Below are 57,101 nucleotides of genomic sequence, written 5' to 3' on the forward strand. Positions count from 1 at the left end.
TTTGTTTTTTCGACATGTTCATCGGCTCCTTCCTGTCTTCTGTATGGACATCTTTTTCCCGATTTATACATGTCTACTTTTAAAGGCTCACTCCATGGTCTCCTCCCCAAAGATGATGAAACCTTTTTCTTTTTTTCCCGTATATACATATAAATAACAACGAAAGGCGGGATTGTATGGGGAAACGTTCCCTTCCAGGAATCATCGTTGGTACGGTTGCCGGCGCTTTTCTTCTTGTCGCTGCATTAACGTCATGGTATACCGTCGATGAGTCCGAACAAGCCGTTATTTTAACATTTGGTAAAATTGACGAAGAAGTAAGCACACCAGGACTACATTTTAAACTACCATGGCCGATTCAAACGGTAGAAACGTTATCGCGCGAAACGTTCAGTCTACAGTTTGGCTATAAAGAAGAAAACGGAAAAGTAGTCGCCACCAATAAAGGAGACACGAAAATGATTACAGGCGATGAAAATATTGTGCTCGCCGATATGGTCGTGCAGTGGAAAATTACCGACCCTGCCAAATTTCTTTATCGCGCATACGAACCGGAACAAATTTTATACAACGCAACATCTGCTTCTTTACGCAGCGTCATCGGTAGTTCGAAAATCGATGATGCGCTAACGTCAGGAAAGGCAAAAATTGAAGCTGATGTGCGCGAGTCGTTAACCTCATTAATGAAAAAATATGATATTGGTATTTCGGTCTTGGCGGTAAAACTGCAAGACGTTGATTTGCCAAATGACAATGTACGCAAAGCGTTCACCAACGTGACCGATGCACGAGAAACGATGAATACAAAAATTAACGAAGCAAATAAATATCGAAACAAACGAACAAAAGAAGCAGAAGGAGAAAAAGATGCCCTACTCTCTCAAGCAGAAGCAGATAAAGTCGCACGCATCGAAAAAGCACGTGGAGATGTCGCGAAATTTAATGCATTATATGAAGAATACAAAAACGCAAAAGACATTACAAAACAACGACTAATGCTTGAAACGCTTGAACAAGTGCTTCCTTACACGCACATTTACATTATGAACGACGATGGCAACACGTTAAAATATTTGCCGATTCAACCGATCGAAAAACAAACGACAGAGAAAAAGACAGAGAAAGGAAGTGGAAACGAATGACAACCTTCCAAGACGATCAAACCGTCATCCCATTGAAAAAGAAACTACCGACCAGATGGTTCCGGTTGATTATCGGCGGCGGCATCGGACTTCTTTTGCTTATTATCGTTTTAACAAACGTCTATATCGTTCACGAAAATGAATATAAAGTCGTTCGCCAGTTTGGGGAAATTGTTCGGATCGAGCAAACACCAGGGTTACGTTTTAAAATTCCATTCATTCAAACCGTGACATCGCTGCCGAAAGCGCAAATTTTTTACGATGTCGCGGAAGCGGAAATTAACACAAAAGATAAAAAGCGTATTCTCGTCAATCATTACGCCATTTGGGAAATTACCAATCCGAAAGAAATGATTCAAAACGCCCGTACGTTAGAAAATGCGGAATCAAAAATGGACGAATTTATTTTTTCTATCGTTCGCACCGAACTTGGACGGTTAAACTACGATGAAATCATTAACGATGAAAAATCATCTCGCGGTAGCCTCAACGATGAAGTGACAGCGAAAGTGAACGAACTATTACAACAAGACCGCTACGGCATTCGCGTTGTCGATGTGCGTATGAAACGCATCGACTTGCCTGAAGAAAACGAACAGTCCGTTTACAAACGGATGATTTCAGAGCGCGAATCGAAAGCGCAAGAATATTTATCGATGGGAGATGCGCAAAAACAACGCATTATCGCTCAAACAGACCGCGAAGTAAAAGAAATGCTCGCAAAAGCGCAAGCCGATGCCGAACGCATTCGCGCATCGGGCGAACAAGAAGCAGCACGCATTTACAATGAAACGTTTGCAAAAGACCCTGAATTTTACTCGTTTTACCGTACGCTCGAATCGTACAAAACAACCATTGGCAAAGACACTGTCGTGATTTTGCCGGCAAACTCCCCATATGCAAAATGGCTATTAGGGCAAACGCGCTGATTATTCAGCGCGTTTTACGTTGTAATCGTAAAGATGAGCGAACACGAAAACTTGTAGCGGCGGCACTTTCTTAACGGACTCTTTTCTGACTAAAATAGGAAAGACCTAAAGCAAGAAATAAAACGATTCCGCCAAGTAGATACCACTTTTGCCCCTCATACGATAGCATAAGAATAAGCTCCCACCCGTTTGCCGGGCCGGAATTTGGGTCATTGCTAAACGGATAAGCAAAATAGAATGGCAGACTGCCCATGATGGTGGACAACAACCCAATGACCAGTATAAAACTTTTCTTCATAAGTCCCCTCGCATTCATGGGAATTTTTATTGGATTTAGCGAATCACCAGCTGTTTGGTGTCGTCATGCCGATGTTTTCGGTAATAACGCGCCATCACTGGAATGACGTCGCGGAAATCGGGGCAAGCAATGCCTGCTTTTATTAACGTGTTGCGTGCGTTTGTCGCATCATATATAGAGGCACATTCAAAATATTCAAGCGCTTCTTTTTCCACACGCAGCCATTGGCGGATAAACGAAAACGACATCGCCCATTTAGCAAGACGAAGCGGCAACGTTCCTTTCGGTTCTTTTCCAAGATACTCGGTCATCATCATTTGATAAATGTCTCTCATTTTGTATGGGTTCGGATCGGTTAAATGGTACGTTTCCCCAACCGCTTCGTCCGCATGAGCCAAATAAAGCGTCGCTTCAATAATGTAGTCCACTGGAACAAAATTTCCTTGCGCTTCTCCTTTGCCGAGATACGGAATAATCGGAAGAAATTTGAGACGTTCAAACATATTGAGCATAAAGTACAACCCATCAAATTTTATCGTCTCCCCCGTTTTCGAATGACCAACGACAATACCTGGGCGAATAATGGTTGTTGGTACGTGACGCGCTACTTCCTGTACGGCTACTTCAGCAAGAAATTTTGTTTCTTCGTAATGGTTTTTAAACGCTTGCCCTTTGTCAAGTTCGTGCTCGAAAATCACCCCTTGCCGTGTTCCTGATACGTAGGCAGTGCTAAAGTACACATAGCGCTGCAAATTCGGAAGCGATGATACCCATTCGTTTACTCGTTTCGTTCCTTCGACATTAACGGTTCGAGCGATGTTTTCAGGAACAGCTAAATCGTAAATGGCTGCAAGATGGAACACATGGGTGACCGACGGTGCCAACATGTGAAGAAGTTCTCTTGAGAGTGCAAGGTGCGGTTTGGTAATATCCCCTTCGACCACTTCCCATTTTTCGTGTGGAAAATGAGTGGCAGAACAAATTCTCTCTTTTTCTGCTATCGCCTTATCTTTCATATGAGGAAGCACCAGTGTATATATCTTTTCTGGAGCCCATTTCCCGATTAGCTCCTCAAGCAACATCGAGGCAATAAATCCCGGAAATCCGGTGAAAAAATACACCTTCCCCACCGCTTACTCCCCCCTTCGTTTTTAACGCTTTTATCGATTTTCCCTTATTACTTCCCTATTTTTTTCGCCAAAATTGCCCGAACTCCTACTTTCACCATATGTTTTCGGAAAGCAGGAAAGAAGAATGTATATGGTGTAGGAAAAATTTTCAAAATAGTTGTTTCCCATCAATTCCGTTCAGCATGATGCAAAAACGGACTCGGTTCGCCTACACTATATAGGTGCAAGTAATGCATCGCTCGCGTGCAGGCGGTGTAGAACAGTCTGCGTAGGCGCTCGTCGCCATATACTTGTGCGGATGCATTATAAATGATAACGGCATCGAACTCAATCCCTTTCGCTAAATACGCCGGGATGACAATCACCCCTTGTTCATATGAAGTCGATTCACTTGTCATAAGCTTTATTCCTTCAAGATGGCGCAATGATTCGTATGCTAACGTACTTTCTGCAGCAGATTTGCATATAATCGCAATCGTGTGATATTGTTTCCGCAAGTCTTCCACTTTCGAAGCAATCGAACGGTGTAATTCCGCATGATTCCCCACTAGTGTCAATACCGGTCGTTCGCCATCGCGCTCAAAAGCGATAATCCGTTCACCATCCGGCACGAGTCGACGCGTAAATTCAATGATCGGTTTGGTGGAGCGGTAGCTACGGGTCAACGTGATGATCTCCGTTTGATCAGAGCCGTATAAGTTAGTAAGCGTATGAAAATCGACCATATCACTCGCATGCACAAATATCGCTTGGTTAAAATCGCCAAGCACCGTCATTCGTGCGGAAGGAAACAAACGTTTTAAAAATTCAAATTGAAACGGAGAATAATCTTGTGCTTCATCTACAAACACGTGTTTGATGGAAAGGTTTGTTTGAAACCCATGGATGAGCTCTTGCAAAAATAAATACGGCGTAGCATCCTCATAACACAATTTGCCTTCCTCTAGCATATTCACAGTCAGTCGGCAAATATCGTCCCATTCTTTCGGCACTTCCCCTTCCATCCATTGCTTGATCAACATTGGATGAACGAAAAGTTGCTTGTATATTCCTTTCATATCGATGAAACGAAGCGCCCGAATCCATTGGCGCAACGGCTTCATTTTCCGCTGAACGACCAAACGAGCAAGCGCCTTTTCATAAGCATGAAACGAAGCTTCAAAACCGCGCTTTTTTTGTAAGTGGGCATAAACTTTTTGGCAATCCTCGTTGCTAAGCAACTCCATCTCTTCTCGCACCCACGGTTTCGTTCGTTCCCATTTCTCCACTTCATCTACTTGTTTCATTAGCCATTCGACTAACTTTTCTAGCCTATGAGGAAGACGAGTCGACGTGTCGCTATAAAACTTTTCCTCGATTTGTTTAGCAGTAATTATCGGCTTTCCTCTAAAAACCACATCTTTAAACAACATACCAGCTGATTGTAGAGATCGGCTGTATGCTTTAATCGTTTCAAAAAAGCGTGCCGATGCCTTGAACCGGATACTCGCATTCCTAATCTCAGCTGCGTCATCGGATGCGGTCAACACATCTTCCATTTGCTCGTAAGGTCCCTCTATTTGAAACTCGCTACTTAGCCGATGATTTAAATATTCTTGGAAGGTGACTTGCTGCATATTTTCTTCGCCAAGTTCCGGCAGTACATTTGACACGTAGTGATTAAACATCGAGTTAGGCGAAAATAAAATAATTTGATCCGATGTCATATTCCGATACTTATAAAGCAAATAAGCTACTCGTTGCAACGCAGCCGATGTCTTTCCGCTTCCAGCAGCACCTTGAACAATAAGCAATTTCCCCCGATCGTGCCGGATGATTCGGTTTTGTTCCTGTTGAATGGAGGCTACTATGTTGTGCATATAGTTATCTGTATTTTTCCCGAGCACTTGTTGTAAAATCTCGTCGCCAATGGTGAGGCTTGTATCGAACATCGCTTCGATTACGCCACCCCGAATCATATATTGCCACTTTTTCTCTAACAAGCCACGCACAATCCCTTCAGGGGTCATATATTCGGCCGGACCGAGCAAATAATCGTAGTAGACACTTGAAATTGGCGCCCGCCAGTCGTAGATGAGGATGTTTTCTCCATCCATGAGCGTAGAAATGCCGATATATATTTGCTCAGCGACGGAAGTTCCTTCTTCGAGAAAATCGATGCGTCCGAAATAAGGCACTTCCTGCATACGGCGTAGCGTAGACAATTTTTTGAAAGCGTGCCTATGGGTGCTTTGGCTGACAGACAAAGCTTGTGCCTGTTGCCTTAAGCCGATGATCGTTTCAAGATAATCGTCAAAAGTATCGGTATTTACTTTCACGTCATCCCAAAAATGTTTGCGAATATCGATTACTTCCTTCCGGCGTTGGATGGTCTCTTTTTCAAGCATATGGATTTGCTCTGTAATCGTCTCCATGACCCTATCCAATCGTGCTTGCTCTTGCTCGCGTTCTTTCATTTCGATCACTCCTTGTAAAAATGAGTCCCCCCACTTTCCTTATTTAGCGGAGGTTCAAAAAATGATAGTTGACGGAAACGATATTTTGTTGTATAATTATAATAGGGATATTATTTAATAAAATACAAAAACGTGTTTCTATTCTACTTTATCATATTTCTTCTCTTTTATCAATGCACGTCATCATTTCTCCTTTCGGCCATCCGCTATCCTTTTTATATTAAATGAACGGCCAAAGCAGACAAGTGGTCAGCTTTGGCCTTCGTATTTTTTCAGCTGCTCTGTCAACTGTTGAAACAATGCGATGTCTTTCCGGTCAAGCGCTTGGTCAATTTGCATTTTTAATCTTGCCACTTCATGGCGCTTTAATGATTCATCCAACACTTCTTCTGCCGCTTTCGCCATTTTCTCATGGAGTTCGTACCGCCTGACGTTGTCAAACGCCCGATGATCGGTGAGCCGAAGGTAGGAAAAATTTCGCGACTTTCCAGGAAAATGGAGTGTTAAATACAGTGGTTCGTTTGGATGCAGCGCCAAATCACTCATAATCGCCGCCAAACTCGTACTTTTTTGACCATGTTGATAAAATACGAGCCCTTCTTCCTCGGCCATCGCAGTCGAAATAATGAGCCATCGCGCCTGCTTTTTCTCCGTTTCCGTAAAATGGACGTTTTGAAGCAAATGGGAATGTTGAAGCAAATATTTCAAGACAAATCGGGCATCTGGATGCTTTAGACGATACGTTTGCAAAAAAGACGTTAAAAAATTGCGCTTTTCTAACCACGATACCCATTCCATCGCAACCATTCCCTCCTCCCTACTTGTTTAACGTCAGTGTTATACAATGGCATTTACTGTTATATAGAAGTCCGCTAATATGAAGGTTAATCAAGTATACCATATGTGATAGTCTATTTCATTACTAGAGGGGTGGAGAAAGATTGGCTCGCATTCATTATAGCTGGGTTATTTTACTGATCGCTTTTTTCTCGATTCTGGTTGCCGGTATTGTCCGATCTTCGTCAGGGGTGTTTATCGTTCCGTTCGAAACGGATTTTGGCTGGGAACGGTCGACGATTTCGTTTGCGTTTGCACTTAGCCTTTTTCTATACGGGATATCTGGTCCGTTTATGGCGGCGCTAGTAGAGGTCATCGGTCTAAAGAAAATGATGGGGTTGGCGATGGCAACGCTATTAGTGGGAGTGTCGTTTACTTTTTGGATGACAACATCGTGGCAGTTGATTTTGCTTTGGGGAGTAATTATTAGCTTAGGTTCTAGTTTGTTTTTAACCGTATTAAGCTCCCATGTAGTGAATCAATGGTTTGGCGAAAAAAGAGGATTGGCACTTGGTATTTTAACTGCAAGCACAGCGACAGGACAGCTAGTGTTATTGCCTGTATTGGCGATGCTTGTCGAAACATATTCGTGGAAATGGGCGATGGGGCTCATTTTCCTACTTGCTTTTCTTATGTTGCTTGTCATTTTACTTTTTATGAAAAACTCACCAAAAGAAATCGGGCTTCTTCCGTATGGATTAAAAGAGGATTGGAGCGTTAGCGAAACAAGCGAAAAGAAAAATCCGATTGCTATTGCCTTTCAAACGTTAGGAGAAGCGGTGCGCGTAAAAGAGTTTTGGTTGCTTGCCGGAAGTTTTTTTATTTGTGGGCTTTCGAGTAGCGGTTTAATCGGTACGCACTTTATTTCTTACTGTATGGGATTTGGATTTACGGCGGTCACAGCCGCTTCGATGCTTTCGTTAATGGGCGTGTTTGATTTAGTCGGAACGACGCTTTCTGGTTGGCTGTCGGATCGATTCGATAACCGCTGGTTGTTGTTTTGGTATTACGGGTTAAGAGGACTTGCACTCTTGCTTCTTCCGTTTGCGCTTTCCGAAGGCTCTGTCGTGCTGCTTGTGATTTTTTCTATTTTTTATGGCTTGGACTGGATTGCGACCGTCCCTCCCACCGTCAATATCTCAAGGCAAGTGTTCGGAATGGAAAAAAGCGTCGTCGTCTACGGATGGATTTTCGCTGCTCACCAATTAGGTTCTGCGGTCGCCGCAAGCGGTGCAGGAATTATATACCAAATGTTCGACTCTTATTCGTGGGCCTTTACGCTTGCTGGTCTATTTTGCTTATTCGCAAGTCTTTTTGTTCTTGTAATGAAAAAACAAAAAAGAGAAGTCAGTTTGTCTCCATCGGCATGAAATAGAAAGCCCTTCATTTGCAATATGTTTATCATATTCGTAGCCAATAAATAAATAAATGCATTGATGCAAGTGTTGATATAAGCCATTACTACATCCCCAATATCGCGAACGAGGATAGAGAACATAATGATGCTTAAGCATAGCGCCAACTAAAGAACGCCGAAATGACGCCTTTTGGTTAAGTCGATTTCTGATGACACCAACAATAATCGAACCGATTGCAACACCTAAAAAAGAACGATATGAGTAATATCCAACGTTAAAAGATTGAAAAAGGAAAGAAAATAATAAAATTAGCGTCGCACAAACCGCGTCAAAAAGATACCATTTTTTCACTTAACCATTCCTTTCGTCTATAAATCGAAAATGTTTAGAAATAATTGGGTAACCTTTCCGTTCGTTTCGGTCTTCAGCTTGCAACTGTTCAGCAACATTTCATTTTCACCAACAAATGCAAATCCTATAGTTGAGGTTATTATAGCAAAAAAAAAACAAAAAAACTTGTCGGAACTTGTAAAAAGATAAAATTTTCCTCCTTCTTCTGTTCATCGTCTTTGGCGAGGAGACTCCCACTTCAACGACCAAAGGGAGTAAGTGGGAGAGGAATCGCTTTTTTGTGTGTTTTTGTATCACTAAAAAATATGATATAATATATTTAGTGAAAGAGAGGTGAGACAAATGGACGTGACGTTAACAGCCAAAATAAAAATTTACCCAACGGCGGAACAGGCAGAAGTATTGAAAGCCACCCTTTCCGCTTATCGACAAGCATGCAACGCTGTATCTGTTGTGATTTTTGACACAAAAGTGCTTGTACAAGCCAAGTTGCACGACATGACCTATCGTCCACTTCGAGCAAACTACGCGTTGCGTTCGCAAATGGCGCAATCTGTGATCAAGACTGTTATCGCTAGATACCGTTCCCTAAAAAGCAATGGTCATGAATGGACATTGGTTCGCTTTAAAAAACCTGAATATGATCTCGTTTGGAATCGAGATTATTCGCTTGTTCAAGGATTATTTTCTGTCAATACACTAGAAGGACGGATTAAAGTGCCGTTCGAACCAAAAGGCATGGAACAATATTTTGATGGCTCATGGACGTTTGGTACAGCCAAACTCGTCTATAAGCATAACCAATTCTTTTTGCACATCCCCATGACCAAAACGATTCCAACCGTGGATGAACACAACATTCGCCAAGTGATCGGTGTCGATGTAGGGGTTAACTTTCTTGCAGTAGCTTATGATTCGCAAGGGAAAACCACCTTTTTTAACGGACGAAAAATCAAGCATATGCGTGCGAAGTACAAACGAATGCGAAAAACCCTCCAGCAAAAAGGGACGGCTTCTGCGCGTCGGAAGTTGAAAACAATCGGACAACGAGAAAACCGTTGGATGACGGATGTGAACCATACGATCACGAAGGCACTCGTTCGTCAATATGGAGAACGTACCCTTTTTGTATTAGAAGATTTAACAGGCATTCGTGAAAAAACAGAACGTGTACGTATCCATGACCGATATGAAACCGTATCGTGGGCTTTCTATCAGTTCCGTCACATGTTAGAGTATAAGGCACGTTTGCATGGGGCAAAAGTGATTGTGGTTGCTCCGCATTACACCTCTTTGACATGTCCAAAGTGTGGGCATACGGAAAAAGCCAATCGAAAGAAACGTACACACACCTTTTGTTGCCGAACATGTGGATACACCTCAAACGATGACCGCATTGGTGCCATGAACCTTCAACGAAAAGGAATAGAGTACATCGTTGAAGGAACGACACAGGCATGACCTGCGTCGTTGGGTAGTCGTCAACCTGCCCCTGATGCAACCCCAAGTCAAGGAAGGAGGACGAAGTCCGCTCGCACTTCTGGGGAGTTGCAAGCCCCCACTTCAAGCGTTAGCTAAGTGGGGGTAGTTGACTTCAGCGCAATGTTCTTCGAAGTGGCGAAGCAAAAATGTGTCTTCTCGTTGCGATATAATGTAGAAAAAAGCAAAAAAGGATGTGGGAGAGATGGAAAAAGCACAACACGGTCGTATGTATTCATATAAAGATATTCAGCAATGGGAAGGAAATTGGGAGCTGATTGACGGTGTCCCTTATTTGCTTGCATCGCCTTCATATGTTCACCAATATGTCGTTGGCGAACTGTATCTCGCCTTAGCTCCTTACTTCAAAGCACAAGGATGCCGCCTCATCTTATCTCCATTTGATGTGCAATTTGATACAGCTAAAAATGAAGAAGAAGCGCAAACCGTTGTACAGCCAGACTTATTCGTCATTTGTAACTTAAATCAACTGAAGAAAAACCGAGTACAAGGCGCACCCGATCTCGTGATCGAAGTATTATCCGCTAGCACAGGAATTAAAGATCGAAATCAAAAGTATTATTTATATGAAACAAACGGCGTGAAAGAGTATTGGATGGTCGACCCAAGCAATCGAACGATTGAAGTCATCGGCTTAGAAGACGGGCGGTTTCAAAAACGAGCAGTATTCGGCCCGAAAGATGTGTTAACGTCTTTTTTGTATCCAGATTTAGCAATTTCGCTTGATTCCATCTTGCATATGGATGATGTGGAATAAGATAAAGCCGGTCAGGGTTCCCTAGCCGGCTTTTCATTTGCTTAAATTTAGTCGATAGTGCAATTTCCGTCCGTGCACGTTTTTCCTCCTTCTGCTAGCGATTGCAGCGATGATGACTGCTGTTCTTCCGTCCACACTTTCTCTAGCGCTTGCCGGAATACGTCGACAGGCTGGGCGCCAGAAATGGCGTATTTTTGATTCAATACGAAAAACGGAACGCCGCGGACGCCGAGTTGAGCCGCTATCGCTTCCTCATGTCGCACTTGTTCTGCATAACGACCATCATCAAGCACCGTTTCCGCCTCTTTCCGGTCAAGCCCTGCTGCTTCGGCGAGCTCCAGTAGCACGTTGCGGTCGCTAATTCGCTTCGATTCGGTAAAATAGGCGTAAAACAGCCGCTCTACTACTTCATCAAGCTTCCCTTTTTCCTTCGCATATTGCGCAAGACGGTTGGCATCAAACGTATTGGTCGGTTTCATCGTCTCAAAACGGAACGTGAGACCGATTTCCTCCGCTTGCTTGCCGATGTCGGCGTTCGCCCGCTTCGCTTCTTCTACGGAAATGCCGTATTTTTGCGCAATCATTTCGTGAATGCTGAGCGAAGTTTCTTTTTTCGCCTTCGGATCAAGTTCAAAACTACGGAAGACGACCTCAACATTCTCCCGATGCGGAAAAGACGAAAGCGCCTCTTCTAATCGCCGCTTGCCGATATAGCAAAACGGGCAAACAAAATCGGACCATACTTCAATTTTCATCGTTACACCTCGGTTTTTTCCTCCAGATTGGAGGGAATTTTCTTCCTTATTGTAACGAACATGTTTTTCTTTCTTCAAATCATTTGTCTCTCAGGTGTGACAGGCATCACATCTAAATGTGTGCTTACCTTCTAAAAATAGTTCAATATTTCACGCGGCGCAAAGTTTTTTATTTTCTTCAACTCTTCCTTACTCCACCACTTTAAATCAATAAACGTATCTTTCTCTTTTTCAGTCATATTTTCAATCGATAATATCGTGTCGGATTGAATCGTTATCTTATAATAAATCTCCCGGCTTATAAAAGAATCGCTTTTTCCTTCAATGAATACATCGATTTCAAATAGTGGCTCGTCATGAATATCAACAACAATTCCAAGCTCTTCACGTAGTTCTCTTTTCAAAGCTTCGATTGGGGTTTCCTTTCCCTTGATGCCACCTCCGAGAGTTACCCATAACACGACATTTCCTATGACATCCGTAAATTCAAATTTTTGAAGAAGAATTTCATGATATTCATTGGTGATTACTGCCCTAGCGCATTTGCGTATTCGCATGAAATTTTCCCTCCCTAGTAAAATAACCATATTTATCCTTTTCTACTCTCCGTCATTTGTTTCCAAACGGATCCTTTCGCTTCTTCGCCACCTTCGATTCGTTCAATTGCCATTTTTACTTGCATGCTTACTTCAAATTCCGTGTCGTTTTCGGCTGCTTTTAACGCAGGCAAAACCGATTCATCACCATTTTCATATAAGAACATCGCGGCACGCCAGCGAACGAGCTTGCTTGCATCTTTTAGCGCTTCGACCATGACAGGAATGGCCTCCACGTCACCAATATCAGACAAACAGTCGCCCGCTGTACGGCGCACAGAAACAGCTGGATCCTTTAGCGCTTCATATAAATACGGAAGCACGCTTTTGCTGCCAATCATTCCTAAATACGCGGTCGCTAAGCGACGAATGGCGACTTTTTCGTCTTTTAATGCCTTTGCCAACACCGGCAAATCTTTTTCCGTTGGCTCTATCATTTGTTCCAACGCCGCATATCGTTTCGTCCAGTCCGGATCCTCTAGCATTTGTTCTGTCACTTGAAAACTCGTTCGTTTTTGCGTTTTCACCTGCTCACCTTGTTTAAACATGTGCACGAATCGCTCGAGCCGTTCGGGTGGATAAGCGGCAGACAACTCCTCGACTATTTCAGCACCGATTTCTTCAAACGTTCCGTATCGAACGCCTTTTTCCACCCATTTTCGTTCCATGACAATATTCCCCGCGTGTTTTTGCGCTTCTAACACCGCATCGACAAACGGTTGCGGCAAGCCAACTCGTCTCTCTTCGTGACCGTCCGTTAACTTCACTTGCATCGGCAAGCCATACAACATTTGCACATACACTTTCACTTCTCCAAAATGCTCGTTGCATACATGTTCATTGTCTTGGAGTTCATCCACCTGTTCGCCAAACACTTCGCGCACTTTTGTTAAAATCGTTTTCCAGTCGTATTTCGCATGCCGTTCGACAGCTAAAAAATCAGCGACATGATAAATGCCCTTCACCCCTTCGATTTGCAGCAATTGCTGGATAATGGCAGGCGCATGTGCAGCTTGCGCAGGTTTATAGTTATAACTCGTGCCAAATGGAAGCTCTTCATCGAGCAACACTTTCATTGTATTTGGGCTTGGCGTCGGTTCAATCGATTGAATCCTCATTTGTTTCTCTCCTATCCTCTACAAAAAATACCCCGTAACTCCATTAAAAAGGAAGAAACAAAGAAAAGCAAAAGTTTCGCTCAATGAACTCGACAGATGTGACAGGCACAAATGAAAATAATATAATTGTAATAGCATGGAAATAAAAGGACGGTGACAAGATGGAACAAATCATTGTTGAAACATTAAAAGATGCGGTCTCCCCTTCTGTCATTTATTTGTTCGGATCAGTAGCAACAGGACACGTTCGTTACGATAGCGATATCGATATTGCTTTTTTGAGCGATGAACGATCGTTGGATCATTATGAACGCTTTATGCTCGCGCAACAATTGGCAGAGCGATTGCAACGGGACGTCGATCTCATTGATTTAAAACAAGCGAGCACCGTTTTTCAAGCACAAATCGTCAGTAGCGGTAAGGTCATCTATTGTGCAGACGAACAAAAAAAAGCAGAGTATGAATGGCGAGTGCTGAAAATGTATGCAAAACTAAACGAAGAACGGGCGGAAATTTTGCGAAACATTGTGGAAAGTGGGTCGGTTTATGATGAATGATGTGATCTTAAATAAAATAAGTGTCATCGAACGGTGTATGAAACGTATTCATGAAGAATATGAAAACAACCCAAAACATTTGGAGAATTACACAAAGCAAGATTCCATTGTTCTCAACCTCCAACGAGCGTGTGAAGCGAGCATTGACTTAGCGATGCACATCGTTGCACAAAAAAAGCTCGGACTTCCACAAACAAGCCGAGACGCTTTCACTCTTTTAGAACAACACGGCATCATCTCTTCATCCTTGTCACAAAAAATGAAAGCGATGGTCGGATTTCGCAATATCGCTGTGCATGACTACCAAGAACTGAACTTGACGATTTTACAAAAAATACTCGACGACCATTTAACAGACTTTACCGAGTTTACGAAAACAATTGTTGGACAAACATAGGCGGTGCGAATATGCACCGCCTTAGCAATCACTTTCTAATCCCAATGTTTCTTCCACTCATCTAAAAAGGCAGGGAGGCGCTGCTGATGCGGAGCGATGAAACTTTGAAAATAGAAAGACCACTTGTTCGGCTCTTTAAGAATGTTCGTGTATACATGCTCGATTTCTTTAATAAATCCAATGGCGCGTCGATAAGCAGAACGCTTTCGTTCCGCAAGCAACGATTCGACGATTCGTTTATAATGCGCAATCATTTCAAGGGGATAGTGCTTGTTCAAATACCGTTCATATGTTGATAGGCTGGAATAATCAAAAGCGCGCAGACGCTTTGTCACATAGTGAAGCAACGCTTCGTTATTTCCTTCAGTGTAGTCAATTTTCGCTTTGATGAAAGCGTGCACAGGGTGACTTTCGAGCCAATCGTACAATTCTTGTTTCACTGCTTCTTTTTGGCTTGGCGGTGCGTATGCAATCGCTTGTTGATACAGTTCATAAGAAGGACGATGGAAAAAGTGTTGTTTCAATAATTGAAGCGCTTTTTCCTTCTCCCCCATTTCATCGTACCGCTTGAACAAATAGGCATACAAGCCGTCTAGCGCCCCTTCTCCCTCTTTCAGTCCCTTCTCCGCAATTTCCAATGCTTTATCACGATCGCCTTTTTCCTCTAAAAATAAAGCATATTCGGCATAATCGCTTCCATAGCGAAGCTGATGAGCACGTCTTTGCTCATATGTATGTGTATCGCCAAGTTTGTAGCGATAAATATCTAATATGAGCGATTGATAGTATCTATCCCCCAATGGTTCTAAATAATCGACGATCGTGCGCCAATGTGTTTCCGTAGAAGCGATTTGCCCGATCCAGTCCCATATCGCGTCCTCAAATCCTGAGTTACCCTCTAAATATTGCTCCATTAACGCATGAATCATTTCCTCTCTAGCGCTTTCCGGAAGATGTCCATCTTGAAGGAGCGCAAGAACCGTTTCCATATGTTCGTAGACAATATCTTCTTCTTCCTCAGGTCCACCGCCGTACATATTAAACTGCTTAATAATACCGATTGCTTCCGCAAATTTCTCTCGATATTCGCGGTTATGTTTTTGTGCCGTTTCTTTGGCAGTCAAGCACCCACTTCGTTCCAAAAAATCAAGCGCCCGTTCTTGAACACGCTTGTCCGAGCGAATTAAGTTCAGCGCAAGCTCTAACAATTCGTCACGGGAAAGCCGCTGAACAATTTTCTGTATATTCATCATAATCGGGCAGTTCCTCCCTTCGATTAACAATGTGCTGACATGTCCCGCTTTTTTAGCTTCTTGACATTTGTCAAGGCATGGATTTTTATTGACAAATGAACCACCTGATTTTGCTATATATTTTTCGACAAAAGCAATACTATTCCTGCTTTGAGAACGAAAAAAGGGGGGGAGACTGGACTTCTAAGCCTTTACCAATTTCCTAGTCTATCATGACGGATATCCAATCGTTTGAAGTGCTTATCCCAAGTGACTACGTCCTCAGGTGGATTCGCTTTAGCGTGTGCTGCTATATAGGCATCAATGAAGTCAACGTTTTTTTCGGCGTAATCCCGAAGTGCTTGTTGAATGACCGGCTTTTCTTCCGTTTCCACCCCAATACTATTGGTGAATTTGAGTAAAGCATCCGAGATATCTTTAGGGTCTGCTTCATAAAAAGATGCTAATACCCAACAGCATTCAGCTATAACAAGGGGGGTTATACGTAAAATCAATTCCCCAGCTTCCACTTTTTGAAGCATTTCCCCCACTTCTTCTGCTAATGCTTTTGGATCGCCCGTTACAATCCGAATGATCACGTTCGTATCTATCCAAAGTTTCCGTGCCAATTAATCTTCCTCCCCATCCTTTAACTCCTTCTCTGCCATGTTCCGATATACTTCTTTCCGAACTTCATCAACTGGTTGAAATGGCTTATTTGTTTTTAGAATGCCGAGCAATTCCGATAAACGTTGCTTCTTCAAAACTTCCACTTTCATTTCGCCATCCTTATTTAAAATGAATGTTAAATCGTCCCCCTCTGTGAGACCTAGTGTCTTCCGTATTTCAATCGGAATTACGATTTGTCCGCGACTAGATAGTTTGCTGGTCGCCTTTACGACAACATTTGGTTGATGGTCTGCAAACTCCATAGCGCTCATAACTCCATCTCCTTTCTATTTTTGCAATTCCAAGCGTACTTATTTTTTCATTTTTCTTATTATATATTTTATTCTTACATTGTTATTCGGTCAAATCATACATCAACACCTATAGCCTCTCCTATCCCATGCAAAAAGCACCAGGCTTCCCTGGTGCTCCGTTGCTAGCAACATGTTTGTTTGTGGTCTTTCTCTTCACAACACGCTTCTTCCTCTTCGCAGCAATCCTCTTTTCTCTCGTCGTCTTTGACCTCCATAATTTGCACATCGCAACAACCTTTTTCTTTTTGTGTAAATAATTTTTTGAACATAGAAATCTCCTCCATTTAGATAATGTAAAACAAAAATCCCGATAACGTGGCCATTGAGATGACTGAAGCGATAAACGTCCAGACGAGTTTCTTTTGAAAAATGCTATGCAGTAGCGTAAGTTCTGGTAAGCTTGCGCCCGCGGAGCTAATCATAAGCGCCATCACTGGACCTAGCGCCATTCCTTTTGCGATCAGCATTTGCGAAATCGGAATCATAGTCGATAGTCGAATGTATAGCGGAATGCCTAAAATCGCCGCAAGCGGAACAAGCCACCACGTATCACCTCCCATATAGGTTGAAATCCATTCTGTTGGCACAACGCCGTGAATGAATGCACCGATGCCAGCTCCTAACAACAAATACGGATACACGGTTTTCATGAGATGAAGCGTCTCGTGCCACGCTTCTTTGAATGTCCGCTTTTTCCCAATGGCGACGTTTCCTTTAACAATCACGCGTTTGACTGCGTGTTCAAATCCGAACATTTCCAGCATAAAACCGATGAGAATCGAAAGTATCGCCGTCAATAGCGTATATACGACTGCTACCTTGACACCAAGTAAAGCGGTCATTAACGTTAAAATCGTCGGGTCAAGTACAGGAGAAGCGAATAAAAAAATCATGACAAGCCCGAAACGAACGTTTTTGTTTAAGAGCGAAACGACAACTGGGATGGTCGAGCACGAACAAAATGGGGTCACAAACGCAAATAATACCGCGATACATGCCCCAATGAGCGGATGGCGCTCTGCCAATAGCTGTTGCATGCGCTCGTACGGAATGTATCCTTCGATGATGTTAATGAAAAACGAAATGGTAAGAAAAAGCACCGTTAGTTCTAATGCTAAAAATGCGAACGATTGAATCGTTTCCAAACGAATTCCTCCTTTATTTGCAATATGCAAATATTTATTCAAGCAATAGGCAAGATTTCTCTTGCCTTAAAACAATGGTTTGCAACAGACGGTTGATTTTGCCATACATTCATTGAGTAAGCGAATGGAGCGAAGGACGGTTTCGCGCTCAAACTCGCTCATATGCGAAAATACTTCGGCTAAATATTCGTTCACTTCTGCGTCAATTTTCGCGGTGACGTATTTTCCTTCCGGCGTTAACGATAAAATATAGACACGGCGGTCTTGCGGGTACGGTGTTTTTTTCACTAAATTCATTTTCATTAGCGTTTGAATTTGTCGGCTAAATGTTGTAATATCCATCGCTATTGCGTCGGCGACTTGTTGCATTGACGGCTCGTTCATGCGGTCGATTTCGTATAAAATATGGCTTTGCACAAGCGATAGTTCCATCCCGCCAACGGTGCAGCAATTTCGGTCTAACAGCCCAAGCCGTTTTGTCATCGTGTGGAATAGCTCGCGAACATTTTCCATTTTCTCACCTCTTGCTTTTATTATAGCTTATTATTTGCATCTTGCAACTAAAAAGAAAAATTTTTTTCTCACAAGGAAAACGGCTACACTGTCGCGAAATGATGGGTATCACAGGAAAATGGAGGGATATGTCATGGAGCAAACGATTTTGCGCCATATGGAAACGGTGCGTGGGATTACGGAAAAAACGATTGAAAAAATACCAGAAGCGATCGCGGATATCGTTCCACCGGGTTTTGCCAACAATATTCGTTGGAACTTCGGGCATATTGCGGTTGTGCAAGAAAAGCTCGTGCTTGGCGTTCTTTCGGAAGAAATGGGGCTTCCAGAAGCATACGGAACGTTTTTTGCGCCTAGCACAAAACCGGAAGAATGGAAAGAAACACCGCCGACTTTAGCGGAAATAGCGGAAGTGTTAAAAGAGCAAAAGAGAAGAATTGCGCAGTTTATCCCTGGACGTTGGCATGACAAACTCCCGACGCCGTTTACCAATCGAGCAGGAATTACGTTTTATACGGTCGGAGAAACGCTATTGTTTAGCTTCTACCACGAAGCGATGCATATCGAAACGATTAAGCGAATTTATCGCGCCCTTCCTTCTCGATAACTTTTTGGTAATTATGCATTATTTTCTAAATAATGAGAAAAATGTGATATAGCCCACAGCCCCTTTCTTTCGTTGTCTGTTATTATATGGGTGACGGATGGACAAGGGGGAGATGTTGTGGGAAGAAAAGTTTTCGCGTTTCTTACGTTAGTTATCGCTTATTTGTTAATTGTATTTGGAGGGTATGTCGCTTCTTCCGAGTCTGGCATGGGCTGTGGGCCGGACTGGCCGTTATGTAACGGAGTAATCGTTCCGGTGTTGCAAGGAGCGACGTTAGTGGAGTATGCGCATCGTGTTATTGGTGCGGTGTTAGCAGGAATGACAGTCATTTTGTCTATTTACGTGTACAAACAACCTGACCGCACGATTCGCGCGGTTGCTTTCTGGATGATGGGGCTCATGATTGTACAAGTGCTGCTAGGGGCAGTAGTCGTTATTTTTGATCTTCCAGCGGTTGTTGTGTCGATCCATTTAGTGATTGCGATTGCTTTTTTTTGTTGTATTCTTTGGATTTGGCGTTTTTTTTCGTGGCGATGGACGTCAATCAACAATAGAACAAAACATCCCGCTATGTTCCACTTAACGTTTCTTCTTTTTTTGCTTGCGTTGACGTTTGCACTCGGCGCTTATGTGAAACACGAGCATTACGGCTTGGCGTGTAGCTGGCTTGATTGCCGCGATACGTTGTTTCCGACCAACCGCGCACAGCTTTGGCAAACGCTTCATCGGCTAATAGCCACAGTGGTTGGCGGATACGTGATCGTGCTTGTTTTTTTGTCTAGAAAATGGGAAACACCTATAAAAATGCGGCTATTTTTCGCAGGGGTAGTCGTTGCTACTCAACTCGCCATTGGCGTATGGACGATTGTGACGAGCATCACAATTCCATGGGCAGTACTCCATTTGGCGGTGGCGACACTTCTAGTTGCCCTTCTCTTTGACACATGGCTTTATATCAAAACAAGCTAAAGCTGGTCTGTGGTAGGCCAGCTTTTCATGTTAGGTGGCGGGAAAATAAAGCTCTATTTTTTGGTTTTGCTCAGTGCTATATAGCTGAAAATACCCAGAAAAATCGGATAAGATGCGGCTATGCGGGTATTGTTGCAGAGAAACAATAAAGCAAGGCTTGCCATCTTTTAAAAAGGTTAAGGCGACCGCTGACCGTTCAATCGTGTCAAAGAAAAAACCGTCGCGTGCCACGAGTTCGTCATCTTCATACGTGTTCACGATCACTTGTCGGTTCGTGTATGTCGTTAAAAGAGGCAATACATCCACGTTTTTTCCCTCCTATATCGGCCAAAATAAATGGATAAGAAACAAGCAAGCAAACAGCATGGCAGCGATAAGATGAAATTTTCTTCTAAACCCAGACGCTTTTCGATGGCGAAGAAATCCAGCAAGCAGCGTGATGGTTAGTAAGCCGACACTCCCGTAACCAGTGACCATTTTCGGATGGATAAACCCGATCGTCGCCCCTACCTTCCATGCCATAATGGCTCCGTGAAATAAAATCATGCTCGTACCGACTAGCGCGAATGGAATGTGCGCTTTCATCATGCTTCGTGCCCGTTTGCTTAATGTTACTTTCACATGTCGGGCTTTAGACTTGCGGATGACAAGAAAAATAAAGTACATATTGACGTTAATAAAAAACAAAAGAATGGCTAATTGTGCGAACCATTTTCCTGCTAGTACAGTCGCGGAGTCATACGGGTGAGACACCCAAATAACAAGAAGCGAACTAATAAGAAGTAAGCTGTTGACGACAAGCCAAACGTAATATACCATGTTTTTCCCTCCACTGGTAGTAAATCATAAAATAGTCGCTGCTGTAGTGCGCCTCGTCACATATAGTGTCCCAAAAAAAATCTCGATCCCATCTAAGGAATCGAGATTTTTTCATATAAGGAAAACACCACTTCCCCTTGAATGACTTCGTTGCCGTTTTGGTTGGTGGCGGATACGCGAAAACGAAGTTGGTTATCTTTTTTTTCAGTTAGCGTCGCATGAAGCGTAATAACGTCGCCAAGAAAGACCATCCCTTGAAATCGAACGGAATAGTCTTGAATAAAACCTTGTTCGACATATGGGGTGAATAGTTTGGCGAGGTTGCCCATCGTCCACATGCCGTGGGCAATAATTCCTGGCAGCCCTGCTTTTTTCGCTTCTTCATCAATCGTATGGATCGGGTTGTAATCTCCCGATGCTCCGGCATATTTAATTAAATCGAGTCTTGATACAGGGCGTAACCGAATTTCTTCTAAAGAGTCACCGACTTGTAATGCAACTAGCTTGGTCATACCATCATCGCCTTTCTGACCGCTTCTGTAAGAATAATCGTCGCTGTAGAAGTGAAAATGATATTTCCTAATACATCTTCCCCATAGCTTGTAATGACTAGCCGTCCGATGTTCCCCATGCTGCTTTGCTTTTCGTCATAGCTTTCCACTTTCGCATAACAAAACAGCTCTTCCCCAACCAAAAGAGGTCGGTCGTAATGAAAGGACTGTTCGCCGTGAATAAGCCCTTTCGCCGGAAGATTCAGCCCTTCAATGACGCCATAATCAAACACGCGCGGAAACGTTGGTGGTGCGATGTTCGTTTGATAGCGCGAATTTTTGCCCGCTTCTTCCTCCCAATAAATCGGATGCAAATCACCAATTGCCTCGGCAAATTTTTTCACCGCGCCTCTTTCCACAACATTTTTCACTTTCTTCGAGCATTTACCAACATATGAAGCAAGCACCGCCATCTCTCCTTTAGGGTGATGTGTTTAATTTTTTGGCCCACCGGCAACGTAAAGCACTTGACCGTTAATGAACGATGAGTTTTCGTCAGCAAAAAACGCGACGGCATGGGCGACATCAGCTGGTTTTCCGCTTCTTCCAACCGGAATGTGTGCGATGCTTGCTTGCACGAGTTCCTCGAAGGAAATGCCGATGCGCTCTGCGGTTGCTTTCGTCATATCCGTTTCGATAAAGCCTGGAGCGACGGCGTTCGTCGTAATGCCGTATTTGCCTAGCTCAATCGCCAACGTTTTCGTAAACCCTTGCAGCCCCGCCTTTGCGGTCGCATAGTTTGCTTGTCCGCGGTTGCCGAGTGCGGAAGTAGACGAAATGTTAATGATGCGTCCGTATTTGCGCTCGACCATATATTTTTGCACGGCACGCGCGCAATAAAAAGCCCCCTTCAAATGAACGTTCATGACCGTCTCCCAATCGGAATCTGTCATTTTAAACAATAAGTTATCGCGGATGACGCCAGCGTTGTTCACGAGAATGTCTACCGCTCCGAACGCATCGACAATTTCTTGTACTACGGTTTCGACTTGAGAGGCATCCGTAACGTCTGCGATTTTTGCATATACGGCATAGCCTTTTTCTTTTAGCTCCGTAGCAGTTTTATGCAACGCTTCTTCGTTTAAATCAACGAATGCAACGCTCGCTCCTTCTTGTGCAAAACGTTCGACAATCGCTTTGCCAATCCCTCTGCTTCCGCCTGTGACAAATGCCACTCTACCTGTGAATCTTCCCATCGGTTTTCCCCCTTTATAGAAATTGTCCGAGTTTTACATGCCCTTTTAATAGATTTCGTGCAATTACCATCCGCTGAATTTCGTCCGTCCCGTCGTAAATGCGCCAAAGCCTTGCATCGCGGTACCAACGTTCAATCGGCATTTCTTTCGTATAGCCCATTCCCCCATGAATTTGCAAGACGCGATCGATGACACGGTTGCCCATGTTTGCTCCGAACAGTTTCGCCATCGACGCCAAATGGCGATTGTCTTCTCCTTGATCAAGCGTAAATGCCGCATTCAACACGAGCCATTTTGCTGCTTCAATTTCGGTAGCGGAATCGGCAATCATCCATTGAATCGCTTGTCTTTCTGCAATCGGTTTGCCGAACGTGACACGTTCTTTCGCATAATCAATGGCCATTTGCAACAATCGTTCAGCTGCTCCTATCGCTCTTGCGCCGACTACCCAACGCGCATAGCCAATCCATTCGAGCCCTAGTTTATAGCCTCCGTGCAATTCTCCTAAAATATTTTCTTCCGGCACGCGGACGTTTTCGAAAATAAGGCTTGCTGGTGTCGCGGATCCCATCGTGTAAATCGGTTCAGAGCGCCATCCCATGTCACGATCGACGATAAAGCACGTCACCCCTTCCCGCCCTCGCGTTGCTTGATGGCGTTCTTTATCCGTAATCGCAATGACCATCACAAAATCAGCGTCGTTTCCACCGGTAATGAACGTTTTTTCGCCGTTCAATACCCACTCATTCCCATCTTTCACCGCTGTCATTTTAATGTTGCGCGTATCGGAACCTGCGCTTGGTTCCGTCATCGCAAAACACGATTTTTTCTCGCCGTTAATTGTTGGAAGTAAATATTTTTTCTTCTGTTCTTCGTTCGCATAATAAAGAATATTATCCGCCGAACCACCAAACTGAAACGGAACGAACGTTTTCGATACTTCCATAATGACGATTGCCATCATCACGTGTCCTAAATTTGCCCCGCCGTACTCTTCTGGTGTGTTAATGCCCCAAAATCCCGCTTCTTTTGCTTTCAACTGTAATTGTTTCAACGTTTCTTTCGGAAGGCTTGGTCGTCCTTCTCGTTCGTTGCGCAACACGTCGTTTTCAAGCGGCATTAACTCTTTTTCGACAAATTTGCGAATCGCTTTTTGCACCATTTTCTGTTCGTCGGTCAGACGTAAAAACATAATCCCCTCTCCCATTCAAAAAATGATGTACACATTTTATACTAACCGGTTAGTATGTTACTTGTATTATAATTTAGAACTTTCAGAAAAAACAAGAGTTTTTTCTTATGAAAACAGCGATTTCCGTTCGACAGCGCGTGTCGGACAAAAATCGCTGTTGGCTAAAATATGCCGTATATCGCCGATACCGCAAATCCTAAAAGAAGCAGTCCGGATAACCGATTAATCATCGTTAAATACCGTTCTTCGAGTCGTTGCCTAAACAATCCGACCATTCCGCTCAAAAAAAGCCACCATAACGCCGAGCCGAAAAAGACGCCACAAAGAAAAAGAAAAACGGAAGATGGCGAGATTCCAAGACTAGAAAAAACGGCAAGAAACGATAAAATTGTCATCGGGTTAGAAAGGGTTAAAAAAAGCACTGATAGATAGGCGGTAAATGCATTTCCTCCGCGCGCCTGCGCCGGTGTTCGAGCAGCTTTCAAGCGAAACGTTTGGATTCCTAAATACGCGAGAAACAGCCCTCCGATAAAGCGAATCCATGTTTGTTGCTCCAGAAGAACGTGCGTAACGGCAGTAAAGCCAAGCCCTGCAATTAAGCCGTAAAGCGCATCCGCTGTCGCCGCTCCTAGCCCGGAGATAAACCCGATAACCCTTCCGTGCGTCATCGTCCGCTGGATACACAATAGCCCAATCGGTCCGACCGGCGCGGCAACGGATAACCCAATAAGTATTCCTTTTACAAAATCCAACGGTTTCTTCCTTTCTACTCACAAAAAAAGTGTTTCGATGTCGACAGAAAACGACGGAAAAACCGCCGAGTCGATCGTTCCTTTTTCTTTCGCAATCGCTATTTGTTCATATTGCCCTTGTCCGTTTAATGCATATACTTGTACACTGTCTAACATTGGATTGACAATCCAGTATTCTTGTACGCCATAGCGCATATACAAATTCAGTTTAACCACTAAATCGTGCGCTTGGTTAGAAGGACTTAAAATCTCCACAATCAATGGCGGGACTCCAATATATTTTTGTTCTGTTAGTCCGCTTTTGTCGCAAATGACCGATAAATCAGGAATGACAATGTTTGTTTCCTCGATCCCTTCTTTTTTCAATTCGATATCAAACGGTGCATGGAATACTTCACAATTTGTTTTTTCAAAAAAATGAAAAAGCGACACATACATTCGTCCGGATATTCGTTGATGCTTCGTCGAAGGGGAAGGAGACATCAAGACAACCCCGTTCATATATTCTAGCCGTTGTTCAGTCGATTCGCGTAGCTGATAAAATTCTTCCAATGACATTACACGTTGATTAGGAATCGCCATCACAACACCTTCCTGCTAAAAGTAGTGGATTATAGCCCAACTAAAACAAGCTGCAAGCCTTCTTCTGTTTCTTCGACATCAAGCGTCACCTGTTCTAACAAAGCAAGCGCCTGTTCATCCATCGCGACTTGAATGCCATTAATGATTTCTACTCGATCCGTTGCTTCTGGTGCGTCAAGCGACAGCGCAACCGGAGTGTCGTCCGCTGCCGAAAACCGAATCCCTGCTTTCCCATATTCCTTTAATATTTCCTCTAGTGCCTCTTTCGCTTCGTTTGTAATAATCATTATAATTCTCCTTTATTTTTTTCGCTTCACGAGTGTTGATTATCCATTATTTTACTAAAAAACACAGAATCATATGACTGAACACAAGCTTTTCTGCCTCTTCCCTCGAACAAGAACGCCGGCGGGCAAATGTCATTTGCCGGCAAAGCGTTCGTTGTTCGAGGAGGGCATGCGTACAGCATGCCCAGTCGGCAAGCGAACCGCTTGCCGACTACGGCAGAAAAGCTAGGAATAGAGCGATGTCAACTGGTTTTTAATGGTTAATCAACACGCCTGTTTTCGCTTATGTCTGCTTCTACATAATGCTGAAGCATCGTGAGCTTATTTTCCCAAAACCGTTCGTAAAAGGCGAGCCATTGCTTTAGTTCGCGCAGTGGATTTGGGTCAAGGCGATACCGCGTTTCGCGGCCGACTTTTTGTTCTTGGACAAGCCCTGCTTCCGCTAAAATGCGCAAATGTTTCGAAACCGCTGTCCGGCTAATCGGGAATTGGTTGCTGATGGCTGTTACGGACCATTCTTTCTCCGCTAACAGCTGCAACATTTTCCTGCGGGTCGGATCAGCGATAGCATGAAATACGTCATGCTTTGCGAGCATAGCCTCTTATCCCTCGACGTAAGCGCCTAACGAATGGACAAGTTTTTTCCAACCTTGATCCATCCGGTCGCGCACTACCGTATGGGCTTCGCCAAATTCCGTGACTTGTTCGCTATCCCATCCGGAATGAATGAGCGTAAATTCGGTTTGTTCTCCTTTTTCTTTCAGCTCAAACGTAATCGTCCAATCTTTTCCCCACCGAAACGACAACCGGTGCGGTGGGTCGACTTCCGTCACTTGGCAAGGCGACATGCCAAATGGACCAGCGTTCAAATGAAATGAATGCCCTACAACCGGTTGAAAATCGTTCGGCATAAACCATGCAGCTAACCCTTCGGACGTCGCGACTGCTTCCCATACTTTTTGAATCGGTGCTTGAAATAGAGCGGTTTGGCAAATATTTGGTAACATCATGTGCTGTCTCTCCTTTCGCAACCAAAAGGTTTCCTTTTTTATTATACGAAACCTTTTGGTTTCATGTCAACATAAAGCGGCGTTCGATTGGAAAATCAAGCATTCCTCGCTCGTTCAGCCATTCTAAAAGACGATGAATAAACGTTTTCGCCGCTGGAGAAAGATGCGAAAACGACGTTGCCGCAATGCCAATCGTTCGGTAATGCTCCCCTGCTACCTCAATCAAGCGAATCTGTTCCGGCGGACGATACAACGCCATTTTCGGCAAGATGCTAATGCCAAGTCCGCACTCAACCATTGCCATAATCGCTTGCTCTTCGACCACTTCGTATTGAATGTTCGGCGTGATACGGTTTTCTTTTAAGATGCGTCGTACGTCGTGGTCGCTCCCCCATTTCGGCATAATAAACGCTTCTTGTTCAATTTGCGAAAGAGTGACCGTTTGCTGATGGGAAAACGGATGATTCATTGGTACGACGCAAACGAACGGGTCTTTTTTGAGCGGAATTGTGTCAAGCGCTTTCGAAGCGGATAATGATAAAAAACCGAAATCAACGATGCCATTTACAATCCAATGATGAATCTCATCGTAGTCTCCTTCGAACCATTTCATACGGATGGAAGGATGGGCCGCACGAAACGTTTGAATGATTGGCGGCAGCCACTGGGACGATACGCTCGTAAACGTCCCGATGCGAACCGTTCCGAGTTCTAATCCGTTAATCGCAGCGATTTGTTGCTTTAATTGTTCGTACGAATGCAACACTTCTCGAACATGCGCTAGCACATGCTCGCCATTGCTTGTTAATCGTACGCCGGAACGGTCTCGTTGCAATAACGCAAACCCCCATTCTGCTTCTAAACTCGCTAGCGCATGGCTAACGGCCGATTGTGTCAATCCGAGCGCTTCTGCAGCTTTCGATACACTCCCTACTTCGACTACCGTCTGGAACACTTCCAGTTTAGTTAGCGACATCTTTCCCTCTCCTTTAATATGAATTTTTTTCATATAACAGATGATAAACATTCATTTTTCTTATTTTAATCATCCATGTATACTATTTTACAACGAACCGAATGAAAGGACGATTGAGCCATGAGTCAAACAAAAGCGAACGGAATGCTCGCCATCGTGACGGTTTTTTGGGGGGCGTCGTATTTATTTATGAAAATGGGGCTTTCTTCCCTTCCGCCGTTTTATTTTATCGCCTTGCGATTTTTGCTTGCGTTTTTATTAGCAGGGGCGATTTTTCATCAGCGGTTATGGCGCGTAGATCGACGAACAATTCAACATGCGTTTCTATTAGGTACGCTTTTATTTCTCGTTTTTGCGTTCGTCATGATTGGCGTCCAATCGACGACAACTTCCCACGCCGGTTTTTTAGTTAGTTTAACCGTGATTTTCGTCCCGCTCTTTTCTGCGTTGTTTTTCAAACAAAAACTTTCCCGCCAAGTCGTTATCGGAGTGGTTTTGACAACGGTCGGGATTGCCCTTTTAACGTTAAAAGGCGGGGGGACGATAAGACAAGGCGATCTACTCTGCATACTCGCCGCTGTTTGCTATGCAATGCATATTGTTGTCACCGGTCAATTAACTCAGCGTTCCGATTCCGTTGCACTCGGTATTTTACAGCTCGGTGCTTGCGGAATCATTAGCTTGGTCATTTCGCTTTGGCTAGAGTCACCAACACTTCCGACACCAAGCGCGTGGGTAGCTATTTTCGCTTTAGGGATTTTGTGCAGCGCCATCGGGTTTGTTGTGCAAACCGTCGCGCAAAAGTATACGACCGCTGCCCACGCCGGCCTTATTTTTTCCCTTGAGCCTGTATTCGCGGCGCTATTTGGATACATGTTTTTAGGAGAAGTGTTGCCGTTAAAAGGATATATCGGCGCTGCGCTCGTGCTTACGGGGATTTTATACGCAGAAATGCCGCGAAAAAAAATTCCCTCTTGGACAGAAGAGGGATTTCAATCGACAGAGCGGACAATCTCCACAAAATGATGCACAATTTTTGCGGTTAAGCCCCAAATGACGTTGTTTTCATACTCATAAAAATATTCGTCGATTTGCCGCGGACGCCAGCGATAGTTTTTTCCACTAGGAATTTTCGCAAACGGAAAATCCGGTTCCGGCTGCGCTTGAAAATGAACACGATACACATCCGGTTCTGTTTCGAGGAAAAACGTAAGCGGGACGGTAAACGTCGCGGCTACTTCTTCCTCGTTTGGCTGAATTTGCTCCGGATGAGATAAACGCGCCACAAACGGATAAACAATCATGCCAAACGGGGAAATAAGATAATCAAGCGGGAAGACGTCCAAAATAGTCGTTTCCTGTATGCCTAATTCTTCGCACGTTTCGCGAATCGCCGCTGCTTGCGCGTCTGCATCGTCTGCATCAATTTTCCCACCCGGAAAACAAATTTCTCCCGGCTGTCTTCTTAATTGTAGGGAACGAACCTCAAATAAAAGATGCATTTCCCCGTTTTTTTCTACCAAAGGCACAAGCACGGCATACTTCATAAATGTCGTCATCCCAATCGGGGAAGGGGTTCGATTCCGTAATTTTTCCCATAGTTGTTCCATACCATCTCCCTTTCTAGTACACATCGCGAGTGATAAAAACGAAAAATGAAACGATGAGCGCCACCAACCCCCAAACAGCCAATACACCTATCGAAAATCCAAGCGTCATCCCAGCGATTGGCGGTGCTGCTCCACTAATATAATCCGTCAAGCGAAGATTGACCATAAATAAATATTTCGCTGACTCCCAAGAAGACACCATATTCGATAAAATCGCTCCAGAAATAAGCGCAGCTAGCATAATTCCCATGACAGCCGCCGTGCTGCGCATGATGACTGACAACATAAACGTCAACGTTCCGACGACGATGGCAACAAACGAAGCAAGCCCTAATTCTATCAGTAAATACTTCCACTGTGGAATGAGATGAACATTTGCTGTATTTAATTCTTCTCCCTGTACCGTAAATCCTGTTAACAGCGGTAAATTCCAACCACCATACCCAAAAACAGCACCAGAAATAGCGTAGGAGAGCACCACAAGCGCCAGCATAATAAACGAAATCGATACCCCCATCGCAATATATTTACTAAGCAATATTTTCCATCGTTTTACTGGCCGCGTTAATAATAGCTTCATCGTCCCGCCACTCGCTTCTGACGACACTAAATCAGCAACGACGACCATGACCATTAACGGCAAAAACAATTCAATTGAATTTTCGACAAACATCCGCATAAACGTCGGAGCGCCTGGTGCGGATGGGTTAATGTTATGGTCTAAATAGTATTGTTGTTGCTGGAGGCGGATTTTTAAAAATTTCCGCCATTCTTCGGAAATGCCACTTGAGTTGAGTCGATTTTGTGTATCGATAATTTGTTGTTGCAACTGTGTGCGCCAATCGGTTGTTCCTAGCCGCTTTTGTACGTCTTGGACGTGTTTATATTGCGCATATGTAAACAGCCCGACCAGGACAGCAATAATGGCCGAAATGATGAACAGCCGCTTTTTGCGAACAATTTTCAGCATTTCGTTGTAGACGAGATTAATCAATCGTTTCCCCTCCTGTGAGTTCGATAAATAAATCTTCTAATGTCGGTAGTTTCGGCTGAATTTCACTCACACGAATGCCAGCTTGCACGAGTTTTTCGTTCCAAACAGCTAACTGACTCGCTTCGTAACCAGTAACGAGCATGCCGTCCGTTTCCAAAACGGTCGTTTCATTCGCTAAGATGTTTTTTGCCCGCTCTAACGAGTCTACTTTCCAGTAGACGCGCGCTTGTTCTTTCAATAGTGTTTCAACGTCATCAATCCGAATAATTTCCCCTTTCGCCATAATCGCCACTCGATCGCACATAAGCTGAATTTCGCTTAGTAAGTGGGAAGAAACGAGCACACTAAGCTTTTCTTTTTCCGCTAAAAGGCGAATAAACTCACGCATTTCGCGAATCCCGACCGGGTCTAGCCCGTTCGTCGGTTCGTCTAAAATCAATACTTTCGGTTGCCCTAATAACGCTTGGGCGATGCCAAGCCGCTGGCGCATGCCGAGCGAGTATGTACGGACACGGTCATGGATGCGGTGCTGCAGCCCGACTAAGTGAACCACTTCCTGAAGCCGTTCTTTTGAAAAAGATGGAAGCATGCGGGCAAAATGTTCAAGGTTTTCCCACCCACTTAAATACGGATACAACTCTGGATTTTCCACAATGCAGCCAACATGGCGAATCGCGTCAGCAAATTGGCGTTGAAGGTCGTACCCGCAAATGGAAACACGCCCGGAGGTTGGTTTAATTAAGCCAACAAGCATGCGGATGGTCGTCGTTTTCCCTGCACCGTTCGGACCTAAAAAACCGAACACTTCCCCTTCACGTAGCGAAAAAGACAACCCTTTAATAATCTCTTTTTTTCCAATTGTTTTTCGCAAATTTTGTACGACTAATGTGTCAGTCATTTTCCCTCCCCTTTCGCAAACGTAATAAGTGCGGATACCCGTTCGCCGATGAGCTTGTATCCTTCTTTGTTCGGATGGAATTGGTCGCTATATAAATACTCGTTTGTATGCAGTTCGAATAAATCGTACGTCGGCACCGCAATGATGTTCGGATAGCGTGCCGCTACTTCTGCCGAATCGTAGTTCCATTGCCGCACGATTTTCGATGTTATTTGCCCGTTGTTTAGCTGTTGAAACGGGTTATAAAGACTAATATAAAACACGATCGCTTGTGAATTGGCGGTTCGAATCGTCCGGAAAATCGTTTCTAAGTTCTGTAAATACGCATGCTCCGTTTGTTTTATACGCTGAGGCGAAAAGTTCCGCAACGATTCTCCCCCTTGAAATAAATCGTTGCCACCAATCGTTAAACATACAAGATCGGCTTGTTTTAGCTGCCGTTGGATTTCTGGCTGCTTCAGTTGTTCGACAAGCTCTTTAGACCGCAACCCTTTCACCGCTAAATTAGTGACTTGGAGCGGTTGTTTCGTTTTTGTCCGCAAGTCATCGACAAGGTAGCCGACGTAGCCTTTTCCCGTTTCGTCCCCTGTACCGCGCGTTAACGAATCGCCAAGCGCCACAAGGTGGAGCGCATGGTCGTTTTTCGTTTTCGCCACGTTTTTTAGTGGGGCAGATGCGGCCGGATGAAAAAACTGGTCTTGCACCATTGCCACAAGCCCATATCCCCATAAAATGCTTGCGAGGACAGAAAGAATCGCGATAATTTTCACGCTGTTGATCTTCACCGAATCACCCTTTCTTTGCTTCCATGGTACTATTATAAACCGAATCAGGCATGATAGAAAAAAGCGGCGCATCGAGGCGACCGCTTTCATTTTTCTTCTTGTTTTTGGAAATAATCAACCATCCCCATGGCACAAACACTTAAATCAAGCCGAAGGAGTTCGTAGACGCTTTCCTCCCGTGGGACACCACGTGCCTCTAAATACGGCTGCACTAATTTCATAAAGCCGTCGGCAACCGCTTTTGTTTTGTCTTCAAACGACAAAAACGGCTGTTCTTTCATGACGCGCTCGCCCACTTCTACCATTTTCGGCAGCCACTCGCGCAATTGCTGGAATACGGTCGCTGGATGCTCAGACATACCGAAATGACCGAAGTAAATACGCGATGGGTTCAACTCCTCGAGCCGCTTCGCTGAATGAAGCATCGCTTCTTGGTTAAATTGGCTTGGCGAAGTGGACGGGAGATATAATTCTACCCCATACGCGAGCAATTGCGGATAATAGACACCGATCGTATCGCCTGTAAATATGCCGTTGCTTTTTGAATCATAAATGGAGAAATGATGGTTTGCATGTCCTGGTGTATCGAAAAAGGTGAGCGTGCGCTCGTTGCTAAGCGCTAACGTATCCCCGTCTTCCATCGTAACGAGCCGGTCTTCTGGAATCGGAACAATTGGTTCAAACAGTTCCGCAAACTTCTCGCCATACACCGCTTTTGCCCCTTGAATGAGCTTGGAAGGGTCAGCCAAATGTCGCTTCCCTTTCGGATGAACGATGACGCGGGCGTTCGGGCATTTTTCAAGAAGTAACCCCGCACCGCCAGCATGGTCTAAGTGAATATGGGTAACAATCATGTATTGAATATCTGCTAGGGTTATTCCGAGTGATTCTAAGCCATTGAGTAAATATGGAATCGACGGACTCGCACTCGTTTCAATAATCGTTAATTCTTTTTCGTGAAGCACATATGTACCGGTGCGATTAGGTGTCTTTAAATCAAAGACGTCAATTAAAGAGATGTCATGCCCTAAATCGACTGGTTTTCTCATAGCCCTCTCCCCTATCCTATTGTTTTCTAGTATTTTACCAAATGTTAGCGAGAGAAGAAACAAAAAAACGGGCGTATCGCCCGTTTTTTAAAATTTTCCTTGGTATTGTTCAATTTCCCATGCATGTACAGCAGTACGATAGCTGTCCCACTCTGCTTTTTTCATTGCGACATATTCATTAAAGACATGTTCGCCTAACGTGTCGCGACCGATTGTCCCATTCTCTAATTCTTCGATAGCTTTTCCTAGGCTGCCTGGAAGGTTTTCAATGCCAAGCTCTGCCCGACGCTCTTCGGACATATGGAAAATGTCTTCATCAATTGGCGCTGGTGCTTGCAACCCGTTTTCGACTCCATCAAGCCCTGCCGCAGCGATAATTGCATATGCTAAATATGGGTTTGCAGATGGGTCTGGGCAACGAAGCTCGACGCGAGTAGCTACGCCGCGTTTTGCTGGGATACGAATCAACGCCGAACGGTTTGATGCCGACCAAGCGATATAGCATGGCGCTTCATATCCTGGCACAAGCCGTTTGTATGAGTTCACTAATGGGTTCGTTACCGCCGCAAAGCTTTTGACGTTTTTCAATAACCCTGCGATAAATTGGTAGGCTGTTTCTGAAAGTTGATTTTCATCACTTGGGTCAAAGAACGCATTTTCGCCATCTTTAAATAACGACATGTTCACGTGCATGCCAGAACCGTTAATGCCAAATACCGGTTTCGGCATAAACGTCGCATGAAGACCGTATTGGCTTGCAATTGTTTTTACGACCCATTTATAAGTAGTTGCGTTGTCTGCTGCTCCTAACGCATCGGCATATTTAAAGTTAATTTCGTGTTGGCCTTCCGCTACTTCATGGTGTGATGCTTCAATCGTAAAGCCCATCGCTTTTAACGCGCGATAAATTGCTAAGCGGACGCGCTCGCCAAGGTCTTTTGGTGATGGTTCGAAATAGCCACCGTTGTCTTGTGGTTCTGTTGTTGGATTTCCGTTCTCGTCTGTTTTAAATAAGAAGAACTCTAGCTCTGGACCGACTGAAATCGTATACCCTTTTTGCGCTGCACGCTCTACTGTTTTTTTCAAGACGTTGCGTGGATCCCCTTCAAATAACGTGCCGTCGGGATTAGTGACCGAGCAAAGGAAGCGCGCTTCTGCATATCCTTCTTCGACCGTCCAAGGAAGAACTGCAAACGTATTTAAGTCTGGAAGAAGGTAAAGGTCGGAACGGTTAATTGGTGAAAAGCCTTTGATAGAAGAACCGTCGAACATAATTTTTCCTTCGACGACATCGTCGAGCTGTTCTGCTGTGACTGTTACGTGCTTTAAAATACCTTCAATGTCGACAAATTGTAAATGCAACAACTCTACGTGTTTTTGTTTAATCGTTTCTTTAATTTGCGCCAATACATCCGTTTGCGAACCTAAAACTTTCGACATGTTACATAACCTCACATTCGTACGTTTGTTTTTCTAACATGATTTTATTATATGGAACCTTTTTCGTTTTGGCAATACTTTTTTTATCAATCTTTTTGTATTTTTATAATTTTTTGAGAAAACGCTTTCAATCGACAGATGTTATACGATTAGCAAGCGTAGAGGGAGAGAGAAATGACGGAGGAGCCGAAAAAATAATTTGTATACTTATGATTTTTGATGAATAAAAAAAAGTGTCTGGTATATCCCAAACACTTTTAGCGTGTCTTCGCTTGGCGGTATTCTCGCCACGAGCCAGATTGGATTCGCGGAAGAATCGCTACTTTTTCGGGTGTATAGATATATACATACCCTTCGATGTCTTGTTCACAGTCTTTCACCCATACTCGCTCATATTCATTGTTGGTTCGCCCTTCTTCGTAATCTTCCAAAAGATCCATTTGTTTGATTCCTTCTTCTGTCACGGTCAGCCATTCGCCAACAACTACTTCTTCTCCTCCGAGCACAAGCGCTGGGTACGAACCGACGTCATACAGCTGCCCTTTCACTTTTCCAGGCTGTATATGTTGCAAATGCGGCGCAGCAACATGATGGTTTGTTTCTCCAACAAGCAACGTTCCATAAACAAACACACGATACATTTTCCTTCCCCCCTCTCCTATACCATACCGAAAAACGTAAAACAATGGAAGCCCTACCTCTCGTCCATCCTTGCAGCTCCGAAGCTGCGCCAGTGTGAATCTCGTTTTTCTTGCGTAAAATGCCTGCTTATTGGCGAAGCATCCATTTTCCCTTTAGGAGTTTGGTATCATAAAAAAATGGTTCTGCCCGAAAGCAGAACCACTTTTCGTACTTACATTTATCCTTTTCGAACGTTTGCCGCTTGTGGACCACGGTTTCCGTTGATAATGTCAAATGTCACTTTTTGCCCTTCTTCAAGCGTTTTAAATCCGTCGCCTTGGATTGCAGTGAAGTGAACGAATACGTCGTTTCCACCTTCTGTCGCAATAAAGCCGAATCCTTTTTCTGCATTAAACCATTTTACTGTACCTGTGTTCATTTGAATTCCTCCAAAACAAATTGAAAATTGACCATCCTTCATTACTCACAAATAGAAAAGCCGCGCTACCATCGTAAGGAAGGCTTGCTAAGAGGGCCTTCTCTTCCGATGAGGCGCGACTTACAACGATCCTTGATATAACGAACTGAATGGTACTTACTACATATTACATGATAAATTCCCAGAAGTCAATAGCAAACAACAGCGGATTTTGGAAAAATTGAGTGAATCGCGTAGTACAAGTTCTTGGCGGGATTCGTATATATACAGTACGAATCAACCATACCGACAACCGCCAACGACTTCGCGAAAGAAAGGGGGATATGATGACAACAGGAATAACGATATTAGCATTTTTGATTACGATGATGCTCGTTTACTGGCGACCAAAAGGAATCAATGAAGCCATTCCAGCAATGATTGGCGCCGTACTAGTCATCCTTGGCGGAGCCGTGAACTCCTCTCATTTGCTCGACATTACGACAAAAGTAAGCGGAGCAGCGGTCACAATCATTTCGACGCTTGTTATGGCACTTGTGCTAGAAAGCATCGGCTTTTTTCATTGGATCGCAACGCTGCTTGCCAGACGAGCAAACGGTTCTGGTCTCCGGCTCTTTTGGTATACGAATGCACTTTGCTTTCTCATGACATTGTTTTTTAACAATGACGGAAGCATTATGATTACTACCCCGATTTTGTTGTTGCTTTTAAACAATTTTCAATTAAAAAAACATGAAAAACTTCCGTATTTATTAAGCGGGGCGTTGATTGCCACTGCCTCAAGTGCTCCAATCGGTGTCAGCAATATGGTAAATTTAATTTCGTTGAATATTATTCAGATGAATTTATATTTACAAACAGCAATGATGTTTATTCCTTCGATGCTCGGGCTTTTGTTTTTGCTTAGTATGCTGTTTTTCGTGTTTTCCGACGATATTCCTAGGACATTGCCTTCACTAATCGTTCCAATCACGCCTCGTTCGCTTTTTGACCATCCTCTCAAAGATCGCCCTAGCGGCATGAAAGTATCAGAAAAGCAGATGAAACGAATCCTTCTTTTTGTATTAGCGGTGCGAATAAGTTTATTTGTCGCCTCGTATTTCCATATTCCCGTTGAAATCGTAGCACTCACGGGATCTATTTTATTATTAAGCTGGCGCTCATACGCATTGAAAATCAAACCGTACGATGTATTATCCAAAGCACCGTGGCATATTCTCGTCTTTGCGTTCGGGATGTATGTCATTATTTATGGTTTAAATCATATTGGACTTAGTCATTTCCTTGTCCAATTATTGCAGCCGTATATTTCCGATACGTTTCACGCTGTTTTCATCATGGGTGGTGCATGGACGATACTGGCCAATATTTTTAATAATCATCCTGCATTAATGATTGGAACATTGGCGCTAACGGATATGAATATAGCTCCTCCGCTTGTAAAAGCCGCTTATTTATCGATGATTATCGGCAGTGATATCGGCTCGCTTCTATTGCCAACAGGAACGTTAGCAACGTTGCTTTGGTTGCATATTCTAAAAAAATATCGCTTTCCTGTACCTTGGGCGATGTATATAAAAACGACGATTCTTGTCATCCCGCTCACGGTGTTGTTTACGCTTATAATGTTGTATCTTTGGCTCGCGCTGTTTTTTCTATAAAAAATCCCTCCTTCGTTCGTTTTTAAGGAGGGATTGTTTTTGTTATGGGAAATGCACGATTTTTAAATGATGGATTTTCCAATATACCGATTCTCCGTTAGCTGTCACAAGTTCCACCATATTGTTTTGTACTTGTTTTAGCAACCCGATTTTCATTGGATGGTCGCCTATGTCAAAAATGACGAGTTGTCCTTCGGTTTTTTTGAGTTGCTCCTCTAATGAGCGTTGCAAAGCAAGCGTCGTCGGCTGTACAGGCAATAAATCATTTCCTAGTGTGTAAGGGGTAATGCTTTTTTGATATGGGATTAGCCATTTTAAATGTTGCAAAGAAATAAACATTGTTTTATAAACGGGGGAATAAAAGACAAAATAATCGTTTAGCACGCTTGTAATATAGCCGTGAATCGTTTTATTCCCGATGACGTAAATTTCCACAAATCGCCCCTTGGCGTTTACTAACGTTTTGCGATAAGAAATATTCGTTTCTTCCTGCAAAGGAATTTCTGGGAACGGGCTAGAAATTTGGTTCGCTGGATCTATATGAAGCTTTATATGATGAATGTGTAAATGAGGAATGTACAAATATTCCTTCCCAGTGTAAATGACAACGATATCGGGTCCAACATCCACAAGCACCCCTTGAACAATCGTTCCCCCCGACACTTCTACTCGTACTTGCTTTCCAAGTAATGTTTTTAATTGATCCATGTTTCTCATCCTTTTTTTCAGGCAAGTGGAGAACATTCATTACTCTCGTTTATCGTGTTTCTTCTCCCCTTTCTCTTCATCTTTTTTCGGTTTTTCTCCTTTTGCGTCCTCGCCTTTTTTCTTGCCTTCCCCCTCTTTCCCTTTCTTTTCCTGCGCTTTCGCTTCTTTTTCGCCTTTTCCTTCGTCTTTTTTCCTGTCGCCGTGCGCTTCTTGTTTTTTCGCTTCTTCTTTCCCGCCTTTTGCTTCTTGCGCTTTCCCTTCTTTTTCGCCTTTGTCTTTTCCTTCGTCTTTTTTCTTGTCGCCGTGCGCTTCTTGTTTTTTCTCCTCTTTGTCAGCCTTCTCTTCCGTTTTCTCGGTCGGTTGTTCGTTTTGTTGCTGGATCACGACTTGAAATGCTCCTTTTGGTCCACAGCTTATACTTTTAATATGGTTTGGATTCATTCGAATAATTTCATCCCGATTGACGACGGTGCAATAGCCGTTTCCTCCTGGGACGAGAATGCCCTCAATTGCCTCCGGTCCACCGCGATTAATCGAAACCCATGTATGCGTTAGTTCCATGAATAATGAGGAAAAATTAGGTGTTTTCACATATGGCGGAACAACCGGCTCGTAATCGTTCGTTGCGTTTTCCGGCTCCGTTGTTCCGTCGCTTTCCTCGGTTATATCCTCTTCTTTTTCCATTTGCACGTAAATGCTTTTTATGTGCTGAAGATGATAAAAGACAACGCCATCATCTTCTGTAAACAAGACGATATGATCGTCGTTGACTGCTAACAACGTTCCCTGTTTCGACTCTGGTCCACCTTGGTTGACTTTAATCGGATTGGAAACGAGGTTGTTTAACAATTCATAAAAGCTATTTGCTCGCACTGGCTCTATTGCTGCGAAGTTGGCAGAGAAGGACGGCAGCGAATTCGTCTTAGCGTTTTCGCTCATGCTTTGAACGTGGTGCAGCGCATAATATACGATTGAAGCGTCATTTTCGTTCACAAGCGCAAGGTAATCTGCTTGAACATCTACTAGTTTCCCCGTTTTTGACTCTGGTCCTCCACGATAAACGGTCACCGTTTTCCCAATTAACGCTTTCAATTCATCATTCGGTTGATTATAGTCGTATAACGACATCCCAACACTCCTCCTTGTATTTTTATCCATAAGGGGCATCCATATTGTATATATACGTATGGATGAAAAAGAATGTACCTGCTCAAAAAAATAAAAAGGAGCTGACAAATGCCAACTCCGTTACTCTTTCCATTTGATGCTGCAGCCGATGCTCGGTTTTTGCTGTTCTGGTACTGGATTGCCATTTAATAACGCATCCAACGCTGCACGAATGGAATCTCCTGTCACCGGGATATTGTTTCCAGGTCTTGAATCGTCCAATTGCCCACGGTATACGCATTTTAGTTCACGGTCAAAGACGTAAAAATCTGGCGTGCATGCCGCTTGATACGCCTTCGCAACTTCTTGCGTTTCGTCAAATAAATACGGGAACGGATACCCGAACTCTTCCGCTACTTTTTTCATATTTTCCGGAGAATCGTCTGGATATTTTTCGACATCATTGGAATTAATCGCCACAAACGTGACCCCTTTTGGCTGATAATCGTTCGCTAGACGAACGAGTTCGTGCTGCACGTGCTTCACAAACGGACAATGGTTGCAAATAAACATAATGACCGTCGCCACGTCCGATTTAATGTCTTCCAACCGTACGACATTGCCGTCTACTGTGTTGACTAATGCAAAAGACGGCGCTTGTTTTCCTAACGGAAACATCGTTGATTCCACTGCAGGCATTGTAAACACCCTTTCTTTCACAAATTTTTTCATTTTTATTATAGAAAACGTGGTAGATTTTTGCACGTTTTCCGACTACAATCGTGGTAAAGTAGCGTTTGAGGGGGCTGAAGGTGTTGAAAAAACCGTATATTGTTTCGCTGAACATTGGTCAACCGCAAACGGTCGCCATGGATGGAACAGAAATAACGACCGGCATTTACAAACAACCAGTGACTACGCCGCTTTGGCTGACAAAAACAAATTTTGTAGGCGATGGACAAGCTGATTTACTCCATCACGGCGGGCCAGATAAAGCGGTATGTGCATATCCGTCAGAACATTTTTCCGCGTGGGAACGGCTGTATGGTCGATCCTTTCCCGCCGGAGCGTTCGGAGAGAATATGACACTTTCCGGCTTAGTAGAAAAAGACGTCTGCATCGGCGATATATTTGAAGCCGGTACCGCTATTCTTCAAGTTTCCCAGCCGCGCCAGCCGTGTGTGAAATTAGCGAAACGGCACGGGCTTACCGACTTACCGCTTCATGTACAAACGACTGGCTACACTGGCTTTTATTTTCGCGTGTTACAAGAAGGGACGGTTCAAGCGGGACATCCGCTTCAATTAATGGAACGGAGCGCGCGCCCGCTCTCTATTGAATATGTCAACCACATTTATTATGTCGAGAAAAATAATAAAGAAGCGATGCACGCAATTGTGGCTGAGCCGGCGTTGTCAGAAGATTGGCGCCGCATATTTCTAAAGCGGCTGGAGCAATCATAAAGACTTGTACGATTGTTCGTACAAGTCTTTAAGATACTTCCTGAAACTGACGGTGGTACAATTCATAATAAAACCCTTTTGCTTGTAACAACGAATCGTGCGTCCCTTGTTCAACTACCGTTCCTTCCCGAAGCACGAGGATGCGGTCGGCATGTTGAATCGTGTTTAACCGATGGGCGATCACAAAACATGTCCGATTGTTCATCAATCGCGTTAATGCCTCTTGAATCGCCAATTCTGTTACGGTATCGACGTTGCTTGTTGCTTCGTCTAAAATTAAAATGGCTGGACGAGCAATCATCGCGCGGGCAATTGCAAGCAACTGTTTCTGTCCTTGACTAATGCCACCCCCGTCTTGCTGTAACATCGTATCATATCCATTTGGCAGTTTCATAATAAACGAATGTGCATTCGCCTGTTTCGCTGCCTCTACTACTTCTTCATCGGTCGCCTCTAACCGGCCGTACCGAATATTTTCACGAATCGTCCCTTGAAATAAAAAGACATCTTGTAACACAAAGGCCATCTGCCGGCGCAAACTCTCTCGTTTAATGTGGAGAATGTCATGGCCATCAATCAAAATTTTCCCTTTCGTAGGATCGTAAAATCGTGTCAATAGTTGAAGAATCGTCGTTTTTCCTGCCCCAGTCGGACCGACAAGCGCAACGGTTTCCCCTTGTTTCACAGAAAAATCGACGTTATGAAGCACCTCTTTCGCTTGGTCATAGGAAAACGACACGTGCTGAAATTCCACTTCTCCACGAATCACCGGCAAATCTAGCGCTTCTTCCTCTTCTTCTTTTTGTTCATCTAATATCGCAAATACTCGCTCTGCTCCGGCTAGGGCAGATAGGAGCGTATTCCATTGGTTTGCCAAGTCGTTTAACGGACGGATAAATTGCCGCGCGTATTCGGTAAAAATAACAATCGTTCCGACCGACACCATTCCTTCGTAAGCGAGTATTCCACCGATGCCGGCAAGAAGCGCAAAGCTTAAGTTGTTTAACACGTTCATTAGCTTTGGAATAAATCCAGAATACGCTTGCGCCCAAAAACCGGCATGTTTTAATTGCTCATTTTTTTGCAAAAATCGAGCAATCATTTCTTTTTCTTGTGCAAACAATTGGATTGCCTTTTGGCCAGAAATGACTTCTTCGATGAACCCGTTCAAGTCGCCTAGTTGTTGTTGTTGCTCGCGAAAGCGCGGTTGCGTTCGATTCGTAATCCATTTCATGCCACCAAACAACAGCGGGACAATTAGAAGGGTGACTGCCGTTAAAATGGGGCTTAACGAAAGCATTACAACAATTGCCCCCATCAACGTAAGCGTACTAGAAACGACTTGAATGGCTGTGCTATCGAACGTTTGGCTCATATTGTCAATGTCGTTTGTTACTCGGCTCATTAGCTCCCCTGATTGCCGGCGGGTAAAAAAAGCGAGCGGCAACTGATGGAACTGCTCAAATAGCCGCAGGCGAAGCGAAGATACTGTTCGTTGGGCAATGCCAATCATCCAGTAGTTTTGCCAAAAAAGAGAAAGAGAAAGTGCCAAATAAACGACTAGTAGCATACCAGCAATCATCATAAATCCGTTCGCCGTTTTCGCGATGATCGTGTCAATTGCTTTCCCGACAAGGTACGGACCGAGAAGGCTAAGCGCTGAGCTAACGATTACTAAGCCAATGACCAATAAAAACCGACGTTTCTCTTCAGCAAGAAATGCCCATATTCGCTTTAACGTTCGAATATTTTCTTTCGCTGGGCGCTTCTCTTTTATGACTTTCCTATGGTGTGCGTGGCGCATAGCTCATCCCCTTCTTTCCAAGCTGTGATTGGACGATTTGGCGATATAGTTCGTTATTGAGCAGCTGTTGATGCGTTCCTTTTGCGAGCAATTTTCCGTCTTTAAATAAAAGAATGGTGTCTGCTTCCATCGCTGTCGTTATTTTTTGTGTCACGATAAGCGTCGTGCAGTCGTATGCTTTTAATGCTCGCCAAACGTTCGCTTCCGTTTTGGCGTCTAGTGCGCTCATACAATCATCCAAGAGTAATAGTTTCGGCTTGCGAATAAGCGCGCGGGCGATGGCAATCCGTTGCTTTTGTCCACCTGATAGCGTCACCCCTTTTTGTCCGACTACTGTATCATATTGGTTGGGAAACGACATAATCGTATCGTGAATTTGCGCGGCTTTTGCCGCTTGAGTCATTTCTTCTTCTGACACGTTCCTTCCAAAACAAATATTTTCACGAATCGTTCCGGAAAACAACAACAACTCTTGTGGAACAAACCCGATCGATGCTCTCAGCGTCGCTTCGTCCCAATGACGAACGTCGATGCCATCAATAAAAATTGTCCCTTCCGTCACCTCATATAATCGCGGAATCAGCTGCAGTAGCGACGATTTTCCTGCACCCGTTTCTCCTAAAATAGCAACCGTTTCATTCTCCCGAACAGAAAAAGAAACATCACGCAGCACAAATGATTCGCTCGCAGGATATCGAAACGAGACGTGTACAAATTCGAGCTCTCCTCGCGTAATCATGGCGTGATGCGTTTTTTCTTTTGTATTCGTCGGCATTTTGAGTAGTTCGGCGATGCGCCGTCCGGATGCTCGCGCCCGTGAAAACACCATCGTTACGAAAGTAAAAATCGATAACGCTGCGGTCATTCGTGTCGTGTAGTTAATGACCGCGACTACTTCGCCTGCATTTACTCCTCCTGTCGGAATTTCTTTTCGCCCAATGAACAAGATGACGACAATTGCCACATTCATAAAAAAAAGCAAAGCGGGCGTAATCGCTTCGACAAACCGCGAAACAGTCATCGTTTGCGCCATTAATGTTTCGTTTTCATTTCGGAAGCGCTGTTGTTCATATGTACTGCGAACGAACGCTTTAATGAGCCGCATGTTCGCCATATTTTCCCGCATAATGCGATTGACTCGATCTAGCGCTTGTTGGACACGGGAAAATCGTTCGGCTGCTTTTTTCATCGCCCAAATTAAAAAAAGGAGCAAAAACGGGACAATCACTACGAGAATAAAAGCAAGCCTCGCTTGGACGATGAGCGCCATGACCATGCCAAAAATAATCAATAGCGGTGCTCGCAACATAATACGCAAACTCATAAACACCATGTTTTGCATTTGCGTCACATCGTTTGTCATTCTCGTAATGAGTGAAGCGGTGGAAAATTGTTCGACCTGCGGAAGCGAGCATGATTGGATTTTCATAAATAACCGCTTGCGTACATCAAAGCCAAATTGCTGTCCGACGTACGCTGCCGCAAATGAATTAGTAATTCCCGCGGCAAATGCTAGCAAGGATGCAATAATCATCACCGCTCCCCATTTCCAAATGACGGGAAAATGGTTTTTTATAATACCTTCGTTAATGATTTTTTCCATTAATAACGGCTGCCAAAGTTCAACGATAAGTTCAATGAGCATTAAAAACCAAGCGATTCCCATCCATTTTCGATAAGGTTTTAAGAGGGAAAGCACACGCCACATCTTTTTTCTCCCCTTCCTGATGTCTTTCATTTTACATCGGAAGAAGCGCCTTTTACAATTTTGGTGCTCAAACAGAAAAAGGATGCCTCGTTATCCGAGACATCCTAGTTCGCTATTATTCTTCTAATGTTAACACGACACGACCGTTAATTTGTCCTTTTAACATCCGATCGAACACGTCGTTAATTTTTTCAAGCGGTTGCACTTCAACGATTGTTTTTACTTTTCCTTCTGCGGCAAATTGAAGCGCTTCTTGCAAATCTTTTCTCGTTCCGACAATGGAACCGATGACTTTCACGCCGTTTAATACGGTATCGAAAATTGGAATTGGCATTTCTTCTGGTGGCAACCCGACAAGCACGCACGCACCGCCGCGACGAAGCGCTTTATACGCGGATTCAAACGCTGGTTTCGATACGGCTGTTACGACCGTCGCATGGACTCCGCCGACTTTTTCTTTCATAAACTGCGCAGCGTCTTCTTTTTGTGGATTCACGACCAGGTCAGCCCCAAGTTCTTTGGCTAAGTCAAGTTTCTCATCGCCAAGGTCAACGGCAACAACATTAAGCCCCATTGCTTTCGCGTATTGCACCGCTACATGACCTAATCCACCGATGCCGTAAATAGCCACCCACTCACCTGGTTTCGCGCCGGTTACTTTAAGCGCTTTATATGTTGTAACACCTGCGCAAAAAATCGGTGCAGCTTCTTCAAATGACAAGTTATCCGGAATTTTTACGACATAATCGGCAGCCGCCCGGCAATATTCTGCATATCCGCCGTCTACCGAATATCCTGCATTCAATTGATTTTCACACAATGTTTCTTGTCCGCTTAAACAATAGTCACAATGACCACACGCGGAATAAAGCCAAGGAATACCGACGCGGTCTCCTACTTTTAAGTGAGTGACGCCCGGTCCTACTTCCTCTATCACCCCAACGCCTTCATGACCCGGAATAAGCGGAAGTTTCGGTTTTACTGGCCAGTCACCATGCGCTGCATGCAAATCCGTATGGCATACGCCGCATGCTTTAATGCGCACGAGCACTTCGCCATAGGAAACAGATGGTTTTTCTACTTCTTTTACTTCTAGTGGTGCTTTAAATTCATGAACAACTGCTGCTTTCATCGTTTTCCCTCCCATTATTTCCAAGAAACATCTTGCTCACTTTTTATCATAGTCGCTTTCCTAAAAAGGAAGAAGAGGGAAATAGTTCTTTTCAAAAAACTGTCAAAAACATATGACAAAATCGTTAACGATTTACCGCTTGCATGGATTGGTTTGTTAGCCAATGAATGGCATCCCGCTCTGTTTGGGAGAATACGAACAAACGGTCGAGCTTGGCGATGGTAAACAGCCGTCGAATCGCTTCGTTTTCTAAAAAAACAAAAAGAAAAGTTTTTTGTTTATCCGTTTCTTGCTTAAGCAAATGAATAAACACCGAAAGCCCTGTACTGTCAATAAACGTTAGCTCGCTCACATCAAACAAATACACATCTTTCGTTGCGTGCTTAAATATTTCCATCAGCGCTTGTTTGGCAGTTTGTTGCGTACTATAGACTAATTTCCCTTTCAACGAAATTTTTTCATAACGAGCAGTGGAGGTTGCTTCAATCCGAATCATTGGCATCTTCATCATTTCATCTCCCCATTTTCATCCCGAGTGCGTATGTGCCGTTGGCTAACGGCTCCACCCATAGAGCGTCCATCAATTCTCTCATCAACAGAAGTCCTCGTCCCGATTCTTCTAGCAGTACATCTTCTAACCGTTTCGTTTGTCGACTCTCGATGAGTTGTTTTGAAAGACCATTCGCCGCATCCGAAACAAAAACAGTCACATCGTCTTTTGTAATACGCACCGAAAGGGTAAGAGCAGCATTGTGTTTATTGCATTGCGTTCGAACTGCTTCGATCGAGTTAATGATTGCTTCATGAACGGATAAACGAATGCTTGCCTGTCACGGACAGCGAAAAATGAGGCGAGAGAATCAATGACTAGATCGCAAAACTCGATCGTTTCTACATTTGCTGGGCAGTGAAGCACCATCTCGTACATTCCTTGCACCTACCATTCTTGAATTGTAATGGAAAGTAAGCAAATATCATCTGCAGGATGAGGCTGACGCACATGGTGATCGACGAGTAGCCGCAAAAACTGCTGATCGGATAGATGGTGATAGTTTTTTAGAAATCGTCGGATTTTTGTAAGGCTCGTTAAAATGGACGAATCGATTGCTTCTAAAATGCCATCGGTGTACAAAAACAACCTCGTTCGTTTGTCGTAATGAACCACCCCTTTTTCAAACGGAGCAGAAAATGGGCTGCCAATTGCAAGACCGCCTTTATCTAGTTCCGTTATTTCTCCGTCGTTTGTCAGCATCAGCCCAAACGGGTGACCAGCGTTAATGTATTCAATTTTTCTCTGCTTCGTATCAATGACTAAATAAATCATGGAAAACAAATAATGGATCTCTAGTTCTTTTTCTGGGAACAAATTTTGCAAATGTTTTTCTAGTTCCAACGCAACGGAAACCGGGTCTACTACCCGAAGGATTAACCCTCTTAATAACGAGCGTAACGACATGCTGATTAAGGAAGAAGAAAGGCCGTGGCCCATGACATCAATAATCATCATCCCAAAACGATGGTCGTCAATTTGGTAACACGCATAAAGGTCGCCTGACAGTTCTTCCGATGGAATGTAAATGGCGTCCATCGTAATTGTGTCATGTTGAAGGAGAGGAGTGAGTACACTTTGTTGAATTTTTTTCGCTAGTTCTACTTGTTTTCCGTGTTCAATCTCCTTTTGCCTCATTTTCGTGATATCGTTAATCGTTACGATATATCCTTGGATATGTTCGTTGTAAGCGATTGCAAGCGCCGAGCAAGCGAGATAAAGCACCTCCCCGTTTTTTCGCCTCGCCGTACATTCAAACGTTAGCGGTTCTCCTTGTGCTGTTTGTTCAAACATGCTTTGCATATAACTCGGATGGCATTGCAAGAAAGAAAAGAGCGGCTGATCGATAATGTCTTCTTTTTTCCATCCGAAAAGTTGTTCCGCCGCTTCGTTCCAATAGCGGACGTTCATCGTACGGCTGAGCTCAACTATTGCAATTGGCGATGCTTTATATATCGCTTCGACGACATATTCTGCTTCTGGAACATCCGCAAGCTGCCAAACGTATAGTTTGGTGCGAACTTCTTCGCACCATACTACATCGACAGTCACCTGTTTTCGACGGGAAACGGTTGGCGAATGAAGACAAACTTCCCCTTGCCATCGAGCGTGCGTTTGCAAATGCGTCCATATCGCTTCATCGTCTACGGCAAACGAATGCGAAAACAACGTTCGCAGCGACCGTCCGATGACTTGCTCTTTTGCATAGCCAGTGACCGACAATATACGTTCACTAATCGCAATAATCGTTCCTTTGTCGGTCGTAATGACAACCCCTTCCTGCGCATACACATTCTCCAGCTTCTCCACCACATTCAACTCTACGTCCACGTTTGTTCAACCCTTTTACTAGTATTTAGATAACAAATGCTCATCATGAAAAACGAAATATTCCTCCTTTTCAGAATACTCTTCATTTATTTCGTCCTCTCCTACTTTTTTTCCTGCTTCCTAAACAAGAAAGATGAACGATGACGAATGATTGCGAACAAAAGCAGCAACAGTGGAATACCAACTTGTAGCGGGATATGCATATAGAGCGTCACGATATTTAATCCTTCTTTAATATGTTCAGAAAAATTGCTGGCAATTGCAATGGACAATAACAACACAGAAATGCCTAACGGATATACAAGCCGTTGGTGCTGTGGCATACGAAATAAGTCCGCAGCACCAATGACTCCAGCGTAAAAAAAGAGGCTAATCTTAAAAAAGCCACCGACAACCAATGCAATCATAAACAATACATCTAACCGCTCTAAAAAATTGGCTACACGAATTTCTCGAATTGTATTTAACAACGGAAAAGTCGAACGAGCAACCGTGTCTGCCCCTAATACAGCGATATTGATTGCCATAATAAATGCTAAATTTAACCCGCTCAACAATATGGCAAGCCAGCCAACCATTTTTGCTTTTTCATGCTTTTGAATATACGGCAACAACATCGTAAAAACGACCGTTTCTCCAAACGGAACGTACAACGTTTGGGTAAATACGATACGAAACACTCGTTTCCATCCTTCTTCTAATACCGGTTGTAACCGATGGATATCGATCAACCCAGCGGCCACTACTAGCGCAATACCAGAAAATGCTGTAAAGTAAAGTGAAAAGAAAAATAATTCGCCAGTTCGCGCCAGCACTTCTATTCCTTTATAGGCAGCGTACATGACGGTTAACATCATCACAGCATTTAAAACAAAAAGCGGCGTTTCTGGATAGGCGAATGTTAGCAATAACTCACCGAAATCACGCAATACACGGGCAGCGATATATAAAAAATAAAGAATGTATACAAGCGCAATTATTTTCCCGAAAAATGGACCAACAATTTGCTGGCTATATGCTGTTAATGGAAGTGATGGATAATAAGTGAACAGACGATAATAAATAAAAAACAGCCCTCCCCCAAGCACCATGCCGCACAAAATCGCCAACCATACATCTTGTTTCGCATCAATCCCAAGCGGAATGACCATGGCGCTGCCGTGTTCAAATAAAATAGCAAGCATCAATAATTGTCGCGCACTAATTCGCGCTTGCTCCATATCGTTCACCGCCTTATGGAAAATATGGATTACTCCTCAATCCTGTACGTCGAATAAATGTATCTACTGTCACATGGACAGAAATGTTTGGGAAATATTGTTCATTCCACGTCTGTTTCATCTTCTTCCATTTTTCCGGATATGATCTGTGCACCACTTCCCCCAACCCAAAAATATCGCTTTTTTCTCGTTGAGCTTGTTGAATCGCTTTTTGTATTTCTTTTTTTATTTCTTTTCGTAGTTTTGTTTCAAGGTTAGTAATGTTGGCTGGATTAGTGAAATCAATAGGAACGAGCACTTCCCCGACGTCTCCTTCTGTTTCTACATGAATCGTAAGAACCGGCTTCCCTTTTTTCATTTTCGCCGCTATTTCTGTTTTCGCTCGCATTACTTTATAGGAAACGGATTCTTCTTTTCCCTCCCAATCGACAGTAATCGCTGTCTGTTTTATTTTATTAAGAATCCATAATACTCCACGCGCCTCTTCTCCGCTAATCCATCTTACAAGTTTTCCATTTTTAAACATCGCTAATTCTGAGGCACGAAGCCGTGCAGGTGGTCGAACGAATTGAACGTTTTCTTGTTGCTGTCCTTTCTTTAGATTCCTATCTAACCGAAAACTACTCATGACTATTTCTTTTCCGGCGAGCGAGAAATCCTCGATGATTTCGCCTGCATGAACATTCAAATTTTCTCCCCATACTGTTTCTGTCATCTCTAATGTTTTAATCATTTGATTGGCAGGGATTTTATCAATCGGGGTCAACACGGATAGCAACTGTTCCGCTGTTTGTTTGCGAGCAATAACGACGCTTGCAGTTGTTCTAAATTGCGGATTTCGCTCAATTGCATCAAAAATTTCTTTGATTCCTTCGCGCGCCAATTGTTCGCCAATGACAACAAGGTTTGTGTGAGCGTAATATGTAATCCGGGAAACTTTTTTTGATACCTTCCGGCTCGCCTCGACTAACGTATCTCCCGTTGATGTATATAAAGTGACAGGAACTCCACTTCCCCCTCCCCCTCTTTGCGTTGCGCCAGCTACGTTTCCTGGATTTACAACTTGAAGCGTTATAACATATTTCCCATCTTTTTTATCTACTCCAACCGCAATAACAAACGCTAAATCGGTTAATTCTTTTTTACTCCAACACCCAGAAAGAACTATCGCATGAGTAATTATTACAATAAGAAAAAGGAGTTTCTTAATGGTGATCCCCTTCTTTCTTTGATGAATGTGGTGGTTTTGGTTGCTCTCCCCTTTGCCGTACACGATTCGTTTGGCTAATAAGACGTGGGCGATCGATTAAGGCCCATAATGGGAATCGTACGAGTGTATCGCGAACATTGCTCGGAATAAGTGGGGCAAGCGGTGACATATACGGCACACCAAACGACCGAAGGCTACATAAATGGAGCGTCATCCACACCAGTCCGATTAAAATCCCATAAAATCCCAATAACGCTGCTAATACCATTAATAAAAATCGGATTAAACGTGCTGAAATAGCAATCGCAAACGACGGTGTCGCAAAACTAGCAATTGCCGTAATGGAGACGACAATGACCATCGCCGATGAAACAAACCCTGCCTCTACCGCTGCTTGACCGATAACAAGTGCCCCAACAATGGATACTGCCTGACCGACCGTACGCGGAAGGCGCACCCCAGCTTCGCGCAACACTTCAAACGTGATTTCCATCATGAGTGCTTCTATAAAAGCTGGGAACGGGACAGATTCTCGTTGGGCAGCAATAGCGATAACAAGCTGTGTCGGAATCATTTCTTGATGGAATGTCGTTGCTGCAATGTAAACCGATGGTGCGATGAGCGAAATAAAAAAAATTAACACACGCAAAAAACGCAATGCAGTCGCAATATCAAAACGAGCGTAATAGTCTTCTACGGCTTGGAAAAACTGAATAAATACCGTCGGAACAATTAAAACAAAAGGGGTTCCTTCCATAAAAATAGCGATGCGTCCTTCTAACAAATTGGCTGCAACACTATCGGGACGTTCCGTATGATAAATGGTCGGAAACGTAGTAAATGGTTGATCCTCAATGAGTTGTTCAATATAACCCGACTCAAGAATTCCATCGATACGAATGCGCTTCAGACGATTTCGTACTTCCTCAACTATTTTATCGTTTGCGATTCCTTTTATATACATGATGGATATGTTCGTTTTCGTTACTTCGCCGATTACCAATGCTTCTACCCACACATGTGGGTTTTGGATGCGACGTCGAACCATGGAAATATTCGTTGCCATTGATTCTGTAAATCCTTCCCGTGGTCCGCGAATCGTAAGTTGGGTGCTTGGCTCTTCAATCGCTCGATATTCCCCGCCTTTGACATCTATACTTATTGCTTCCGGCACGCCGTCAATGAATAAAATGGCACTCCCAGACATTAATAATAGAAACAGTTCATCCCAACGCCTTACTTGCTTAAGAGTATTTGCTGCAAGTTTCTGTTCGATATAGTGAGCGATTTCATCACAGCAAGTGGATGGAAGCGTTAATTGCATCATCGATTCGAATAGTAGCTGCTGAACCGCTTTCTCATCAACTATTCCACTCACAAAACAAAGTGCCGCAGGGAAGGATGGTTCTTTTCCGATCCAAAAGCGCCGAATAACGACATCCGCGCTATCGCCGGTCGTATGTTGAATCATACCGATATTTTTGTCTAGTTCGCTAGCAATTGTCCCAGAAATCCCTTCGGTTGCTTGTCCGCTCTGTTCGTTTGTTTTGCCGTTCTCTTGTTTTTGCCGTGTTCGCGGAAACCACATATTACCGCCCCCATTCTCTATTACTAATGGTTATCATAAACAGTTGAGGCGTTCATTATGCAAATAAGGATAAAATGCGAGAAAAGCGGAAAGATAAAATAAACACGACGTGGGAGGAAAAAACAATGAAACTTATAGCCATTTCATTTTTTATTTCTGTTTTGCTTGCTTGTATTGCCATTGGCATGAATTTGTTATTAGGAATGAATTTAGAGAGAGCGGTTATCGATATTGTGAATCCGTTTAAAGTGATGTCTCCAATGGAAATGGTTATGTTCTTTCTCATCATTGGATTGTGGGGATTGGAAATGTTCGTTGCTAAAAAAAACTCCTTGCGATTACCGCAAGGAGGAAACTCGCAACAGCCGCAGCGAGTTGAACAACACGATGAGCGTTGCGCCCATGTCGGCGAAAATGGCCATCCATAACGTGAGCCAACCAGGAACGATGAGAATAAGGGCGAGTAGTTTTAAGAGAAAGGCAAACGTGATATTTTGTTGAATGATTCGCACCGTTTGGCGGCTTAAACGAATGACGAATGGGAGCTGCTCTAAGTCGTCAGCCATGAGCACGACATCTGCCGTTTCTAAAGCGGCGTCGGTACCGTTTTTCCCCATTGCAATACCTACGTCTGCAGCTGCTAAGGCGGGCGCGTCGTTGACCCCATCTCCTACCATCGCAATATGCCCGTATTGTTGCTTTCTCTCTTTAATAATGCGAAGCTTCTCTTCCGGAAGCAACTGTGCCAATACGTCGGTCATCCCTGCTTTTTTCCCGATGGCGTTTGCCGTCGCTTCGTTGTCACCCGTCACCATCATTGTGCGAATGCCGACCATGTGTAACTTGTTTACAACAGTGGCTGCTTCGCTACGCATTTCATCAGAAATCGCAATCACGCCAAAAATCTGTTTGTCATCTCCAACGACGACGACCGTTTTTCCTGCTTGCTGCAACGTATGGATGACGTCGGTAATTTCTTCCGGCATTTCTTTGCTAGCAAACAACAAAGGGCTGCCTGCGTAATACGTCGTTCCGTTAACGACCGCTGTGACCCCTTTTCCCGTCAATGAACGAAAATCGGACACGTGGAAATCAGCAAGCGGCAAGCAGTGCTCCGTTGCTTTATGCACAATCGCTTTCGCCAACGGGTGCTGGGAATATTGTTCGATGCTTGCTAAAAGGTGCAGCACTTCTTTCTCACTCCAGCCGGAAAATGCGTGTATATCAGTCACTGCTGGGGTTCCTTTTGTCAACGTTCCTGTTTTATCAAATGCGATTGCTCGAAGCCGACCTAATGTCTCTAAATAAACGCCCCCCTTAATTAACACCCCTTGCCGAGCCGCTCGACCAATGGCAGTGACGATTGCCACCGGCGTACTAATGACAAGGGCGCACGGACAACCGACGACTAATACGGCCAACCCGCGATAAATCCAAAGTTTCCAATCTTCCGAAAACAAAATAGGCGGCACGATCGCAACAAACATAGCAATCGCCATAATTGCTGGGGTATAATAGCGGGCAAACCGGTCAACAAACTGCTGTGCCGGAGCTTTTTCCGCTTGTGCTTCTTCGACAAGATGAATGATTTTAGCAATCGTCGAATCGGCGACTTGTTTTGTCACACGCACTTCTAGCGCTCCTTCTTCGTTGAGCGTCCCTGCATATACCTCATCGCCAGTCGCTTTATGCACCGGCATCGACTCCCCTGTAATTGCCGCTTCATTCACCGACGAAGCACCGCTCACAACAATGCCGTCTGCTGCGATTTTTTGCCCTGGCTTCACAACAATGACATCATCGATTTGTAACTCTTCCACACCCACTTCTTCGATACGGGTTCCTCGCTTCACAAGCGCCGTTTTTGGAGCGAGGTCCATCACTTGTTGGATCGAACGACGCGCTCGTTCCATTGAATATCGTTCTAATGCTTCACTAACCGCAAATAAAAAGACAACGACCGCTCCTTCTTTCCACTCTCCGATAAGCGCTGCGCCAATAATCGCAATCGTCATGAGCGTCTTCATATCAAACTGAAGGCGACCTAAATTTGCTAGCCCTGAGCGAAATAAATCATACCCGCCAATGACAATCGCTACGGCGAACATTCCAATGACTAGTCCGTGCTGCTCGCCTTTCATAAACGAAAGAAGAGAGCCAATCATAAGAAAAATGGCAGAAATGGTCGCAAGCACATTCGCCCGCTTTCTCCAAAAAGGAACGGGCGGTACTTCTTTTTGCTCATGTTCTGGAATGACATGAATCCCATCAAACGCCCCTGCTTTTTCTAATTGGTCAATGGTCGCTTTGCCAACGACCGTTAATTTCGCCGCCCCAAAGTTGACATACGCTTCTTCGACCGTATCGATTGCCCTTACGTTTTTTTCAAATGTTGCAGCACAATTTGCACAAGAAAGCCCTTGAAGCCGATATACTTGTTTATTGTCCATCGCTTTTCAACTCCTTTGCATGGACGAGCGCAATCGATACAAGCTGATGCACATGCTCGTCTTGTAGCGAGTAAAATACAAGCTTTCCTTCTTTTCGATGTTTCGCTAGCCCCATATCGCGAAGAAAGCGTAAATGATGGGAAGCAGTCGCCACTGTCGAACCAATAATATTAGCGACATCGCACACACACAGCTCTTCTTCTAACGTCAATGCATAAATAATCTTTAGCCGTGTACCGTCCGCAAGCGCTTTAAACAGCTGTTGCACTCCTTGCAACTCTTCCATTTGCGCTTTTATCGCGCGCACCTTCTCTTCATCGACACAAACGACTTCACACATATCTTTTGTCATCGTCACACCTTCCATATTCAAATATCAGTTTGAATATAGTATATGAAAACATCTTTCAACGTGTCAATACATTCAAATAAATATTTGAATAAAAAACTTAACCGCTATCGGACTACGCTTCGTTTATACGAAAAAAAGTGCCCCTTGATGGGACACGTTATGGTAATTGCTTGCGAATAAGCGATGGAAGCGTTTCTTCGTCCATTACATGCCACTCTGGTTCAGAATGGGCGGTACGGTAAAAGGCGATAATATAGCGCGATTTCGTTTCGTAAGAAGAAGCTTTTTGCAAGCACTCGTCTAGTTGCCGTTTATCCGTAATGCGCAACACGTCAGTTCTTGTTTCTAGCTCTTTGACAAACTTCGGGTTTTCTACTAAGTCATAAAGCGGGGTGCGCGCATCGTTTTTCACGACGATAGCGTACGCAACATCGTCCGCGGTAACTCGTGCTTTCGAAAGTAACCCGTGTTGCTTCAGCCACGCATCGATTCGTGCATATGATTTTTTCCACGAAAGCTGCATTTGGCCGCCATCGCTTTGCAACAGTTCTATCGTTCCCCATTCATCGATTGGAGAAATCATCTCGGTAAACGGCTCTTCTTTTAGTTCTGTTTTTAATACGGCAAGAAACGACTCGATTTGTTTTGGGTCAGCGATTTGAACCGTTTTTGTCTCCGTTCGAAGCGTGATTTGACGAATCGGAGAAACGTTGTCTTGCAATAACAAGTAGTAGTTGTGTTTATATTCCCGTGATTCCATAATCGCTTCGTAAAAAGGTTTGTATTCGTCGATTGGAATCGAGTACGTTCTCACCATTTTTTCTCCGTTTTTTAATACGTAGCCGATGACGACGGAACGGATGTTTTCCCCAAACGCAAACGGCGTCGGGCGGTCTTCAATTAATTGGCGATGGAATGCGTACACGTTTTTAATATTTTGCGTCGTTTGTAAAAATTGATCGGATTGAACGTACGAAATATAGTTTTCCTCTGCTTGCCGTTCAAACTGATACACCGATTCGCCAAAATAGACGCGCTTAATGTCAGATAATGCCGGCTGGCGTTTTTCGTAGCCGGTGATGTCAAAACGAGTGAAACTGCCGACGACCATTATTGCTACGATAAAGATGGCATATTCTTTCCAACGATGAAAAATGCGCCACGTTTTTTCGATAATAGCTGATGCAATAAAAAACCCAACAAGAGAAAACGCTACATAACCAAACAAAATCCAGCCGATGCTCCGTTGCGTTTCGCCAAAGTACAAACCGCCAACGAGCATAAAACAAAACGTCACGCCGAAGGAAAAGACCGGTTGAAGTACTGGAAACGCAATCGCTTGGCCCGCTGCTTCGCTATGGCGCCGTTTGTATAGCCAAATAGATAGCACACAACATACCACAACTGCCAACGCATAACGTACCATTTCAAACGCAGCCAACGGTTTATCGACCAATTCGACAAACCGGACAAACGGTACGATGCGCTCTAGATTCGCGCTTAAATAATAATCCGCCGAAAAGCCCGACAACATATACCGCATATTCATAAGTATCAGTACGGAAATGCCAGCAGGAAATAAAAACAAAATGTAGGCAAACACCCCTTGCAAGACCGATATGCCAGTCAGCATCCCGACTAACACGCTTGCGCTAAAGACAAATAGCTCCATTAAGAGCATCTCTCCCGTCCACCAAACGAGATCTCCAGCAGAGATGTGCATATTTTCTATCGGTAACTGGCACAACAACGCTGCTACTAGCATTGTTACGATAACAGGAATAACAAGCAGAAGAACGCCAAATAGCATTTGTTGCCAAAACAACGTTTCGCGCCGAAGTGGCAAGCTATGCATGTAATCCACCGACCGTTTTGTCTGGAGATAACGAAAGACAAAAATGGCTAAAAGTACCGGAACGGTAAAGGCAATCATCCCTTGAAAGGCGTTTGAAAGTTCAAACACGTTGCGGATCACAGGTGAATAGCCATTTTTTTGATTCGTATAAATCATCAGCATCCTTAGCGGAATAGCAGCGAACAATAGCAGAAGATGAACGATGCCAATCCAGCCGACGTTTCGGACATTTTGCATCACTAATGAACGATTATACGAGAATATTTTCGATCGCATAGCCGACCCCTCCCATCTCATACACAAAAATTTCTTCCAATGTGAGCGGCAGTACGTCAAAAATAACCGGCTCAAATTGGTGAATATACGCTTCTACTTTCTCTTTTTGCCCGCGAACGATGCAAAGAAGCACGCTGCCTCGCTGTTCTTTATAGACGGCGTCTAACCCTGTAAGAAACGAAGAAGGAATGCCACCGCGAAACGCCACTTGAATTTTATGTACGTCCGTTTTTAATTCATCCATTTCTTTTTCTAGAACGATTTCCCCTTGGTGCAAAATGCCGATATGGTCGCACAAGTCTTCAACTTCGCGTAAGTTGTGCGAAGAAATGATAACGGTCATCTGTCGTTCAGCGACCTCTTGCACAAGTAAGTTTTTCACCTTTTGCCTCATGACTGCATCTAATCCGTCAAGCGGCTCATCGAGAATCATCACTTCAGGCTTTACGGAAAAAGCTAGCCAAAACGCCGCTTGCCGCTGCATCCCTTTAGACATGCGGTGAATTTTTTTATCGAGCGCAAGCGGAAACGCTTCTTGTAAGCGAGTAAACCTCTCCTCGCTCCACGACGGATAAAGGTCGCGATAAAATTGCGCCATTTGCCGAATCGTCGCTTGCGGGAAAAAGTAAAGTGCATCCGGTAAAAATAGTAGTTTTTGTTTCACGTTCGTATTTTCAAAAACCGGTTCTCCCCCGATAAAAATGTCGCCGCGGTCTTGTTTGTAAATGCCAGCAAGCATTTTTAACAGCGTCGTTTTGCCAGCACCATTGGAGCCAAGCAAGCCATAAATCGAGCCTCGCGCGACATGCAAACTTACTTCTTTCACTGCTTCTATATCCGCAAATTCTTTTCGAACGCTACGAACATCAATCATTCGTTTTCGCTCCTTTCACTAATTGCTCCGCTGTTTCGACAAGCGACAACAGCTCTTCTTTTCCTATTCCGAGATAAAGCGCTTCACATAGTAATTTGAGCATCTGCTGTTTGATCGTGGCTGCTTTTTCTTGACTCACAGACGGGGATTGCGGCGCGACAAAACTTCCTTTTCCCGGAATGGAATAAATGTAGCCTTGATGCTCGAGTTCACGGTACGCTTTTTGGATCGTATTCGGATTGATTGTTACCTCTTTTGCCAATTGCCGTACCGATGGAAGTTGCTCGTGCGGCTTCCATACTTCATGAATGATAAGTTCTTTCATTTTCTCGACGAGTTGCTCATAAATTGGCTGTCGGCTGCGAATATCGAGGTCTAACATTCCCCCGCCTCCTTTCCAAATGATGTATACTAACTGTATTAGTTATTATAGTACACATCATACAAAAAAACAACCCTTTTCTCCTATGATGAAGTGAAAA

At 43.9% G+C, this 57,101-nt stretch carries 63 protein-coding genes; 14 read left to right on the plus strand and 49 right to left on the minus strand.

Annotation, left to right across the window (positions count from 1 at the left end):
• Nucleotides 1-176: 176 nt before the first annotated feature.
• The gene (gene hflK, locus GGR02_RS07720; protein ID WP_183184160.1) at nt 177-1,142 is read left to right on the plus strand and encodes an FtsH protease activity modulator HflK; all 966 of its coding nucleotides are present in this window, start codon (nt 177-179) and stop codon (nt 1,140-1,142) included.
• The gene (gene hflC / locus GGR02_RS07725; protein WP_183184161.1) at nt 1,139-2,071 is read left to right on the plus strand and encodes a protease modulator HflC; all 933 of its coding nucleotides are present in this window, start codon (nt 1,139-1,141) and stop codon (nt 2,069-2,071) included. The genes hflK and hflC overlap by 4 nt, the downstream gene beginning before the upstream one ends.
• Nucleotides 2,072-2,404: 333 nt before the next feature.
• On the opposite strand, the gene GGR02_RS07730 is transcribed toward hflC, so the two are convergent.
• From GGR02_RS07730 to GGR02_RS07740, 3 genes are all read right to left on the minus strand, one after another.
• The gene (locus GGR02_RS07730) at nt 2,405-3,499 is read right to left on the minus strand and encodes an SDR family oxidoreductase (RefSeq protein WP_183184162.1); all 1,095 of its coding nucleotides are present in this window, start codon (nt 3,497-3,499) and stop codon (nt 2,405-2,407) included.
• A 167-nt stretch (nt 3,500-3,666) separates the two neighbouring features.
• Nucleotides 3,667-5,955, minus strand: a complete 2,289-nt coding sequence (gene helD, locus GGR02_RS07735; RefSeq protein ID WP_183184163.1) for an RNA polymerase recycling motor HelD — start codon at nt 5,953-5,955, stop codon at nt 3,667-3,669.
• Between the two features lie 249 nt (nt 5,956-6,204).
• Nucleotides 6,205-6,753: a YpiB family protein gene (locus tag GGR02_RS07740; RefSeq protein ID WP_183184164.1), complete on the minus strand. Its 549-nt coding sequence runs from the start codon at nt 6,751-6,753 to the stop codon at nt 6,205-6,207.
• A 143-nt stretch (nt 6,754-6,896) separates the two neighbouring features.
• On the opposite strand from GGR02_RS07740, the gene GGR02_RS07745 reads away from it, so the two are divergent.
• The 3 genes from GGR02_RS07745 to GGR02_RS07755 all read left to right on the plus strand — a co-directional run bounded on the left by GGR02_RS07745 (nt 6,897) and on the right by GGR02_RS07755 (nt 10,758).
• Nucleotides 6,897-8,162, plus strand: a complete 1,266-nt coding sequence (locus tag GGR02_RS07745) for an MFS transporter (RefSeq protein WP_183184165.1) — start codon at nt 6,897-6,899, stop codon at nt 8,160-8,162.
• Nucleotides 8,163-8,843: 681 nt separating this feature from the next.
• On the plus strand, nt 8,844-9,962 hold the full coding sequence (locus GGR02_RS07750) for an RNA-guided endonuclease InsQ/TnpB family protein (RefSeq protein ID WP_183184166.1): 1,119 nt from the start codon (nt 8,844-8,846) through the stop codon (nt 9,960-9,962).
• A gap of 223 nt (nt 9,963-10,185) precedes the next feature.
• Nucleotides 10,186-10,758, plus strand: coding sequence for a Uma2 family endonuclease (locus GGR02_RS07755; protein ID WP_183184167.1), 573 nt, complete (start codon nt 10,186-10,188; stop codon nt 10,756-10,758).
• Between the two features lie 47 nt (nt 10,759-10,805).
• On the opposite strand, the gene GGR02_RS07760 is transcribed toward GGR02_RS07755, so the two are convergent.
• The 3 genes from GGR02_RS07760 to GGR02_RS07770 form a co-directional block, all read right to left on the minus strand.
• Entirely contained in the window at nt 10,806-11,513 is a 708-nt protein-coding gene (locus tag GGR02_RS07760; RefSeq protein ID WP_183184168.1) for a DsbA family oxidoreductase, read from the minus strand.
• A gap of 131 nt (nt 11,514-11,644) precedes the next feature.
• Nucleotides 11,645-12,070, minus strand: a complete 426-nt coding sequence (locus GGR02_RS07765) for an NUDIX domain-containing protein (protein ID WP_183184169.1) — start codon at nt 12,068-12,070, stop codon at nt 11,645-11,647.
• Between the two features lie 32 nt (nt 12,071-12,102).
• Complete coding sequence (locus GGR02_RS07770; RefSeq protein ID WP_183184170.1) at nt 12,103-13,227, minus strand: virulence factor; 1,125 nt, start codon at nt 13,225-13,227, stop codon at nt 12,103-12,105.
• Between the two features lie 161 nt (nt 13,228-13,388).
• Between GGR02_RS07770 and mntA the strand changes: the two genes are divergently transcribed.
• Both mntA and hepT read left to right on the plus strand, forming a co-directional pair.
• Nucleotides 13,389-13,784, plus strand: a complete 396-nt coding sequence (gene mntA / locus GGR02_RS07775; protein WP_183184171.1) for a type VII toxin-antitoxin system MntA family adenylyltransferase antitoxin — start codon at nt 13,389-13,391, stop codon at nt 13,782-13,784.
• Complete coding sequence (gene hepT / locus GGR02_RS07780) at nt 13,774-14,181, plus strand: type VII toxin-antitoxin system HepT family RNase toxin (protein ID WP_183184172.1); 408 nt, start codon at nt 13,774-13,776, stop codon at nt 14,179-14,181. Before mntA ends, hepT begins: the two co-directional genes overlap by 11 nt.
• Nucleotides 14,182-14,216: 35 nt before the next feature.
• Here the strand turns inward: hepT and GGR02_RS07785 are convergent, their stop codons facing one another.
• The 6 genes from GGR02_RS07785 to GGR02_RS07810 form a co-directional block, all read right to left on the minus strand.
• Nucleotides 14,217-15,434, minus strand: coding sequence for a hypothetical protein (locus GGR02_RS07785; protein WP_183184173.1), 1,218 nt, complete (start codon nt 15,432-15,434; stop codon nt 14,217-14,219).
• A 191-nt stretch (nt 15,435-15,625) separates the two neighbouring features.
• Nucleotides 15,626-16,042 carry a PIN domain-containing protein gene (locus GGR02_RS07790; protein ID WP_183184174.1) on the minus strand — a complete coding sequence of 139 codons (417 nt, stop codon included), beginning with the start codon at nt 16,040-16,042 and terminating at the stop codon, nt 15,626-15,628.
• Entirely contained in the window at nt 16,043-16,354 is a 312-nt protein-coding gene (locus GGR02_RS07795) for an AbrB/MazE/SpoVT family DNA-binding domain-containing protein (RefSeq protein WP_183184175.1), read from the minus strand.
• 164 nt (nt 16,355-16,518) lie between these two features.
• Nucleotides 16,519-16,665, minus strand: coding sequence for a hypothetical protein (locus GGR02_RS07800; RefSeq protein ID WP_183184176.1), 147 nt, complete (start codon nt 16,663-16,665; stop codon nt 16,519-16,521).
• A gap of 15 nt (nt 16,666-16,680) precedes the next feature.
• Nucleotides 16,681-17,541, minus strand: coding sequence for a permease (locus GGR02_RS07805; RefSeq protein ID WP_221210763.1), 861 nt, complete (start codon nt 17,539-17,541; stop codon nt 16,681-16,683).
• A gap of 66 nt (nt 17,542-17,607) precedes the next feature.
• On the minus strand, nt 17,608-18,054 hold the full coding sequence (locus tag GGR02_RS07810) for a MarR family winged helix-turn-helix transcriptional regulator (protein ID WP_183184177.1): 447 nt from the start codon (nt 18,052-18,054) through the stop codon (nt 17,608-17,610).
• A 133-nt stretch (nt 18,055-18,187) separates the two neighbouring features.
• Here GGR02_RS07810 and GGR02_RS07815 point away from each other — a divergent pair, with 133 nt between their 5' ends.
• Nucleotides 18,188-18,661, plus strand: coding sequence for a DinB family protein (locus tag GGR02_RS07815; RefSeq protein WP_183184178.1), 474 nt, complete (start codon nt 18,188-18,190; stop codon nt 18,659-18,661).
• A 117-nt stretch (nt 18,662-18,778) separates the two neighbouring features.
• Nucleotides 18,779-19,630, plus strand: a complete 852-nt coding sequence (locus tag GGR02_RS07820; protein WP_183184179.1) for a COX15/CtaA family protein — start codon at nt 18,779-18,781, stop codon at nt 19,628-19,630.
• Nucleotides 19,631-19,660: 30 nt separating this feature from the next.
• Here the strand turns inward: GGR02_RS07820 and GGR02_RS07825 are convergent, their stop codons facing one another.
• The 9 genes from GGR02_RS07825 to GGR02_RS07865 form a co-directional block, all read right to left on the minus strand.
• The gene (locus GGR02_RS07825; RefSeq protein WP_183184180.1) at nt 19,661-19,936 is read right to left on the minus strand and encodes a hypothetical protein; all 276 of its coding nucleotides are present in this window, start codon (nt 19,934-19,936) and stop codon (nt 19,661-19,663) included.
• Between the two features lie 12 nt (nt 19,937-19,948).
• On the minus strand, nt 19,949-20,449 hold the full coding sequence (locus GGR02_RS07830) for a hypothetical protein (RefSeq protein ID WP_183184181.1): 501 nt from the start codon (nt 20,447-20,449) through the stop codon (nt 19,949-19,951).
• Between the two features lie 92 nt (nt 20,450-20,541).
• Entirely contained in the window at nt 20,542-20,961 is a 420-nt protein-coding gene (locus tag GGR02_RS07835; RefSeq protein ID WP_183184182.1) for a MaoC family dehydratase, read from the minus strand.
• A complete protein-coding gene (locus GGR02_RS07840; protein ID WP_290912237.1) occupies nt 20,958-21,407 on the minus strand; it encodes a MaoC family dehydratase N-terminal domain-containing protein in 450 nt (149 codons plus the stop codon). The genes GGR02_RS07835 and GGR02_RS07840 overlap by 4 nt, the downstream gene beginning before the upstream one ends.
• Nucleotides 21,408-21,434: 27 nt before the next feature.
• The gene (locus GGR02_RS07845; protein WP_183184184.1) at nt 21,435-22,196 is read right to left on the minus strand and encodes a beta-ketoacyl-ACP reductase; all 762 of its coding nucleotides are present in this window, start codon (nt 22,194-22,196) and stop codon (nt 21,435-21,437) included.
• A 13-nt stretch (nt 22,197-22,209) separates the two neighbouring features.
• The gene (locus GGR02_RS07850; protein WP_183184185.1) at nt 22,210-23,388 is read right to left on the minus strand and encodes an acyl-CoA dehydrogenase family protein; all 1,179 of its coding nucleotides are present in this window, start codon (nt 23,386-23,388) and stop codon (nt 22,210-22,212) included.
• A 161-nt stretch (nt 23,389-23,549) separates the two neighbouring features.
• Nucleotides 23,550-24,140: a LysE family translocator gene (locus tag GGR02_RS07855; protein ID WP_183184186.1), complete on the minus strand. Its 591-nt coding sequence runs from the start codon at nt 24,138-24,140 to the stop codon at nt 23,550-23,552.
• Between the two features lie 18 nt (nt 24,141-24,158).
• On the minus strand, nt 24,159-24,722 hold the full coding sequence (locus GGR02_RS07860) for a Uma2 family endonuclease (protein ID WP_183184187.1): 564 nt from the start codon (nt 24,720-24,722) through the stop codon (nt 24,159-24,161).
• A 29-nt stretch (nt 24,723-24,751) separates the two neighbouring features.
• Complete coding sequence (locus tag GGR02_RS07865; protein ID WP_183184188.1) at nt 24,752-25,009, minus strand: adhesin; 258 nt, start codon at nt 25,007-25,009, stop codon at nt 24,752-24,754.
• 129 nt (nt 25,010-25,138) lie between these two features.
• Here GGR02_RS07865 and GGR02_RS17485 point away from each other — a divergent pair, with 129 nt between their 5' ends.
• The gene (locus GGR02_RS17485; RefSeq protein ID WP_260175013.1) at nt 25,139-25,273 is read left to right on the plus strand and encodes a hypothetical protein; all 135 of its coding nucleotides are present in this window, start codon (nt 25,139-25,141) and stop codon (nt 25,271-25,273) included.
• On the opposite strand, the gene GGR02_RS07870 is transcribed toward GGR02_RS17485, so the two are convergent.
• The 3 genes from GGR02_RS07870 to GGR02_RS07880 all read right to left on the minus strand — a co-directional run bounded on the left by GGR02_RS07870 (nt 25,270) and on the right by GGR02_RS07880 (nt 26,995).
• Entirely contained in the window at nt 25,270-25,605 is a 336-nt protein-coding gene (locus tag GGR02_RS07870; RefSeq protein WP_183184189.1) for an ArsR/SmtB family transcription factor, read from the minus strand. The two genes, GGR02_RS17485 and GGR02_RS07870, sit on opposite strands and share 4 nt — an antisense overlap.
• Before the next feature lie 6 nt (nt 25,606-25,611).
• Nucleotides 25,612-26,019 (minus strand): SRPBCC family protein, encoded by a 408-nt coding sequence (locus GGR02_RS07875; protein ID WP_183184190.1) that lies wholly within the window; start codon nt 26,017-26,019, stop codon nt 25,612-25,614.
• Nucleotides 26,020-26,080: 61 nt separating this feature from the next.
• Entirely contained in the window at nt 26,081-26,995 is a 915-nt protein-coding gene (locus GGR02_RS07880) for a LysR family transcriptional regulator (protein WP_183184191.1), read from the minus strand.
• A 120-nt stretch (nt 26,996-27,115) separates the two neighbouring features.
• On the opposite strand from GGR02_RS07880, the gene GGR02_RS07885 reads away from it, so the two are divergent.
• The gene (locus tag GGR02_RS07885; RefSeq protein ID WP_183184192.1) at nt 27,116-28,021 is read left to right on the plus strand and encodes a DMT family transporter; all 906 of its coding nucleotides are present in this window, start codon (nt 27,116-27,118) and stop codon (nt 28,019-28,021) included.
• Here the strand turns inward: GGR02_RS07885 and GGR02_RS07890 are convergent.
• From GGR02_RS07890 to GGR02_RS07925, 8 genes are all read right to left on the minus strand, one after another.
• A complete protein-coding gene (locus GGR02_RS07890) occupies nt 27,988-28,605 on the minus strand; it encodes an NUDIX hydrolase (protein WP_183184193.1) in 618 nt (205 codons plus the stop codon). The two genes, GGR02_RS07885 and GGR02_RS07890, sit on opposite strands and share 34 nt — an antisense overlap.
• A gap of 13 nt (nt 28,606-28,618) precedes the next feature.
• Nucleotides 28,619-29,599: an ABC transporter permease gene (locus tag GGR02_RS07895; protein ID WP_183184194.1), complete on the minus strand. Its 981-nt coding sequence runs from the start codon at nt 29,597-29,599 to the stop codon at nt 28,619-28,621.
• A complete protein-coding gene (locus tag GGR02_RS07900; protein WP_183184195.1) occupies nt 29,592-30,497 on the minus strand; it encodes an ABC transporter ATP-binding protein in 906 nt (301 codons plus the stop codon). Before GGR02_RS07900 ends, GGR02_RS07895 begins: the two co-directional genes overlap by 8 nt.
• Complete coding sequence (locus tag GGR02_RS07905; RefSeq protein WP_183184196.1) at nt 30,494-31,282, minus strand: SGNH/GDSL hydrolase family protein; 789 nt, start codon at nt 31,280-31,282, stop codon at nt 30,494-30,496. The genes GGR02_RS07900 and GGR02_RS07905 overlap by 4 nt, the downstream gene beginning before the upstream one ends.
• 86 nt (nt 31,283-31,368) lie before the next feature.
• Nucleotides 31,369-32,331, minus strand: coding sequence for an MBL fold metallo-hydrolase (locus GGR02_RS07910; protein ID WP_183184197.1), 963 nt, complete (start codon nt 32,329-32,331; stop codon nt 31,369-31,371).
• A gap of 87 nt (nt 32,332-32,418) precedes the next feature.
• Nucleotides 32,419-33,771 carry a type I glutamate--ammonia ligase gene (gene glnA / locus GGR02_RS07915; protein WP_183184198.1) on the minus strand — a complete coding sequence of 451 codons (1,353 nt, stop codon included), beginning with the start codon at nt 33,769-33,771 and terminating at the stop codon, nt 32,419-32,421.
• Between the two features lie 257 nt (nt 33,772-34,028).
• Entirely contained in the window at nt 34,029-34,412 is a 384-nt protein-coding gene (locus tag GGR02_RS07920) for a gamma-glutamylcyclotransferase family protein (RefSeq protein ID WP_183184199.1), read from the minus strand.
• Between the two features lie 218 nt (nt 34,413-34,630).
• Nucleotides 34,631-34,831, minus strand: coding sequence for a cold-shock protein (locus GGR02_RS07925; protein ID WP_066324730.1), 201 nt, complete (start codon nt 34,829-34,831; stop codon nt 34,631-34,633).
• A gap of 323 nt (nt 34,832-35,154) precedes the next feature.
• On the opposite strand from GGR02_RS07925, the gene GGR02_RS07930 reads away from it, so the two are divergent.
• Entirely contained in the window at nt 35,155-36,492 is a 1,338-nt protein-coding gene (locus GGR02_RS07930) for an arsenic transporter (protein ID WP_183184283.1), read from the plus strand.
• A gap of 42 nt (nt 36,493-36,534) precedes the next feature.
• Here GGR02_RS07930 and GGR02_RS07935 read toward each other — a convergent pair whose 3' ends face one another.
• The 3 genes from GGR02_RS07935 to GGR02_RS07945 form a co-directional block, all read right to left on the minus strand.
• Nucleotides 36,535-37,200, minus strand: a complete 666-nt coding sequence (locus tag GGR02_RS07935) for a DUF2642 domain-containing protein (RefSeq protein ID WP_183184200.1) — start codon at nt 37,198-37,200, stop codon at nt 36,535-36,537.
• A gap of 39 nt (nt 37,201-37,239) precedes the next feature.
• Nucleotides 37,240-38,328 (minus strand): spore coat protein CotH, encoded by a 1,089-nt coding sequence (locus GGR02_RS07940; RefSeq protein ID WP_183184201.1) that lies wholly within the window; start codon nt 38,326-38,328, stop codon nt 37,240-37,242.
• A gap of 120 nt (nt 38,329-38,448) precedes the next feature.
• Entirely contained in the window at nt 38,449-39,006 is a 558-nt protein-coding gene (locus tag GGR02_RS07945) for a thioredoxin family protein (protein ID WP_183184202.1), read from the minus strand.
• A 170-nt stretch (nt 39,007-39,176) separates the two neighbouring features.
• Here GGR02_RS07945 and GGR02_RS07950 point away from each other — a divergent pair, with 170 nt between their 5' ends.
• Nucleotides 39,177-39,770, plus strand: a complete 594-nt coding sequence (locus GGR02_RS07950; protein ID WP_183184284.1) for an MOSC domain-containing protein — start codon at nt 39,177-39,179, stop codon at nt 39,768-39,770.
• 28 nt (nt 39,771-39,798) lie between these two features.
• On the opposite strand, the gene GGR02_RS07955 is transcribed toward GGR02_RS07950, so the two are convergent.
• The 9 genes from GGR02_RS07955 to GGR02_RS07995 all read right to left on the minus strand — a co-directional run bounded on the left by GGR02_RS07955 (nt 39,799) and on the right by GGR02_RS07995 (nt 50,812).
• Nucleotides 39,799-41,574 carry an ABC transporter ATP-binding protein gene (locus GGR02_RS07955; RefSeq protein ID WP_183184203.1) on the minus strand — a complete coding sequence of 592 codons (1,776 nt, stop codon included), beginning with the start codon at nt 41,572-41,574 and terminating at the stop codon, nt 39,799-39,801.
• Nucleotides 41,555-43,282, minus strand: a complete 1,728-nt coding sequence (locus GGR02_RS07960) for an ABC transporter ATP-binding protein (RefSeq protein WP_183184204.1) — start codon at nt 43,280-43,282, stop codon at nt 41,555-41,557. The genes GGR02_RS07955 and GGR02_RS07960 overlap by 20 nt, the downstream gene beginning before the upstream one ends.
• Nucleotides 43,283-43,397: 115 nt before the next feature.
• Entirely contained in the window at nt 43,398-44,414 is a 1,017-nt protein-coding gene (gene adhP, locus GGR02_RS07965) for an alcohol dehydrogenase AdhP (RefSeq protein ID WP_183184205.1), read from the minus strand.
• A 124-nt stretch (nt 44,415-44,538) separates the two neighbouring features.
• A complete protein-coding gene (locus GGR02_RS07970; protein ID WP_183184206.1) occupies nt 44,539-44,922 on the minus strand; it encodes an STAS domain-containing protein in 384 nt (127 codons plus the stop codon).
• A 4-nt stretch (nt 44,923-44,926) separates the two neighbouring features.
• A complete protein-coding gene (locus GGR02_RS17490; protein WP_311733895.1) occupies nt 44,927-45,235 on the minus strand; it encodes an ATP-binding protein in 309 nt (102 codons plus the stop codon).
• 116 nt (nt 45,236-45,351) lie between these two features.
• Nucleotides 45,352-46,794 (minus strand): SpoIIE family protein phosphatase, encoded by a 1,443-nt coding sequence (locus tag GGR02_RS07980; RefSeq protein ID WP_183184207.1) that lies wholly within the window; start codon nt 46,792-46,794, stop codon nt 45,352-45,354.
• A gap of 101 nt (nt 46,795-46,895) precedes the next feature.
• Nucleotides 46,896-48,014, minus strand: a complete 1,119-nt coding sequence (locus GGR02_RS07985) for a GerAB/ArcD/ProY family transporter (RefSeq protein WP_183184208.1) — start codon at nt 48,012-48,014, stop codon at nt 46,896-46,898.
• 13 nt (nt 48,015-48,027) lie between these two features.
• On the minus strand, nt 48,028-49,224 hold the full coding sequence (locus GGR02_RS07990; protein WP_183184285.1) for a Ger(x)C family spore germination protein: 1,197 nt from the start codon (nt 49,222-49,224) through the stop codon (nt 48,028-48,030).
• Entirely contained in the window at nt 49,220-50,812 is a 1,593-nt protein-coding gene (locus tag GGR02_RS07995) for a spore germination protein (RefSeq protein WP_183184209.1), read from the minus strand. Before GGR02_RS07995 ends, GGR02_RS07990 begins: the two co-directional genes overlap by 5 nt.
• 125 nt (nt 50,813-50,937) lie before the next feature.
• Between GGR02_RS07995 and GGR02_RS08000 the strand changes: the two genes are divergently transcribed.
• Complete coding sequence (locus GGR02_RS08000) at nt 50,938-51,240, plus strand: hypothetical protein (protein ID WP_183184210.1); 303 nt, start codon at nt 50,938-50,940, stop codon at nt 51,238-51,240.
• Here GGR02_RS08000 and GGR02_RS08005 read toward each other — a convergent pair.
• From GGR02_RS08005 to GGR02_RS08025, 5 genes are all read right to left on the minus strand, one after another.
• Entirely contained in the window at nt 51,151-53,262 is a 2,112-nt protein-coding gene (locus tag GGR02_RS08005) for a heavy metal translocating P-type ATPase (protein WP_183184211.1), read from the minus strand. The genes GGR02_RS08000 and GGR02_RS08005 overlap by 90 nt on opposite strands.
• Nucleotides 53,252-53,614, minus strand: coding sequence for an ArsR/SmtB family transcription factor (locus GGR02_RS08010; RefSeq protein ID WP_183184212.1), 363 nt, complete (start codon nt 53,612-53,614; stop codon nt 53,252-53,254). The genes GGR02_RS08005 and GGR02_RS08010 overlap by 11 nt, the downstream gene beginning before the upstream one ends.
• A 157-nt stretch (nt 53,615-53,771) precedes the next feature.
• On the minus strand, nt 53,772-55,745 hold the full coding sequence (locus GGR02_RS08015; protein ID WP_183184213.1) for a DUF6449 domain-containing protein: 1,974 nt from the start codon (nt 55,743-55,745) through the stop codon (nt 53,772-53,774).
• Nucleotides 55,720-56,619 carry an ABC transporter ATP-binding protein gene (locus tag GGR02_RS08020; RefSeq protein WP_183184214.1) on the minus strand — a complete coding sequence of 300 codons (900 nt, stop codon included), beginning with the start codon at nt 56,617-56,619 and terminating at the stop codon, nt 55,720-55,722. Before GGR02_RS08020 ends, GGR02_RS08015 begins: the two co-directional genes overlap by 26 nt.
• Entirely contained in the window at nt 56,612-57,001 is a 390-nt protein-coding gene (locus tag GGR02_RS08025) for a GntR family transcriptional regulator (protein WP_183184215.1), read from the minus strand. The genes GGR02_RS08020 and GGR02_RS08025 overlap by 8 nt, the downstream gene beginning before the upstream one ends.
• Nucleotides 57,002-57,101: the final 100 nt, after the last annotated feature.

It is taken from the genome of Anoxybacteroides voinovskiense (assembly GCF_014196205.1).
GTDB classification, from domain to species: Bacteria; Bacillota; Bacilli; order Bacillales; family Anoxybacillaceae; genus Anoxybacteroides; species Anoxybacteroides voinovskiense.

Coding starts and splice junctions, on each gene's coding strand:
- GGR02_RS07925 (WP_066324730.1), bottom strand. CDS start 34,831: ATGAACACAGGTACAGTAAAATGGTTTAATGCAGAAAAAGGATTCGGC.
- hepT (WP_183184172.1), top strand. CDS start 13,774: ATGATGAATGATGTGATCTTAAATAAAATAAGTGTCATCGAACGGTGT.
- GGR02_RS07955 (WP_183184203.1), bottom strand. CDS start 41,574: ATGCGCCACGCACACCATAGGAAAGTCATAAAAGAGAAGCGCCCAGCG.
- GGR02_RS07850 (WP_183184185.1), bottom strand. CDS start 23,388: ATGTTTTTACGTCTGACCGACGAACAGAAAATGGTGCAAAAAGCGATT.
- glnA (WP_183184198.1), bottom strand. CDS start 33,771: ATGTCGAAAGTTTTAGGTTCGCAAACGGATGTATTGGCGCAAATTAAA.
- GGR02_RS07755 (WP_183184167.1), top strand. CDS start 10,186: ATGGAAAAAGCACAACACGGTCGTATGTATTCATATAAAGATATTCAG.
- GGR02_RS07810 (WP_183184177.1), bottom strand. CDS start 18,054: ATGGAAAATGTTCGCGAGCTATTCCACACGATGACAAAACGGCTTGGG.
- GGR02_RS08005 (WP_183184211.1), bottom strand. CDS start 53,262: ATGGACAATAAACAAGTATATCGGCTTCAAGGGCTTTCTTGTGCAAAT.
- GGR02_RS07830 (WP_183184181.1), bottom strand. CDS start 20,449: ATGGTATATTACGTTTGGCTTGTCGTCAACAGCTTACTTCTTATTAGT.
- GGR02_RS07770 (WP_183184170.1), bottom strand. CDS start 13,227: ATGAGGATTCAATCGATTGAACCGACGCCAAGCCCAAATACAATGAAA.
- GGR02_RS07900 (WP_183184195.1), bottom strand. CDS start 30,497: ATGACTGACACATTAGTCGTACAAAATTTGCGAAAAACAATTGGAAAA.
- GGR02_RS07885 (WP_183184192.1), top strand. CDS start 27,116: ATGAGTCAAACAAAAGCGAACGGAATGCTCGCCATCGTGACGGTTTTT.
- GGR02_RS07765 (WP_183184169.1), bottom strand. CDS start 12,070: ATGCGAATACGCAAATGCGCTAGGGCAGTAATCACCAATGAATATCAT.
- GGR02_RS08025 (WP_183184215.1), bottom strand. CDS start 57,001: ATGTTAGACCTCGATATTCGCAGCCGACAGCCAATTTATGAGCAACTC.
- mntA (WP_183184171.1), top strand. CDS start 13,389: ATGGAACAAATCATTGTTGAAACATTAAAAGATGCGGTCTCCCCTTCT.
- GGR02_RS07785 (WP_183184173.1), bottom strand. CDS start 15,434: ATGATGAATATACAGAAAATTGTTCAGCGGCTTTCCCGTGACGAATTG.
- GGR02_RS07875 (WP_183184190.1), bottom strand. CDS start 26,019: ATGATGTTACCAAATATTTGCCAAACCGCTCTATTTCAAGCACCGATT.
- GGR02_RS07865 (WP_183184188.1), bottom strand. CDS start 25,009: ATGATTATTACAAACGAAGCGAAAGAGGCACTAGAGGAAATATTAAAG.
- GGR02_RS07760 (WP_183184168.1), bottom strand. CDS start 11,513: ATGAAAATTGAAGTATGGTCCGATTTTGTTTGCCCGTTTTGCTATATC.
- GGR02_RS07950 (WP_183184284.1), top strand. CDS start 39,177: ATGGATGGAACAGAAATAACGACCGGCATTTACAAACAACCAGTGACT.
- adhP (WP_183184205.1), bottom strand. CDS start 44,414: ATGAAAGCAGCAGTTGTTCATGAATTTAAAGCACCACTAGAAGTAAAA.
- GGR02_RS08010 (WP_183184212.1), bottom strand. CDS start 53,614: ATGACAAAAGATATGTGTGAAGTCGTTTGTGTCGATGAAGAGAAGGTG.
- GGR02_RS07835 (WP_183184182.1), bottom strand. CDS start 20,961: ATGACCAAGCTAGTTGCATTACAAGTCGGTGACTCTTTAGAAGAAATT.
- GGR02_RS07880 (WP_183184191.1), bottom strand. CDS start 26,995: ATGTCGCTAACTAAACTGGAAGTGTTCCAGACGGTAGTCGAAGTAGGG.
- GGR02_RS07890 (WP_183184193.1), bottom strand. CDS start 28,605: ATGGAACAACTATGGGAAAAATTACGGAATCGAACCCCTTCCCCGATT.
- GGR02_RS07845 (WP_183184184.1), bottom strand. CDS start 22,196: ATGGGAAGATTCACAGGTAGAGTGGCATTTGTCACAGGCGGAAGCAGA.
- GGR02_RS07945 (WP_183184202.1), bottom strand. CDS start 39,006: ATGCCTGCAGTGGAATCAACGATGTTTCCGTTAGGAAAACAAGCGCCG.
- GGR02_RS07740 (WP_183184164.1), bottom strand. CDS start 6,753: ATGGAATGGGTATCGTGGTTAGAAAAGCGCAATTTTTTAACGTCTTTT.
- GGR02_RS07815 (WP_183184178.1), top strand. CDS start 18,188: ATGGAGCAAACGATTTTGCGCCATATGGAAACGGTGCGTGGGATTACG.
- GGR02_RS07910 (WP_183184197.1), bottom strand. CDS start 32,331: ATGAGAAAACCAGTCGATTTAGGGCATGACATCTCTTTAATTGACGTC.
- GGR02_RS17485 (WP_260175013.1), top strand. CDS start 25,139: ATGTCATTTGCCGGCAAAGCGTTCGTTGTTCGAGGAGGGCATGCGTAC.
- GGR02_RS08015 (WP_183184213.1), bottom strand. CDS start 55,745: ATGCGATCGAAAATATTCTCGTATAATCGTTCATTAGTGATGCAAAAT.
- GGR02_RS07920 (WP_183184199.1), bottom strand. CDS start 34,412: ATGTATCGTGTGTTTGTTTATGGAACGTTGCTTGTTGGAGAAACAAAC.
- GGR02_RS07870 (WP_183184189.1), bottom strand. CDS start 25,605: ATGCTCGCAAAGCATGACGTATTTCATGCTATCGCTGATCCGACCCGC.
- GGR02_RS07960 (WP_183184204.1), bottom strand. CDS start 43,282: ATGTGGCGTGTGCTTTCCCTCTTAAAACCTTATCGAAAATGGATGGGA.
- GGR02_RS07970 (WP_183184206.1), bottom strand. CDS start 44,922: ATGAAGATGCCAATGATTCGGATTGAAGCAACCTCCACTGCTCGTTAT.
- GGR02_RS07935 (WP_183184200.1), bottom strand. CDS start 37,200: ATGGATCAATTAAAAACATTACTTGGAAAGCAAGTACGAGTAGAAGTG.
- hflK (WP_183184160.1), top strand. CDS start 177: ATGGGGAAACGTTCCCTTCCAGGAATCATCGTTGGTACGGTTGCCGGC.
- hflC (WP_183184161.1), top strand. CDS start 1,139: ATGACAACCTTCCAAGACGATCAAACCGTCATCCCATTGAAAAAGAAA.
- GGR02_RS07985 (WP_183184208.1), bottom strand. CDS start 48,014: ATGGAGCAAGCGCGAATTAGTGCGCGACAATTATTGATGCTTGCTATT.
- GGR02_RS07860 (WP_183184187.1), bottom strand. CDS start 24,722: ATGGCGATTCCTAATCAACGTGTAATGTCATTGGAAGAATTTTATCAG.
- GGR02_RS07750 (WP_183184166.1), top strand. CDS start 8,844: ATGGACGTGACGTTAACAGCCAAAATAAAAATTTACCCAACGGCGGAA.
- GGR02_RS07995 (WP_183184209.1), bottom strand. CDS start 50,812: ATGTGGTTTCCGCGAACACGGCAAAAACAAGAGAACGGCAAAACAAAC.
- GGR02_RS07930 (WP_183184283.1), top strand. CDS start 35,155: ATGATGACAACAGGAATAACGATATTAGCATTTTTGATTACGATGATG.
- GGR02_RS07800 (WP_183184176.1), bottom strand. CDS start 16,665: ATGTTCAAAAAATTATTTACACAAAAAGAAAAAGGTTGTTGCGATGTG.
- GGR02_RS07940 (WP_183184201.1), bottom strand. CDS start 38,328: ATGTCGTTATACGACTATAATCAACCGAATGATGAATTGAAAGCGTTA.
- GGR02_RS08000 (WP_183184210.1), top strand. CDS start 50,938: ATGAAACTTATAGCCATTTCATTTTTTATTTCTGTTTTGCTTGCTTGT.
- helD (WP_183184163.1), bottom strand. CDS start 5,955: ATGAAAGAACGCGAGCAAGAGCAAGCACGATTGGATAGGGTCATGGAG.
- GGR02_RS08020 (WP_183184214.1), bottom strand. CDS start 56,619: ATGATTGATGTTCGTAGCGTTCGAAAAGAATTTGCGGATATAGAAGCA.
- GGR02_RS07795 (WP_183184175.1), bottom strand. CDS start 16,354: ATGAGCGCTATGGAGTTTGCAGACCATCAACCAAATGTTGTCGTAAAG.